The organism is Citrobacter sp. Awk 4 (assembly GCF_028069725.1).
Taxonomy (GTDB): domain Bacteria; phylum Pseudomonadota; class Gammaproteobacteria; order Enterobacterales; family Enterobacteriaceae; genus Citrobacter_D.
The window spans coordinates 57672-107323 of sequence record NZ_JANEWG010000012.1; the positions used below are offsets into that span (position 1 = coordinate 57672).

Consider the following 49652-nt stretch of genomic DNA (forward strand, 5'->3'; position numbering starts at 1 on the left):
TTCCCAGTCACGGCCCTGCTCCTGGTAATAATCTTCCAGCGCAGCAAAACTCAACACCAGCGGGCCGCTATCGCCAAACGGACGCAGACGCATGTCCACACGGTAAACAAAACCATCCTGCGTGGGTTGGTCCAGCACCTTGATGAGTCGTTGTCCCATCCGCGTGAAGAACTGCGCGTTATCCAGCTCACGTCGTCCACCTTGTGTGGAACCGTGCTCCGGCCAGGCAAAAATCAGGTCGATATCGGAGGAGAAATTCAGCTCGCCGCCACCCAGTTTCCCCATTCCTAAAATCAGCAGCGGCTGCGGGACGCCGCTCTGATTGCAGGGGGTTCCCCACTCACGGCAACAGGCAGCGTACAGCCAGTCCCGCGCAGCGATGATCAGCGTTTCAGCCAGGTGGCTTAACTGCTGCAAAATACTCTCTTCTTCCACAAGCCGCAGCGCCTGCGCCCAGGCAATACGCACCATAATGCGACGGCGAAACACCCGGAGCTCGCGCATCAGCGCCGCTTCGTCAGCGACCTGCGCCAGCGCCTCCTGCAACCAGGCCGCATAATGTTGCCACTCATCGGCCTGCGGCGACGCGCTTTCCAGCTCAGCAAGCCATTCGGGATGCGCAATAACGCTGTCCCGAACAAAATCGCTGAAGGTAAGTACTGACTTCGCCTGAACACCCGGCGTTGCCTCTAAGATTGCGGCTGGCAGGTGCTCAACAACGGTCTGCCAGTACTGCTGTAAGGGGGAAGAGAGCGGCTTCATAAAAGACGTATCCTTGCCAGATTATCGTTTTCCGCTGTGCAGCCAGAACGGTTCCTGAGAAATGGCTTCGTTGCGGAAATGTTCAATTTCAATGAATTGGCGGGTCACAATCGCATAGCGTAATCCCTGCCAGTTCGCCAGCCAGCTCTGCGCCGCATTGGCGTCGTAATAACCGGCCAGCAATAAGATGCTGTCAATGTTGCGGTTCAGGCGCGGAAGCTGATCGTTGTACTGATCGCCTAACGGCCGACCGAACACAGATTTCAGATCAGCGGCATGCCGTGAGAGGTGAGTATCCGCAAAGCGCTTAAATGAACCTGAAATTTTGTCCTGCGCTTTGGCATCCAGGAACGGCTGCCAGCCTTTGGTCACCAGCCATTCCGTCAACGCCAGTTTAGCCATCGCTGTTTGCGTACTGTAAACCGCCGTCACCGCTGAAACCGCAGAGGCGATCGTCGCTTCTGACTGGGTGAACAAATCACGTAAGTGAGCGCTTGCTTTACGCGGAACAATCCCGCCGAACAGCATGAGTGTGTGGCGAACCAGCCCCATCGCCGCCAGAACATCGGCTTTGGCCTTTTTCTCACCGCGAACCCACAACTCTTCATGGTATTGCCACTGTGACAGTGCTAACTCCAGCGCAGCCTCAAACCCCTGCTCAACGCTGGCTTTCGCTGGCACCTTCAAAATTCCTGTCGCGTTGATTTCTCGCGGCGGGTTTCCCTGCGCCAGGTGGTAACCACGGGCCGCTTTGCTCAGGCTGCCCTGGCGTAATCCGGATTGGGAAACCAGCTGATTTGCCAGTTTCAGCACGCTGCGCATATCGCCTTTGAGCAGCTCAAGTTCCAGTTCGCAGATAGGCTCAGCGAACTCTCCCGCCTTCACATCCCCCAGATCGAGCGCGATTTCAATCTGGCTGCCTTCAACCTCAACCACCCATTTTTCACGATAAAAATCAGTGCGGAACAGCGGTTGCACTTGTGAAGCGAGATCGGCCGGCATTTCGCCGTTTGGCCAGACTTCGGGAGGGAGTTTAGCGAGATCCAGCGTCGGTTCGGTCAGCGATACATTGTATTCCGGACGCTGGTGCAGCCCCCCTGTCACCCGGCCCGCGATTTTCATGGTCATTTCATAATGACCGTTCTCGCCCCGAATACGCAGCCCCATATCGTGACTGCGCAGCCAATTATCTGATGTTTCGTAGTAAATATTCAGCAATTGACTGGGGGCATGATGCACCCCGCCTAACGTGTGCAGATGGTCGCGCAGTGCGTCTACCGCTTCGCGGTTGACGATAAACTTTAATTCGATTTCCTGAGCCATGGTCTTGTACTTATGGGTTATGTCACATATGGGAAGAATGACGGCGAACTTAATGCGTTCTTGTTTGTCAGTACATAGTATTTTGCGCCAAATAGCCATACAACGAGCAATTTGACGGGCGTAAAAGTTTGAAACAGTGGCATAGATGACACAGAAGATTCCGATTGATGTCGAATACTTTGCGTAGAGACACTGATGCCACTACTATCGTTCCACTTTCTATGACAATAACGACAGCCTGATGCCAAAATTACGCCTGATTGGATTAACTTTACTTGCACTTAGCGCCACTGCCGTCTCCCATGCTGAAGAAAAGCGCTATGTTTCTGACGAATTGAGCACCTGGGTCCGCAGCGGTCCGGGGGACAACTACCGCCTCCTGGGTACGATAAACGCCGGCGAAGAAGTGACTCTCTTACAAACCGATGCCAATACTAATTACGCTCAGGTGAAAGACAGTACCGGTCGTACTGCCTGGATCCCGATGAAAGAGTTGAACAGCACCCCCAGCCTGCGTATTCGCGTACCGGATCTGGAAAACCAGGTCAAAACGCTGACCGATAAGCTCAACAATATTGATACGACCTGGAATCAGCGCACGTCCGACATGCAGCAAAAAGTGTCGCAGAGCGACAGCGTGATTAACGGGTTAAAAGAAGAGAACCAGAAGCTGAAAAACGAGCTGATTGTTGCGCAGAAGAAAGTCGATGCCGCCAGCGTGCAGCTTGATGACAAACAGCGCACCATTATCATGCAGTGGTTTATGTATGGTGGCGGCGTACTGGGGCTCGGTCTGCTGCTCGGTCTCGTCCTGCCGCACATGATCCCAAGTCGTAAACGCAAAGACCGCTGGATGAACTAAATCGCCTTCTCCACCACACTGACATATCATTGAGAGATGATGTTTTTCAGGAGAGGAAGTGGCGTGAAGATTTATCTGGTCGGTGGTGCTGTTCGGGACGCGTTGTTAGGGCTACCGGTTAAAGATAAAGATTGGGTGGTGGTTGGCGCCACGCCTCAGGAGATGCTTGACGCGGGCTACCAGCAGGTAGGCCGCGATTTTCCCGTCTTTCTTCACCCGCAAACACGTGAAGAATATGCGCTGGCGCGCACCGAGCGTAAATCGGGTTCGGGTTATACCGGTTTTACCTGTTATGCCGCCGCCGACGTGACGCTGGAAGACGATTTGCAGCGCCGCGACCTGACGATCAACGCCCTTGCGCGTGACGACGACGGCCAGATCATCGACCCGTATCACGGCCGTCGCGATCTGGACAACCGCTTGCTGCGCCATGTCTCTCCCGCTTTCAGCGAAGATCCGCTGCGCGTCCTGCGCGTGGCGCGTTTTGCTGCCCGCTATGCTCACCTCAGCTTCCGTATTGCTGATGAAACCATGACGCTGATGCGTGAGATGACGGCTGCCGGTGAGCTGGAACACCTCACGCCGGAAAGGGTGTGGAAAGAGACCGAAAATGCCCTGACCACCCGTAACCCGCAAGTCTTCTTCCAGGTTCTCCGTGACTGCGGCGCGTTGCGCGTACTGTTCCCCGAAATAGACGCTCTGTTTGGCGTCCCCGCCCCGGCAAAATGGCATCCGGAAATTGATACCGGGATCCACACGCTGATGACGCTGTCGATGGCCGCCATGCTCAGTCCGCAAGTCGATGTGCGCTTCGCCACGCTGTGTCACGATCTGGGGAAAGGGTTAACGCCAAAAGAGTTCTGGCCGCGTCATCATGGTCATGGTCCGGCGGGCGTTAAACTGGTGGAGCAGTTATGCCAGCGTTTACGCGTCCCCAATGACATTCGCGATTTAGCCAAACTGGTGGCGGAGTTCCACGATCTGATTCATACCTTCCCCATCTTGCAGCCAAAAACGATCGTTAAACTGTTCGATTCCATTGATGCCTGGCGAAAACCGCAACGGGTGGAACAAATCGCGCTGACCAGCGAAGCGGATGTTCGCGGGCGTACGGGCTTTGAAGCGTCGGACTATCCGCAAGGCCGCTGGTTACGAGAAGCCTGGCAGGTGGCACAGGCCGTACCGACCAAAGAGGTGGTTGAAGCAGGATTCAAAGGTCTGGCGATTCGAGAAGAGCTGACCCGACGCCGTATTGAAGCTGTGACGGACTGGAAAGCATTACGCTGCCCAAAGCCAGAATAATTGCCGGAATTGCCGGATAGTCGCGTAAACGCCTTATCCGGCAATCTGAAATCAGAAGAACACAACGTAAACAGCCGCTGCCACGATAAAACGGTAAATCGCAAACGGAATGAACGAGATGCGTTTGATCAGCTGCAGGAAGGTCTTGATCGCCACCAGCGCGACGACAAAAGCGGTAGCAAAGCCGACGGCAAACATCGGGATGTCGGCAAGCGTCAGGAACGACCAGCTTTTGTAGAGATCCAGCGCAGTGGCGCCCATCATCATCGGCACGGCCAGCAGGAAGGAGAATTCAGAGGCCGCATAACGGCTCACGCCCATCAGCATACCACCGGAAATCGTGGCACCCGAGCGGGAAAAGCCCGGCCACAGCGCCAGACACTGGAAACAGCCGATCATAAATGCCTGACGGTAGGTCATGTCGTCGAGACCCGGCGCGCGCGGCTCTTTCGGCTTCAGGCATTCCGCCGCAATCAGCAGCAAACCACCGACCACCAGCGCATACATCACGTTAACCGGGTTAAACAGCGATTTAATGGTGTCGTGGAATACCAGTCCCAGCACCACCGCAGGGATCATCCCCAACAGAATATGCCCCAGCGTCAGACGCCCTTTTCCAGTGCCTTCATGTGGTCGCTTGCCAAAGTGAATGCCGATCAGTCCGAATAAACGTCGCCAGAACATTACAACGACGGCCAGGATAGAACCCAGTTGGATCACCACTTCAAACGTCTTCGCGGTATCGCCTTCAAACCCCAACAAATGACCAACGATAATCATGTGCCCGGTACTGGAGACGGGCAAAAACTCCGTTAATCCTTCGACCACACCCAAAATTGCCGCTACCAGCAGCGAGTGCATATCGCTCATCAATAAACCCCTAAATGTAAAAAATTATGCAGCAAAAAATGGATCCTGCGTTCAGACCCATTTATAGCCAGTTGGTTTAAAAATTATAGAGTTAATTATTTTCTTTCAGATTATTGCCACGCTCAATGATTACGCCAACATTCGCCGCACGCGCCACAGCGCCGGGTTTACTGAGTTTGATACGCACCCACGGAGAATTAAACCGCGCCAGCAGCAGATCGGCAACCTCTTCCGCCACCCGTTCAACCAGCGCAAAACGACTGCCTTCCACGTGATTGACAACCGTTTCGGCAATGTCTGCATAGCTTAGACAATCCGCCACATCATCGCTTTTGGCTGATTTTCGGTTGTCCCACGCCATTTCGATATCGAACACCAGTTTCTGTTCAATGGTCTGTTCCCAGTCGTAAACACCGATAGTGGTGATGACCGAAAGTTGCTCTATAAATACAATATCCATCACGACCTGCTCGCTTTTTGGCTAACCCGGATACCACTTCCGGCGAATTATGCGTATTATCCACAGAAGTAACGTTTAACACGACATTTTCAAAACGGAACAGCTTATGAGTGCAATCGCGCCTGGAATGATCCTCTTCGCGTACCTCTGCGGCTCAATTTCCAGCGCCATTCTGGTCTGCCGCATCGCTGGACTGCCCGACCCGCGTGAGAGCGGTTCCGGTAATCCGGGCGCGACCAATGTGTTAAGAATCGGTGGCAAGGGAGCGGCCGTAGCGGTACTGGTTTTCGACGTCCTCAAGGGCATGTTACCCGTCTGGGGCGCATACGCGTTAGGCGTCAGCCCTCTCTGGTTGGGATTGATTGCGATCGCGGCCTGTCTGGGGCATATCTGGCCGGTCTTCTTTGGTTTTAAAGGTGGCAAAGGCGTTGCTACTGCATTTGGCGCGATAGCGCCGATTGGTTGGGACTTAACGGGTGTTATGGCGGGCACCTGGTTGCTGACCGTGCTGCTGAGTGGCTATTCGTCGCTCGGCGCTATTGTCAGCGCCCTGATCGCACCGTTTTATGTTTGGTGGTTTAAACCGCAGTTTACCCTTCCGGTCTCCTTGCTATCGTGCCTGATTTTGCTGCGCCACCATGACAACATCCAGCGGCTGTGGCGTCGTCAGGAAACGAAGATCTGGACCAAACTAAAGAAAAAGAGCGAAAAAGATCCCGAGTGATCCTATTCGCTGCTTATCGTCAGCGCAGGCTGGCAGCCTTCATTGGGCCTGCCTGGCCGCTGCCCCTCTTTTCCATAAGCTTCTCATATGACCGTTTTGCCGGAGCGCTGAGGCATACTTTTTGCCATGCACACACCCTCATGCTGATAAGGGAAACGCTCTGGACACGGTTGCGCAAGAGACTCTCACTCGGGGCTGGCAGGCCAAACTGGATCTGCGGTTTACCCGTGCCGCGCACAAGACGGTACTTTTTTCAGCCCGCCATGTGGGTCCGCTGACGGTACAGCGTCCGTTTTATCCAGAAGATGACGTCTGCCATCTTTATTTACTCCATCCCCCAGGTGGGATAGTCGGCGGTGACGAGTTACACATATCCGTCGCTCTCGAAACAAACTGCCATGTACTCATCACCATGCCTGGCGCGGGAAAGTTTTATCGCAGCTGCGGCCCCCAGGCTCAGTTGCGTCAGGATTTTACGCTGGCCCCCAACGCCACGCTGGAGTGGCTACCGCAGGATACGATCCTCTTCCCCGGCGCAAATGCCAGTATTCGTTCGGTATTTCATCTTACGTCAGAGAGCCGTCTGCTGGCCTGGGATCTACTTTGCCTCGGACGGCCTGTCCTGCAGGAGAGATTCAGCCACGGTGAACTGCATAACCGACTTGAAGTGTGGTGCGACGGCGTTCCGCTGCTGATTGAACGACTGCATCTGGCTCATGGCGAGCTGTCAGCCATCGCAAATCAACCGTGGTGCGGCACCCTGCTGTGCTACCCGGCAACGGAAGCCATGCTGGACGGCACGCGCGAACGACTGACGCCTCTCGGCGGTTATGCAGGAGCGACGCTGGTCGACTCACTGCTGACGGTCCGTTTTCTCTCCGATGACAACCTCGTCGCGCAGCGCGTGATGCGTGATATCTGGCACTTTCTGCGCCCACTGCTGACGGAAAAACCACCCCACCTACCCCGTATCTGGCAAACCTAAGAGACTCACTATGGAACTGACTCCCCGAGAAAAAGACAAGCTATTGCTCTTTACCGCTGCACTGGTGGCAGAGCGTCGCCTGGCCCGCGGGCTTCAACTGAATTACCCGGAATCTGTGGCATTGATTAGTGCATTCATTATGGAAGGCGCGCGTGACGGAAAAAGCGTGGCCGCACTGATGGATGAGGGTCGCCATGTCCTGACGCGCGAACAGGTGATGGAGGGCGTGCCGGAGATGATCCCGGATATTCAGGTTGAAGCCACCTTTCCGGACGGATCAAAGCTGGTCACCGTCCACAATCCGATCGTGTAAGGAGCAACGATGATTCCTGGCGAATACAAGATCTCCGCAGGGAAGATCGCGATCAACGAAGGACGGGAAACCTGCACAGTTGTGGTGGAGAATCATGGCGATCGCCCGATCCAGGTTGGATCGCACTACCACTTTTACGAAGTGAATCCGGCACTGCACTTTACCCGCGAGGCTGCGCGCGGTTTTCGTCTGAACATTCCTGCAGGCACCGCAGTGCGTTTTGAGCCGGGGCAAAAGCGGGAGGTCGAACTGGTGCGCGTAGCCGGCGCGCAACGCATTTTTGGCTTTCGCGGTGAGGTGATGGGGCCACTGGAGGCAGGCGATGAGTGAGATTGCCCGACAGGCATATGCCGATATGTTCGGCCCAACAACCGGCGATAAAGTGCGTCTGGCTGATACCGAATTGTGGATCGAAGTGGAAAACGATCTCACCACTTATGGTGAAGAAGTAAAGTTCGGCGGCGGCAAAGTGATCCGCGACGGTATGGGGCAAGGTCAGATGCGCGCCGACGCGTGTGTGGATCTGGTGATCACCAATGCGCTGATCGTCGATCACTGGGGGATCGTTAAAGCGGATATCGGTATTAAAGATGGTCGGATCTGCGCCATCGGCAAAGCCGGTAACCCGGATATTCAGTCCAATGTCACGATCCCTGTCGGCGTCGGAACTGAAGCGATCGCCGGTGAAGGCAAGATCGTCACTCCTGGCGGGGTGGATACGCACATTCACTGGATCTGCCCCCAGCAGGCGGAAGAGGCGCTGGTGTCTGGCGTGACGACGATGATCGGCGGAGGTACCGGCCCCGCCGCGGGCACCAATGCCACCACCTGTACGCCAGGACCGTGGTATATCGCCCGAATGCTACAGGCGGCAGATACACTACCGGTGAATATCGGTTTGCTTGGCAAAGGCAATGGATCTCATCCCGACACGCTTCGCGAGCAGATCACCGCTGGAGCTATCGGTCTAAAGATCCATGAAGACTGGGGCGCAACGCCCGCAGCTATCAACTGCGCACTGACCGTGGCTGAGGAGATGGACATTCAGGTGGCGCTGCACAGCGACACGCTGAACGAGTCCGGTTTTGTCGAAGATACGCTGGCAGCGATTGGCGATCGCACGATTCATACTTTTCACACTGAAGGCGCGGGCGGCGGTCATGCGCCAGATATCATCACCGCCTGCGCGCACGCCAATATCCTCCCCTCTTCCACCAATCCGACGTTACCGTATACCGTCAACACCATTGACGAGCATCTCGACATGCTGATGGTCTGCCACCATCTCGACCCGGATATCGCCGAAGATGTGGCGTTTGCTGAATCGCGCATTCGTCGGGAGACCATCGCCGCCGAAGATGTACTGCATGATATCGGCGCGTTTTCTCTGACCTCGTCCGATTCTCAGGCGATGGGGCGCGTTGGCGAAGTGATCCTGCGAACCTGGCAGGTGGCGCACCGAATGAAGGTACAACGCGGTCCTCTGGCTGAAGAGTCGGGAGACAACGATAACCTGCGCGTCAAACGTTATATCGCCAAGTACACCATTAACCCGGCGCTGACTCACGGCATTGCACATGAAGTGGGTTCTATCGAACCCGGCAAGCTGGCGGATCTGGTGCTCTGGTCTCCGGCCTTTTTCGGTGTAAAGCCCGCAACGATCGTGAAAGGCGGGATGATCGTCTGCGCGCCGATGGGCGACATCAACGCCTCGATTCCAACACCGCAGCCCGTGCATTACCGCACGATGTTCGGGGCGCTCGGCGCCGCACGTCATCACACTCGCCTGACGTTCCTTTCGCAGGCCGCCGCAGAAAATGGCGTGGCGCAACGGCTCAATTTACGCAGCGCAACTGCCGTAGTGACAGGCTGCCGGACGGTGAAAAAAGCCGACATGATCCACAACAGCCTGCAACCTAATATTACCGTTGATGCCCAGACCTACGAGGTCCGCATCGACGGTGAACTCATTACCAGCGAACCGGCGGACGTGCTGCCGATGGCGCAACGCTATTTTTTATTTTGAGGAGACGAGATGCTGTTTCTGACCCAACGTATTGAAACACCTGCTGCGGTGACTGCCACGCTAACACTACCCATTGATGTACGTGTGAAAAGCCGGGCGAAAGTACAGCTAAACGACGGGCGAGAAGCGGGATTATGCTTGCCGCGTGGCCTGCTACTGCGCGGCGGCGATCGCCTGAGTACCGATGACGGCTCCGAGGTCGTGGAGATCATCGCCGCTAACGAAGGCGTTTCGGTGGTGCGCTGTGCCGATCCGTTCCTGCTCGCCAAAGCCTGCTATCACCTCGGCAATCGCCATGTGCCGTTGCAGATCCTGCCGGACGAGTTGCGCTATCACCACGATCACGTACTGGACGATATGCTGCGCCAGTTCCACCTGGAGGTCACCTTCGCCCATCTACCGTTTGAACCCGAGGCAGGCGCGTATGCCAGCGAATCCCACGGCCATCACCCTGGTCATGCGCACTGATGCGTGAAACTCAACAGCTGCGCCTGATGCAGCTCGCCAGTAGCAGCTTACCAGTGGGATCGTTTACCTGGTCCCAGGGACTGGAGTGGGCAGTGGAAAGCGGCTGGGTAAAAAACGTGGACGAATTTGCCCGCTGGCAGACGCAGCAAATGGAGCGGAATTTTTTTACTGTCGATCTGCCGCTGTTCGCCCGGATATCCCGCGCCTGCGAACAGGACGATATCGTCGCCGCCCGCCGCTGGACGGCGTATCTGCTGGCCTGTAGGGAAACTCGCGAACTGCGTGCAGAAGAGCGCAACAGAGGCGCTGCGTTCACAAGGCTGGTGGTGGACTGGATTGCGGACTGCCCGTCGCCGTGGCGCGTACTCATGGCTGACAGCCAACTTTGCGGTATGGCCTGGCTTGGTGTGCAGTGGCGAATTCCGCTCCCGGACCTGGCGTTAAGCCTCGGATACAGCTGGATAGAGAGCGCCGTGATGGCCGGGGTTAAACTGGTGCCGTTTGGCCAACAGGCGGCGCAGCGTTTGATTCTTGCGCTTTGCGAACACTTCGCGCAGGGCATGATCCAGGCACTACAGTGCCCCGATGAAAATCTGGGTTCTGCAACGCCGCTGGCCGCCATCGCTTCTGCCCGTCACGAAACCCAATATTGCCGTTTATTTCGCTCCTGAGGAGAGACAATGACTGAATATAAACATCCCCTGCGCGTTGGCGTGGGCGGCCCGGTCGGTTCCGGTAAAACCGCCCTGCTGGAAGCGTTATGCAAAGCCATGCGCGAGACGTATCAGCTGGCCGTGGTGACCAACGACATTTACACCAAAGAAGATCAGCGCATCCTCACCGAAGCAGGCGCGCTGGCACCGGAGAGGATTGTCGGGGTTGAAACCGGCGGCTGTCCGCATACCGCTATCCGTGAAGACGCTTCGATGAATCTGGCGGCGGTAGAAGCGTTAAGCGAAAAATTCGGCAATCTGGATCTGATTTTTGTGGAGAGCGGCGGCGACAACCTGAGCGCCACCTTTAGCCCGGAATTAGCGGATCTGACGATCTATGTGATCGACGTCGCCGAAGGTGAAAAGATCCCGCGCAAAGGCGGACCGGGGATCACCAAATCCGATTTTCTGGTGATCAACAAAACCGATCTCGCCCCTTACGTAGGCGCTTCGCTGGAGGTGATGGAACGGGACACAATGCGTATGCGCGGCGAGCGCCCGTGGACGTTTACCAATTTAAAAACGGGCAACGGTCTGGCGACGATTATTGAATTCTTAGAAGAAAAAGGGATGCTGCGCGTGTAATTGCCCGGTGGTGGCGAGTTTTGTTTGCCGGACAAGGCGCTTACGCCGCCATCCGGCAAACACACATTACGCTGCAGGCAATTCTGCCAGAGGCCAGCGTGGACGCACGGTCACTCCGAGATCTGCCGTAGCTCCAGCTTTAAAACGCACCATCCCGGCATAGGCGATCATCGCGCCGTTATCCGTACAAAACTCCGGGCGCGCATAAAATACTTCGCCACGACGCTTTTGCATCATCTCGGCAAGCTTAGCGCGCAGCGTGCGGTTGGCGCTCACGCCGCCCGCCATCACCAGACGTTTGAAGCCGGTCTGATCCAGCGCGCGTTTGCACTTGATCATCAGCGTATCCACCACCGCGTCCTCAAACGCTCGGGCGATATCAGCACGGGTCTGATCGTCATCGCCATTACTGCGAATCGTGTTGGCCGCAAAGGTCTTCAGGCCGGAGAAGCTGAAGTCCAGCCCCGGGCGATCGGTCATCGGACGTGGGAAAACAAAACGCCCGGCAGTCCCCTGGGCTGCCATTTTCGACAACATCGGGCCGCCAGGATAATCGAGCCCCAGCAGTTTGGCTGTTTTATCAAAGGCTTCGCCCGCCGCATCATCAATGGACTCGCCCAGCAGTTCGTACTGACCGACCCCTGTCACGCTGATGAGCTGAGTGTGGCCGCCAGAAACCAGCAGCGCGACAAACGGAAATTCCGGCGGATTCTCTTCCAGCATCGGAGCCAGCAGATGACCTTCCATATGATGCACAGGGATAGCAGGAACATTCCACGCAAAGGCCAGTGAACGCCCAACGGTTGCGCCGACCAGCAGCGCGCCGACCAGACCCGGCCCCGCGGTATACGCCACCGCATCAATTTCTTTCGCCGTTAAACCCGCTTCTTTCAGCGCTGCCTGGATCAACGGTACGGTTTTGCGCACGTGATCGCGCGAGGCCAGTTCAGGCACCACGCCGCCGTAGTCAGCATGCAATTTCACCTGACTATACAATTGGTTGGCCAACAGACCCGTTTCATCGTCGTAAATGGCGATGCCGGTTTCATCGCAGGATGTCTCAATACCCAATACACGCATGACTTATTCTACCTCGCTCTATTACCGCGCAGTGTAGGACCAATGCGGGTTGATGTAAAACTTTGTTCGCCCCTGGAAGAAGCCTCGTGTATACTCCTCACCCTTATAAAAGTCCCTTTCAAAAAAGGCCGCGGTGCTTTACAAAGCAGCAGCAATTGCAGTAAAATTCCGCACCATTTTGAAATAAGCTGGCGTTGATGCCAGCGGCAAACCGAATTTATTAAAGGTGAGAGTTACATGCCGGTAATTAAAGTACGTGAAAACGAGCCGTTCGACGTAGCACTGCGTCGCTTCAAGCGTTCCTGCGAAAAAGCAGGTGTTCTGGCGGAAGTTCGTCGTCGTGAGTTCTATGAAAAACCGACTACCGAACGTAAGCGCGCTAAAGCTTCCGCTGTGAAACGTCACGCGAAGAAACTGGCTCGCGAAAACGCACGCCGTACTCGTCTGTACTAAGTCTTCTGAGGGTCGCGGCCCTCAATTCAGACCGAGTTGTAGTTGTAAGGCCGTGCTTCCGAAAGGAATGCGCGGCTTATTTTCGTTTATGAGTTTTAAAAAATAAACGGGGCCTATGGCTGGACGAATCCCACGCGTATTTATCAATGACCTGCTGGCGCGCACCGACATCGTCGATCTCATCGACGCACGGGTGAAGCTAAAAAAACAGGGCAAAAATTACCATGCGTGCTGTCCGTTCCATAACGAAAAAACCCCCTCTTTCACCGTAAACGGTGAAAAACAGTTTTATCACTGCTTTGGATGTGGCGCGCACGGTAACGCCGTCGATTTTCTCATGAACTACGACAAACTCGAGTTTGTGGAAACGGTCGAAGAGCTGGCTGCGATGCACAATCTTGAAGTGCCCTATGAAGCAGGCAACGGCCCCAGTCAGATAGAGCGCCATCAACGGCAAAGTCTTTATCAATTGATGGACGGTCTGAACACATTTTATCAACAGTCTTTGATGCAACCCGCCGCTACCCCCGCGCGCCAGTATCTGGAAAAGCGAGGATTAAGTCGCGACGTGATCGCCCGTTTTGCCATTGGTTTTGCGCCCCCCGGCTGGGACAACGTCCTGAAACGGTTTGGCGACAATGCTGATAATCGCAAATCGCTGGTTGATGCGGGTATGTTGGTTACCAACGATCAGGGACGCAGTTACGACCGCTTCCGCGAACGGGTGATGTTCCCCATCCGCGATAAGCGTGGACGGGTGATTGGTTTTGGTGGTCGTGTATTGGGCGATGCCCTGCCGAAATACCTGAACTCCCCGGAAACCGATATTTTTCATAAAGGCCGTCAGTTGTATGGCCTTTACGAAGCCCAGCAGGATAACGCTGACCCACAGCGCCTGTTAGTGGTGGAAGGCTATATGGATGTGGTAGCGCTGGCGCAATACGGCATTAATTACGCCGTGGCGTCTCTTGGGACATCGACCACTGCCGATCACATCCAGCTGTTATTCCGTGCGACGAACAACGTCATTTGCTGTTACGACGGTGACCGTGCCGGACGCGATGCCGCATGGCGAGCGCTGGAAACCGCGCTGCCTTATATGACGGATGGTCGCCAGTTACGCTTTATGTTCTTACCTGACGGTGAAGATCCTGACACGCTGGTGCGTAAAGAAGGTAAAGAAGCGTTTGAAGCCCGGATGGAGCAGGCATTACCGCTCTCCGCGTTTTTGTTTAACAGCCTGCTGCCGCAAGTGGACTTGAGTACCCCGGACGGACGTGCCCAGCTCAGTACGCTGGCGCTGCCGTTAATCACGCAGGTGCCGGGTGAAACGCTGCGTATTTATTTGCGACAGGAACTGGGCAACAAGCTCGGCATTCTGGATGACAGCCAGCTTGAACGATTAATGCCTAAATTGTCCGAAAGTGGTGCTTCCCGGCCAGCTCCGCAGCTAAAACGCACGACCATGCGTATACTGATAGGGTTACTGGTGCAAAATCCAGATTTAGCACCGTTGGTTCCACCGCTTGCTGGGCTGGATCCAAAAAAATTGCCAGGACTTGGCTTATTTGTAGAACTGGTCAACACTTGTCTGTCTCAGCCAGGTCTGACCACTGGGCAACTTTTAGAGCATTATCGCGGCACAAATGATGCGGCGACCCTTGAAAAATTGTCGATGTGGGACGATATAGCAGATAAGGATATCGCAGAAAAAACCTTCACCGACTCACTCAACCATATGTTTGATTCGATGCTTGAGCTGCGCCAGGAAGAGTTGATAGCTCGTGAGCGCACACACGGTTTAAGCAGCGAAGAACGCCGGGAACTCTGGACGCTAAACCAGGAACTGGCGAAGAAATAAGTGAAAGACAAAAGTATTTAACGGCTTAAGTGCCGAATATCGATCGGGAAGCCCCCGACAGCCGCACTGAGAGGCAGCGGCACAAATATAAGTACGCCCTCGTTTTGCCGTTGGCGGTTTAACCGCCCAACACCAATCAAACGAATTAAGTGTGGATACCGTCTTATGGAGCAAAACCCGCAGTCACAGCTGAAGCTTCTTGTCCAACGTGGTAAGGAGCAAGGCTATCTGACCTATGCCGAGGTCAATGACCATCTGCCGGAAGATATCGTCGATTCAGATCAAATCGAAGACATCATCCAAATGATCAATGACATGGGTATTCAGGTGATGGAAGAAGCACCGGATGCCGATGATCTGCTGCTTGCTGAAAACACCAACAGCACCGATGAAGACGCGGAAGAAGCTGCGGCTCAGGTTCTCTCCAGCGTGGAATCTGAAATCGGTCGTACAACTGACCCGGTACGCATGTATATGCGTGAAATGGGCACAGTTGAACTGTTAACCCGTGAAGGCGAAATTGACATCGCTAAACGCATCGAAGACGGGATTAACCAGGTTCAATGCTCCGTTGCCGAGTATCCGGAAGCCATTACCTATCTGCTTGAACAGTACGATCGCGTTGAAGCTGAAGAAGCGCGTCTGTCCGATCTGATCACCGGTTTTGTTGACCCGAACGCGGAAGAAGACCTGGCACCTACCGCCACTCACGTCGGTTCTGAACTCTCTCAGGAAGAGCTGGATGACGACGAAGATGAAGACGAAGAAGACGGCGACGACGATAGCAGCGACGACGACAACAGCATCGACCCTGAACTGGCACGCGAAAAATTCGCAGAATTGCGTACACAGTACGAAGTCACCCGCGACACCATCAAAGCGAAAGGCCGCAGCCATGCCGCTGCACAAGCTGAGATTCAGAAGCTTTCTGAAGTGTTCAAACAGTTCCGCCTGGTGCCAAAACAGTTCGACTACCTGGTAAACAGCATGCGCGTCATGATGGATCGCGTCCGTACCCAGGAACGTCTGATCATGAAGCTCTGCGTTGAGCAGTGCAAAATGCCGAAGAAAAATTTCATCACGCTGTTCACGGGTAACGAAACCAGCGAAACCTGGTTCAACGCCGCAATCGCGATGAACAAACCGTGGTCTGAAAAACTGCACGACGTGGCAGATGACGTTCACCGCGGTCTGCAAAAACTGCAGCAGATTGAAGAAGAAACTGGCCTGACTATCGAACAGGTAAAAGATATCAACCGTCGTATGTCCATCGGTGAAGCGAAAGCCCGCCGTGCGAAAAAAGAGATGGTTGAAGCGAACTTGCGTCTGGTTATCTCCATCGCCAAAAAATACACCAACCGTGGCCTGCAGTTCCTCGATCTGATTCAGGAAGGCAACATTGGTCTGATGAAAGCGGTAGATAAATTCGAATACCGTCGTGGTTATAAGTTCTCCACCTATGCAACCTGGTGGATCCGTCAGGCGATCACCCGCTCCATCGCGGATCAGGCGCGTACCATCCGTATCCCGGTACATATGATTGAGACCATCAACAAGCTCAACCGTATCTCCCGCCAGATGCTGCAAGAGATGGGGCGCGAACCGACGCCGGAAGAGCTGGCCGAGCGCATGCTGATGCCGGAAGACAAGATCCGTAAAGTGCTGAAGATCGCTAAAGAACCTATCTCCATGGAAACGCCGATCGGCGACGATGAAGATTCGCATCTGGGTGATTTCATCGAGGATACCACCCTCGAGCTGCCGCTGGACTCTGCCACCACCGAGAGCCTGCGTGCCGCAACGCACGACGTGCTGGCTGGCCTTACCGCGCGTGAAGCGAAAGTGCTGCGTATGCGTTTCGGTATCGACATGAACACCGACCACACGCTGGAAGAAGTGGGTAAACAATTCGACGTAACCCGCGAACGTATCCGTCAGATCGAAGCGAAGGCGCTGCGTAAACTGCGTCACCCGAGCCGTTCTGAAGTGCTGCGTAGCTTCCTCGACGATTAATCGTTTTTCATTGTTCTTAAGCCCTCCTCGTGAGGGCTTTTTTACAGGAGTAACCCCCATGCAACAAGGATGCTATTCACTCCCTGCACTGGTCCGCGCGCTCGATAACAATCAGCATGTTGAATACCTGTGGTTCTGGGGACATCAACCCTCCCCCAACGGCACGATTACCGCCTCTTGTTTCAGTCAGTGGTGGCAGAACTCGCCTTTCAGTCATAACGGTGTGGTATATGCCACGGCGGAGCACTGGATGATGGCCGGGAAAGCACGTCTGTTTGGCGATGAGGCCATGCTGACGAAGATCCTCGCAGCGCAAACGCCCGCAGAAGCCAAAAAGCTGGGCCGCAAAGTCGCAGGATTTGACGAACGCCGCTGGCAGGAGAGCTGTTTCGAGCTGGTGTGTGAGGGCAATTACCATAAGTTTAGCCAGCACCCGGCGCTCAAATCATTTCTCCTCAGCACCGCCCCTCGTGTTCTGGTAGAAGCCAGCCCGGTCGATAAAATCTGGGGAATTGGTCTGGCAAAAGATCATCCGGATGCTGCAACACCGTCGCGCTGGCAGGGTGACAATCTGTTGGGATTTGCCCTTATGGAAGTCAGGGATCGCCTGACAAAAGAGTCATAATTCAACTTACCCCCGGCTTGCGTCGGGGTTTTCACGTCATACTTAACGTCCGTGTCCCCTTAGCGCCTCATCCAGCTCCCGATAGGCTTCGACCAGCTTGTCCAGTGTGATCCGACTTAGCCCGCTGGTATTCGGTAACACCCATATCTGGGTCGCGCCAATACGCATCACCTGTTTGCCCCACTGTACGCCACGCTGACCAAATCCCTGTTCAAAAGCCTGCTTCCCAAGAATTGCCAGCGCTTGTGGCTGATAACGCTCGATCTTCTCAATCAGGTTGCGACCGCCGCTGTATAACTCTTCTCGCGAGACTTCATTCGCCTGTACCGTCGGTCTGTCGACCAGTTTGGTCACGCCGCAGCGAAAATCCAGCAGGTGTTGCGCCTCTTCCGGTTTTAGCTGACGATCGGTAAATCCGGCCTGATGAATCACCTTCCAGAAGCGGTTAGCAGGATGCGCAAACGGAAGCCCCGTCCCCGCCGAAGACAGTCCAGGGTTGATGCCGCAAAACACGACGCGAAGCCCCGACGCCAGTATGTCCTTAACCATAATACCTCCCCAAATAATGCAACAGAGGGGAAGTATAACGAATTGAAAATACGTTGTTTATAAAAACAGCATACGTACGGTTATGGCTGGATTGCAGCACAGAGTTACTTTATAATCCCTCGCCACGGCCCCTTAGCTCAGTGGTTAGAGCAGGCGACTCATAATCGCTTGGTCGCTGGTTCAAGTCCAGCAGGGGCCACCAAATTTTAGCTGTAAAATCATATAATTAAGCCACTCTAGCGAGTGGCTTTTTTGTTGTCTGGATATCCGTTGGCAGCAAAGTGGCAGCAGAATTTCAGCTACCATCAACAAAAAACCCGCCGAAGCGGGTTAATTTTTTAGAAATTCATGTGTCCCTGTCCACTATTTAATGGGTGTGGCGGAGCATGATCGACAAGTCCAGGGGTAACAATGTAGCGCACGACGGTTTCATGGGTAACAAAAGTGGTGCCACAATTAATATTTTGGCACTGGCAGTAGCGTTCTTTAGTGTTATCAGACACCCGAAAGCTACTACGAGTATGTGCAGCATGTCCGCATTTCGGACAATTCATCATATCCGTCTCTCCCCACCGATTCCTCGCAATCACATAATGATACACCACACATCCATTTTGTGAACAAAATCATTCCATTTCTAAATCATCAATTTTTACTTCAAGCTCCAGACTGGTAGTAAAACCATTATCCGGGCTGACCGTATGCGTTAACGTAGTAATGGTCCATTCGGCATCGTCGATAGGCTGTTTAAAGCCGCTTACCTTTACTGGCATTTCGGTGTAGAGATCTGCCCGCCCCTCTGCGAGCTGCAGGGAGAAAAACGCAACACCACGTTGCAGGCGCTCCCATTGCATTTTTGCCGCACGCTCAGCATTGCTGCGGTTTGCATAAGTACGATTAAGAACCAGCACGTTTTCATCCGTTCCCACCAGATAATCACCCTGTTTTGCTTCCGGCTCTTTGGGCGCGGTGGTTTTCTTCCGGCGGCGCCTAACCTTTGCAGTCTCTTTTTTCTTTGGCTCACGGGTATGGAGCCAGCTGGCAATTACCCCCGTATAGGCATCGCGATCAGCCAGAGTAAAACGATGACCGTCACCGGCCTGGCGGGTTATGGTGATAACCGGCAGCGGCTTACCGCTTGCCGTTCTGCCCTGCCCCTGGCGGATAAACAACAGATTGCCGTCCTTAACTGAGGCTATCGCCCCATACTGCCGCGCCAGCTTCATCAAAAAGCTGGCGTCGCTTTCATTAGTCTGGTCAAGATGATCGACAGGCTTGTCCAACAGGTCCTTTCCCAGCGCCATCTTTAATTTATGCCTGCCCGCGATTTCCTTCACAACTTCGCCCACCGTTGTCTGGTGCCAGGACTTTTCACGCCGCGTATTCAGGGTTTCACGGAAATCTGCACTACGCGCGCGGATTGTGAGACGGTCAGGCGCGCCGCTGTGCTCAATCTCATCGACAGTAAACGCCCCTTTCGGAAAAAGCGGCTGACCTTTCCACCCCAGCGCAAACTGAATAATGGCCCCCCGACGCGGCAGAACGATTAGCCCGTCCGAGTCGTCCAGTTCCAGATCAAGCTGGTCCGCTTCAAAGCCCCGGTTATCCGTCAGCGTCAGACTCATCAGGCGCGCATCCAGCACGGTAGTCACATCTTTACCTTCAATGATGATACTGAAACCGGGAGTTTTGCTGTTCAGGTTCAGGAGATCAGAGCTGAAATTCACTGCAGTAACCCTCCAACCGTATTTTTCATATTGCCTATCGCAGAGGTGGCAGATTCCTGCAAATTACTGAGCTGGTCGCTGAGGCTGCCGAACATATCAGACAGCGACTCATCCACCCGTTTCAGGCTCAGCGAAAATTCGATGCGCCGGGGCATACCGCTCTCAAAAAATTCTGTTTTTGTCTGGCTCAGACTCTCGATCACAAACATGCCGTAAATCGTCCCGCTCCCCTCAATCAGAGGCCAGGCTTTTCCCAGCTCCGCCATCTGCTCCAGCGCCAGCAAAGACAACCTGCCGCCGGTAATCTCCGGCAGCAGGACGCCGGACAGCGTAAGCGTATCGTTATCCGGTCCAAGAAACTGCGTTGACGGGCGCCGGTTAACCCGGCTGTTGGCTGCGTGCCGCCAGCTGCGCTGATACTGCAGCTCCTGATAGGGCACTGTTCGCAGCATGAATACGTACAACCCCAGCACCATCATCATTATTCGTAACCCCCTCGATCACTGAAATTACTGCGTGTTTTTGCCCTGGCCCTGCGCTCACGCTCATCAAGCTGCCGGGCCACCTCGCGGGCGATATCCTGCGCGCTTTGCCCTGGCTGCGCGACAATATGAATTGGCGCGCTTATCTCGTACTTAATTACCTGCGGCTGTCTCTCTTCCTTCGGCGACGGCGCCGGTTGCGTCCTGACAGGCACACTGTACGGATGAAGTGGTGCGGCTTCTGCCGGGGCAGCCGCCATGCCCATTACGCCAGCGACCACGGAAGCGAACACCTTCTGGCGCATAGCCATCGGGTCAACCCTGTTATCCGTGATTTCCGTAATGGCCGGTGCTGGCATGACGGCAGCAGCGATATCAGCCAGCTCCGCAGCACGATCCCGACCAGGAAGTTTTACCGGGGCGTTAACAATCTCAGGAGGCAGTATTAACCTGCTTTCAGGCCGTTGATCCGGGCTGGCTGTTACATCACGAACGGGGCTTACTGTTGCCGCCAGTTTCACCAGTTCAGTAGTGCGATTGATTACCGGAATATTTGCCGGACCGTTCACACTATCAGGCGGCAGAACTATCCCGCGTTCAGGACGTTGTTTAGCGCTGGCCGGTTCCGTCCGGGAAGGATTGAGCGTTGCCGCCACCCTCGCCAGATCAGCAGTCCGTTTCCTGCCGGTGACATTGGCGGGTCCGTTAACAATCTCTGGGCCATTCTCACCCACGATGCCGAACTGGCCGCGCGGAATGGTACCGCCACTGTCGTACATTCCAGCAAAACCCATCGTCGGGAATCCGCCAGGCGGCAGCACCACTTTACCGTCTCTGTTGACCGTAGCTGGCTGCTGCCGCGTGACCTGTTCAGGAAGCTTCGCTTTGGCCGCCTCCTTGCTGACAATGCCGAGTTTTTCAAGCAGCCAGGACACGCCCGATTTAAGCGAATCCAGCGGGTGCATGACCATGTTCAGCCCTGCCGCCAGCGCTTCGCCAAACTGCCGCCCCATCGACGCCGCGCTTTGCAGTTCTGCAGAGGTGGATTTAACCGGCGTCAGCAGATCAGTAAACCAGCCCCACAACGCCTGGACCTTGTCACCTATCCACTGGAAAACAGGCTGCAGTGGCTCAAACGCCGCACTGATAGGCGCAGCTGCAGCTTTGAATCCTTCAACCACTCCACCTAAAAATGCGCTTATCGGCTGCCAGTATTTCCAGACAACCAGCGCCACGCCAGCCAGCGCCGCCACGACCAGACCTATCGGACTAAGCAGGGCGCCCAGCAATCCAGAAATCCCGTACAGCGCAACGCGAAGGAGAGCCAGCGGGCCGGACGCCAGAAAACGAAGCACGCCACCGGCTGCGGATAATCCCCCGCGCAACGCGGCCAGCGGATTCATTACCATGCCGATAATGTTGCGAATACCAGACATTCCGCCGCGAAGGACAGCAAGCGGCGCACCGGCCAGCGCTTTCAGCGCATTGCCAGCCAGCCCGGCAGAACGGCGCAGGGAGTTAAGGGGAGACGTCAGCAATCCGGCGCTGCTGCCGGATGCCGCCAGGCCACGGCGCAACAGGGAAAGCGGCGCATTTGCCAGCCAGGACAGCGCACCGCCAGTGCGGGTCACTGCAGACATAACGGATGGGAGTGTTTTTACACCCAGCACGGACAGGCCTAAACGGATCACCGCCAGCGGCCCCAGCACGGCAGCCACGGCCACCGCCAGCGTGCCGAGTACAACGGTTATCGCAGCAGTGGCAGCCGCCACTTTCATCAGCGTGCCCGCCAGCTGCGGGTTAGCCTCAACCCATCGACGCAGTGCCCCGGTAACGCTTTTGACGTACCCCATGATATCCATCAGCGGCTGGCGCAGGGTTTCACCCAGGCTACTGAAAGCGTTCTGCGCGCCCGTTTTAACAAGCAACCACTGCGCGGAAAGTGAATCCTTATTGATATCGGATTCTTTCTGCATGGAGCCCTTAGCCTCAGTGCCTGAGGTAAGTTTCAGCTGTCGCTGCAGCTCCGGCAGGTTATTTGCCAGCTTCGCCGCATCGTCGCCAAACTCCTTGCCAAATATCATCGTCATGGCGGACAGGCGCTTGTCCTGCGGCAGTTTGTTAACCTTCTCCAGCACACGCTGAATGGTCCCCATTGCGTCCTTTGTCATCTGCTTTTCAATCTCTTCTGGATTGAGTTTCAGCAGATCCATACCTTCCATGAACCGCTTGCTCTGCATGGTTGCAATCGACAGTTCGCGCACCATCGCATTTGATGCGCTGGCGGCAATTTCAGGCGCGGCGCCCAGAGACAGGAAGGTGGAACCCAGCGCGGCCGCCTTGCGGAAATCAAGCCGGTCAGCCACGCCGCCCATGCGCTGCAGCACATTGATGATATCGCCGCCCTTAGACATGGCGTTATCGTCCAGGTAGTTCAGGGCATCGCCAAGCTGTTCAATATTGCGGGTCGGCACTTTATAGAGCTGCGCGATTTTCCCCAACCCCTCCGCCAGCTCATCAGCGGGCAGCTCGAATGCCGTTGCGGCCTTTGCTGCAGTGGATGCAAAGGCCAGCAGGTCACGCTTCTGGTCTTCGTAAGAATCGTTCTGGTTTGTCACGCCCATGCGGGCGCCACCTTCAACCAGCGCGGCATAGTCGATGGCGCCATTCTCCATCGGCAGCTGTTCACTGGCGGCCTTGATGGCATCCTGCATGTCATAAAACTGCTTTGTGCGGTTGCCGTTGTCGTCCCGCAGCCCGTTAACCTGCTTTGCCACGCCTTTCATCGCATCTTCCATGCTGGCATAGCTTTTAACGGCAGCCATCACCGGCGCACCCATCGCCAGCCCGGCGGCAGTCGTCGTTGCTCCGGCGCCCGCAATACGATCCCGCACCTCAAGGCGCCGCGAATACTGATCGCGGACGGCGTTCATACGGGCCTGCTGCTCGCCCAGGCGTTTAAGGGATTTCTGCTGTCGGTCCAGCGCCTGCCGGGTTTCGTCGGCATTCTGCCGCAGCTCCCGCTGCGCACTGCTCAGCTTTTTGGTGTCCAGCCCGGCCTCATTGAGCGCAAGACGCTGACGCTGCACCGACTGACGCAGGCCGTTGTATTTGCTCTGCAGCTCGTTAACGCGGTTTTTTGCCTGCTCCAGCAGACGCGCCTGCGCCGCCGTCGGCCGGTTAGTGGCCGAGAACTGCGTGGCAAGCTTCGCCGCTTCTTCGCGTGCGGCTTTAAGACTGTTGCCGGTGACGGCCAGCTGCGCGCTTGCCTTGCGGAAACCGTCAATACGGCCCGCCTGGGCGTCCAGTTCTTTTAATCTTGCGCGGCTTTGCTGAATGGCGGTAGCCAGCTCTTTAGAACTGGCCTGCGCTGATCGGAATGGGCGGGTGAGCTTGTCAACCGCATTTAGAATTACCTGCAAACGCAGGTTAGTGTCACTCATCGCTGGCCCCGCTTCTCTGAATCGCTTTATGCCGCCACTCCAGCACTTCGGTCAGCGGCATAACGTCAGTGACGGACGGCGGCCAGTGAAAAATGGTGGCGATATCAGCCACCAGGTCTTCTACCGTCAGGCTGTCGGCAAACCGGCAAGCACCGATTTCTTCAACAAAAAAGTGACCACCTCAACCGACAGCGCGGTGAGATCGGCGGGGTCCATTTCAGCCATTTCCTGAGCGGTCAGCGCGGGCGTGGAGATGCGGGGAATAATCGTCATCATCGCGCCGACGTCCATATCCATGATCGCCTGCAGACGGGTGCCACGCAGCGCGCCGGACTGCGGCTTGCGCAGCACAATTTCGGCAATTTCGGTTTTACCGCGTTTGATTGGGGTGTCCAGCTGTACGGTTTTTTCAGTCAGTTGTTCGCTCATTGTCATGTCCTGTTAATAAGGTACTGGCGCGGCTGCCCGCGCCTTTAAAGTAGATCAGAGGCCCAGGGCGTTGCGGTGTTCTTCCATCAGGTCCACGCCATCAACGATTTCAATCATGTTGATCACATCAACCTCATAGAGCACCTCGCCGTTAATGGTCAGCTTCGCGTAGCTGTTGGTGCTGCTGACTTTTGTGGTGTTGCTCTCCCCGGTTTTCCATTCGCCGGAATCGACTTCTTTATGTCGCCCGCGCACAACCAGCTCAACGGCCTGCACTTCGCCGGTATCGTCACGCTGAATGGAGCCGGTGAAACGCAGCTGGATACCGTCAACGGTGGCTTTACCCATCTGTTTGAATAACAGCAGTTCGGTGCCACCGATTGAAAATTCCGTGTCCAGCGCGCCATCATCCAGCCCCAGATCAACATCAGCCGAACCGGGCATACCGCCGCCGCGATACTTTTCAAACTTGCGGCCGAATTTAGGCAGGTTCAGGGACTCAACAATCCCCTGATAGTTATTCCCGTCGTTAAACAGGTTCAGGTGTTTTAACTTGCGTGGTAAAGCCATATTGTCCCCTTACGCGCTGACCTGGCTGGAGAAATCCAGCAGATACTGATCGGTGATGCGCTGGCGCAGCATCAGGTTTTCCAGAGGCGGTACCGGCGTATAGTCGTAATCGATAGTGAGCTTCCCGGCTTTCAGGGAATCTTTATCGTTTACGGACTCATCCAGCCAGCAGTCGGCGCCGATGATGTAGCCCTGCGTTTTCAGGTTACGCAGTTTGGCGCGAATACCTTCGATAATGTCGCGGGCCAGTGACGGGTTAAGCACGCCATCCACCGCCCACATATGCGCTTCGGCGATGGTGTCAGCCAGTACCTGCGCGGTGCGGGTGTAGTTTTCAAAGGCAAACAGTGGATCGTCACTGAGGCAACGGGAACCCCAGAAGCGGAAGCCGTCTTTGCGGATCAGCGTGGTGACATCGTTCTGGTTCAGCAGCCCCGCATCGGTTGCCGGGTCCTGCAAATCCCAGAACACATCAGCAGAAATGCCGGTGACGCCATTCACGCCCACGTTGGACAGGGATTTGTGCCAGCCGGTCTGTTCGTCAATTTTGGCACGCAGGCCAAGCGCACGGGCTGAGGCATAAGCCGTTGCGTCAGCATTCAGCACGGTGTCAAAACTGATGAAATCAGGCCAGATCAGCATTCCCTCGCGCTGGCTGAAATTAGCGCGGTAGGCAATGGCCTCCTCTACCGTTTTGCAGCCGTAGGCTGACAGATAGGCGAACCCGCGCAGACTCTGCGCCACGCTCAGCAGCTCAGTGGCAACCGCCTGCGTGTCATGCCCCGGCACGCCCAGAATGCGCGGCTTGACGCCCAGCTGCGACTGCGCCGAAAGTAGCGCTTTCATACCCGTTTTTTTACCGTCAGCAGTTACGCCGCCGATAATGTTGGAGGTGGTTTCCGCTTCGGTTTCGCCCTGTGCCACGCGCACAACGACGGTCACGGGTTTAGCCTGGTCTGCAATCGCATCCAGCGAACGGGCCAGCGTGCCGGACTCGCCCGCTTTACCGCTGGCAGTCAGCACATCGGTCAGCAGGACCGGCTTATTGAGGGGAAACATGGAAGCATCAGCATCATCGCCGGTGCAGACCATGCCCACGATGGCGGTGCTCACCGTGGTAATGGATCGGGTGCCCTCGTTGACTTCAACAACGCGCACCCCGTGGTGGTAATCCTGAGCCATAAGGCAGTCTCTCCGGTTTACAGGGGGTGTGCCTATGTTCTGGTTGATATGCGCGCGGCGCACGCGCCGGGCTATGTGTGGGGAATGACACAATGGAAGGGGTAAAAAAATCCCCGCAGGTGCGGGGACAGGATTAATCTTCGGGAGTGGCAGGCCAGATAATTTTCTGCGGTTCAGAAGTATCAACCGCCTCCAGAGCATCAAGATAATCCAGCCACAAATTGTACCGCTTTAAATCGTCTTCTTTGAGCCTCCCAATTGCCGCTTTTCCGGGCCATTGCCTTTCATTCATGTAGCTATTGGCCTCATTAATTCGTCTTTGCTTATCGAATTCAGCCGTCGCCAGTAACTCGTCGTAGGTTGGGGGCGGTGCATCAGCCCAGCAAGGCTGACTATTTTCGTCATGAGACAAAATCTTACCTTCCGGGAATTGCTGGTTAAATTCAGCGGCCTGAGAATCTGAAATATTAACAGCATCATCAGGCCATGTTCCCGCATCCACATAGTGCTGTTTCAATCCGACAGGGATAATCATGTTTTGCGATGGGCTGTAAATGTAATTGCTCATTAGTAACCTACTCCCCATACCGTCACCGTTGATTGTGATTTTGAATACGCTGACGCGGCCTTAAATTTAGAACGGTCCACAATTGCTGCACTCGAAAACGGTGTTCCAACAGTGGAATAAATCAGCGAATTATTTAGCGCCTGCATAATCGACATGCACTCCGTAGGAAACGGGATAGGCCAACTTGCATCCACAATAAGCAATGCCCCGTCAGCTGATTGCGGTACCGAAACGCTGCGCCACTGTAAAAACACAGTTCTTGAAACACCCCCCACCATTGCGGGAATCGCAATGTATCCGGCTGTACTGTTCAATGCTGTTACTGCGGGCATTTTTGCCCCATCACCCAAACCAAGATATGCGTTCAGCCCAGCAACATCCTTCCCACTGAGATTCGTCAGAGTGCCATCCAGTGGTTGTTTCCCCGCAAGTGCATTCGTCATGGTAGTGGCGAAGTTTGGATCGTTACCCAACGCTGCCGCCAGTTCATTCAGCGTATCCAGTGCTGCCGGGGACGATGCAACAAGCGCCGCAATAGCTGATTTCACAAATGCCGTGGTGGCAACCTGCGTATTGTTGACTGTCTGCGCAGCAGTGGGTGCCGTTGGTGTTCCGGTCAGAGCCGGGCTTGCCAGTGGAGCTTTCAGCGCCAGCGCGTTATTTAGCGCAGTGGCCACCGCCTGCACAAACGCTGTGCTGGCAATCTGCGTGGTATTGGTTCCGGCTGGCGCAGTGGGCACTTTTGGCGTGCCTGTCAGCGTCGGGCTTTCTTTCGGCGCGTATTGCGTGTGCGGATCAGCGGTGGCGATATGCTTTGCCATCAGGTCATCCACATATACCTTTAGCTCCAGCACCTTGTCATCCACATACTTGCGGGTTGCCAGCACCACTGACGGGTCAATTTTCAGGGTAATGTTATCGGTACTGCTGGTAATAAGCACCATTCGCACCGTCTGCGTGCGTCCGCTCCCCTCAGCCAGCTGCGGCTTGTAGCTCTCAGGGCAATTGCCCACGGCAATCAGTGCGCCGGTTTCATCAAAAAGACCGACCTCACGAATCCACCAACCGCCCTCAGTTTCGGGGATCACCTGCTCAGCAATAATCTGGCTGCTGTTCTGCGGATCGATATACAGCATATTCAATGCCGCACGGCGCTTTTCAGCAACCAGCGCTGTCTGCTGCGCGCTGGGCGTTGGCAACACTCCACCACCGTCGCCCACCGCCATCTGGGTAATTTTCAACGGCACACCGAGCGCGGCGGCGCTTGCCAGTTTCGCCGCGCCAATATCCGTCAGCAAGGTATAAAATTTTGCGCTCATGGATTCACTCTCATTGTGTCAATAACATGGACCGCCCCGCCCTCGTAAGCGGTGCCGCCGGAAATAATGGTTTCGTTGATATACGGGTAGATCGTGATTTCTTCGCCGCTGTAGGTAGCTGCCCCCACAAAATAGGGACCGCTGGTCTGCAGGTTGATGGACATGCCGATCAGATGGCGGCTGCAGGGTTTGGCGTCACCGATCAGGCGCTCCAGCTCCAGATAGGTTTCTTCCGTGATGCCCTGATCCTGCACACCAATGTCCAGGCGGAATGTTCCCGGCGTCTCGCCGGTCTGCCACCACTCAATGATGCGGATCAGAAAGCCAAACGGCTCCACCACGCGCCGCACGGCGCTGGTTGTTCCCTTATGCTGATGGATATAGAAAGCATCCTGCACCACCCGGCGCTTGACGCTCTCCGTCCAGCTTTCGTCCCAGCGGTCAACGGAAAAAGCCCACGCCAGATACGGCAGAAAGCTGACCGGACACGTTGCCGGGTTCCACAAATCGCGCAGCGGCACCTGCAGATCGGAAATACCCCTGCAGGTCTGCGCCAGTCGGCGCTCAAGCGGCGATGAACCAGGCGGCAGCAGGCTATTCATCCGTGCCCCCGTTGGTTACGCTCCATTCCGTACAGGATGCCGCCTGCGTCTTATCCAGCACCACATCATCCAGCGGGGAGGCCAGCTCCACACGCTGGACACCCTCAACGTGCAGCGCGGCATAAATGGCGCTGCGACGGATATCACGGCCCAGCCGCGTCTGGCTGGCGATGTACTTCTGCAGGCTGGCTTTTGCCGCCGCCATCACCGGCTCAGCTTCCGGCCCCGGATAAAGAAAGATCGTCGCATCCACGCTGTACGGGATTATTTCGGCGCTGCGCACCGTCAGGCGGTCTGCCACCGGACGCACGTTCTCACTGTTAAGCGCCTGCTCCACCACCGCCAGCAGATCAGCCTCTGCCGTACCGTCACCCTCACGGCTCAGTACGGTAAGCACCACCTCCGCCGGTGCCGGGCTGGTTGCGCTGGCATCCGCCACGCGCCCGTCCGCGCTTTTGGCGTGAAACTCATAGGCCGCCGTCGGTCCTGCAACGGACAATCCTTCAAACGCAGCCGGAACACGCAGGCGCAGTGCCTCATCGCTTTCCATTACTGCCGCGACCGGCGGCACCGCGTCGTTGTCGGCAGGCGTTACCGTCAGGCGTTTCACGTTGTAGTTGGCTGCCAGTTGATCGAGATCGCCGCCGATGGCATACGCCACCATGACTGCCTGCGCGGCCTCGTTAATACGCTGCCGCAAAAGGATTTCACGGTAGGTGCTTTCCTGCAGCAGCTTGGTGACGGGTTCAGATTCCAGCGCCAGCGTGCGCCGTACCGCGTCCTGCTCATCCGCCGGATAAAGGGCCACGAAAGCAGCCTTGCGCTCAGCCAGCAGCGTCTCAAAATCCGGCACGTCCACTATCTGCGGCGCGGGCAGCTGGGAAAGGTCAATCACTGCCATTGTCTGCTCCTGTTGATACGGAAAGGGAAACCGGCTCGCCGTTATTGCGCTGCCCGGTAAGCTCAACCACCATGGAGCCGTCAAAATTGCTGCTGATGGTGATGGAATCCAGCGTAAGCCGTGGCTCCCAGCGACTCAGGGCCACATAGACCGCAGACATGACCTGCAGGCGTAGCGCCGGGTTCTGTGGCTGGTCAATCAGGGCGGACAGCAGGGAACCATATTCCCGACGGGCAATCCGGCTGCCCTGTGGGGTCAGCAGAATATCCCGCACTGACTGGCGCAGATGGTCAGTATCAGTAATGGCCTTGCCGTTGCCCTGACTCATGCCGATATACAGCGTCATACCGGGCCTCCTGACGTATCGCCGCCGGACTTAACGCCGGTGTGACCGTGTTTATCCACCACGATCCCGTTGGAACTCATCGCGCCGCCGCCCTGGGTGACGCCGCCATTGATCACCACCTCGCTGTTAATGCGTGTGGTGTCTGCCTCCACCACAAACTCACTGGTTTTGAGGGTGATATTGTCTGCCGCCTCGATCACCATGGATTTGATGCCCCGGACATGCCACCGCCCGGTGGCGGGTTCATACTCAAACCAGCCTCCGTCCGGGTACTCCGTCACGCAACCGTCCACGGAGTCCGACGGCGGCGCAAACTGATTGGAATAGATGGCAGGCAACGCAAAAGCGGTTTCCAGATTGCCGCCCATACTCAGCACCACCACCTGCTCATCCGGCGACGGGCACCACCATGTACGGGCACCACCGGCACGCAGCGTCAGCCAGTTAATCCAGTTGGTTTCAAGCCCTCCCACTCTCACCCGGCACAGCCAGTTTTCCCGGTCCACTTCGGTCACGGTGCCGGTGCGGATCAGGTTGGTGATAAGGCGCATGATTTCGGTCAGTTGTGCATTCATAACGAAAGGTTGCCATCAGAGGGAAAATTGAGGCAGCGCGGGCGCTTGTGCCAGTGGTGGCACAAAGATCATCCCGCCAGCCAGCGCAGCAGAGTGTCACGGGTGATGGTTTCCACTTCATCATTCACGCCTAACAGGCGGCGCTCTGTGTAGCGGACCTCCGGGCCTTTTCGGCTGACGCGATCGCGCAGGCCATAATGGTGAACACGGGCAATGCGCTGTACCTTGCCATCAAACTGCACGCTGGCGGAGTCCGCACTGGCGGCGGTTTTCAGGTATTTTGTGGTGCGAAGCTTTGCAAACATCTGACGTTTGATGCGTCCCTTCTTGCTGCGGGCTGTCACCCGGCGCGGCTCATAACCACTGCCGTCAGGATTACGCTGCAACCTGATGTTCTGCTGCTGCGTCCGGCGCAGCTGTTGCGCCAGTTGCCGCATCATACGGCTGCGTGCAGCAGGCTCCAGATTTGCCAGCAGCGCCGTCAGCCAGTCATCCACCCTCTGCAGCTCATCCACGTTTCACCGTCCACATTTCCTCGGGTTCGTCCGGCTCCGGCACCGCTTCAACGCTCGACACGCTGCCGTCAGTGCTGACCAGCACACGCTCAGTCAGTTGCAGGTTCAGGCTGATATCGCACACATCGTTGCGCAGAATATCCACTTCAAAGGTGAACAGTTTTTCGCGCAGATCCGGGTTATTGATGGCGTCCGGCTGGCTGGTACTGAGCCACAGCAGGACTGGAGCCATCAGCAGATTCTGGTCGCCGCTGAAATCCTCGATCACCACGTTCAGGGTGTAGCGGTATTCCCATGACATGGAGCTGGCACCGGTTGCCACCAGTGAGCCGTTATCAACGAAAAGGTGCAGCTTGTCCGGGTTGTCCCGGACATAGGCAACCGCTTTATTCAGAGCGCTGCGTAAGGACTGCGGTTTGTTCACTGTCTCGCTCCTGACACGCAATAATCGTGTCCACTTTGTCAGCACAGACCGCCCAGGCGGCCTCGGTTTCATCCAGCACCGCATTCAGATCGCCGTTACTGCGCGGCGCTGACCTTTCCAGGCGGCACTGCGTCACTCTGGGACAGCCACTCACGGTAAGCTGCACCTCCGGCGAGGGCCGGACGCTCCCGCAGCCGGATAATGTCAGCAGGCAAAGGAGTATCAGCCCAGCGGCGCAAATCCTCATTTTCACGTTTCAGTTCCTCGATCCGGTGCTGGCGGCTGCGCAGCAGTGCGGTGGTCTGTTCCGCTGCTGCATAAAGCCGCATCTGCTCCCGGCTGTTGGTTTCGGTCAGAATGGACAGGCCGATTAGCTGGCTGTTTTTCTTCGTCAGCTCCTGCGTTTTGCTTTTCAGCGCCACGCCCTGCGCCTCGATGGTGTGGCTGGCATTGTTAAGCCGCCACGACTGCCAGCCCAGCGCCGCAAGCGCCAGCGCCAGCACTACCGCCAGCGCACGCATCAGGCCGCCATCGGCTCATGAAGCTGCACGCGGGCAATCTGATACAAAACCAGCGTCAGCAGGTAAAACACCAGGGTGATCACCCATCCCGAAAACGCCAGGCACAGAACAATAAGCAGCCTGATTATCCATGTACGCACGGGTTTTACAGGGTGCGCCCTGAATTTCAGCAATGCCGCCCTGACCTCATCGCGCGCCCTCTCTCCGGCGAACCACCCGACAGCGCACAGCGCAGCAAGCAGCCAGGCGAGGAAGCATGACACCCAGACAGACGCACCAACCAGAACCGGCGCACCGCTGCGCGGATACAGCAGGCTGATAACCAACAGCGCGGCCCATGCCAGCTGGAAAAAAACGCTCATGACTTTCTTTTTCATTCCGTTATGCTCCTTTTAAGCACCAGGCCATTTCCCGCGCGCGGCGGTTGTCCAGCCCCTGATTAAAAACACCTTTGACATATACCCAGCGCGGCAGCTGATGGCAGGCATCCGCCCAGCGCCGCTGGTTCAGCAACTTAACCAGCGTGGAGCTGCAGGCGTTGCCGGTGCCCACGTTGAAAGCAAACGACACCACCGCGTCATAGACCTTTTGCGGCATCGGCTGCACCACACATTTATCCAGCGCCCTCTCTACGCGCAGCACATTGGTGATAAGTCCCTGCGCCGCCTGCCGTTCCGTGATGGTTTTGCCCGGCACCACACCAGATGTATTGCCGATCCCGTCGGTCCATACGCCCGCGCTGCACTGATAAGGCTGCAGGCGGCATCCCTCGTAATCGGCAATCAGTTTCAGCCCCTCAACGGAGGTATGAAGCGACTGGAAACCGGGCAGCGTGGCGGCGATAGTCAGCACCGCCCCGACAAGGCAGCGCTTAACGATTGAAGGATTCATATTCCCCCCGCGAAATTTTGCCGCCACGTAACAATTTGAAAGACTGGTGTTTGTAGTACCAGTTGATAGCCAGCATCAGCACACCAATCAGTACGCCGCCAACCGTTGACGCATCCTTGAGCGACAGATCGCCCAGCCATGCCAGCAGCACGGCGATGCAGTAAGTGATAAAGGCGCTGATTCGTTCAAGCGTCATAATTCAGTCCCATAGCTGGACGGTCTGCGCCGTGGTTGACGCCGTAATGTCCGGCAGTTCCACCTGCAGCCCGTGCGGTAAAATTGGGCCGTACTCAGCCAGCCCCGGATTTGCCTGCAGAACCTGCTCAGTGACACCCTGCGTGCGCCCGTAATGACGCCAGCAAAGCGCGTCCACCGTGTCATACTGATGCGCACGCACTTTCATCAGATAAGCTCCACCGTACAGTGCGGTGCATCCTGCACCCGGCTGATGGCCCAGCGGGCATCACGCCACAGATCGCCGCTGGCCTCCGCCAGCTCCTCCCCTCGCTTCACGCCTGACGCCGTGGCGTCATAGTCCTGATAACGCTCATTGAGCACGGCGCGCGCCCAACAAAAAACGGCGTTGTGGTAGTGCTGGATACGCTCGCTTTTGCCGTCCAGCATTTCTGCGGGAACCTCAGCAAGTGTCCGCCAGCCCAGCATCTGCTGACGGTTGCGGAAGTCGTACAGCTCAGCGTTAACCTCAGAGATCGCCGTCAGCACGACCTGCTTTAAACGCGGCTGCGTCACCGTGCCATCAGTGCGCATCACACTGCGAAATTCCGACAGGTCCACATCAGGCCAGAACGGCGTATTTTTGATGACCTCCGCCTGTTCCGGTGCCTGTTCGGGCGCAACAAACTTCATGCGGCTTTCTCCTGAAATAGTGGGCGGTGGACGGGGTTTTGATGTGGCAGTGCCTTTCGCCACCCCGTGCCGCCCGTGCGCGGGGCACGTTCTTTAGCGGCTGTCATTGCGCAGTCTGCGCTCCAGCTGCTGCTTTTCTTTTTTAACGCCACAGCGGGGATCGAGCTGCAGCGCATGGGTAAGGTGATTCAGGGCAGATGCCGGGTTGCTTTCGCTCAGTACAGCGCCGATGGCTTTATGCAGACGTGCCCGCGACTGGTCCGGCATATCCAGATCGGCTGTCAGGTCCAGCGTCTGCAAAAGCAGATCGGCATCAAAACCGGCAGCGGCTAGCAGAGCGCTTTGCGCCGCGTCTGCCATTTCTTCTGCCAGCACGGTCTGCACGTTACGGTTGCCCAGCGGCATCACCCAGCCATGGCGCAGCGCATGACGCCCGATTTCCAGCGCACCGGCATAATCACCGGCGTCGATACGCCACAGCATCACGTACATCAGCACGTCATCCTGCTGCGCACCTCCGGCAGCCAGCACGCCCTCCGCCCAGGCGGAATATTTCGGCAGCAGCTCCACCTTGATTTCCGCCTTTTTCACCGTGGACTGGACACCCTTGAGGCGGCGGCGGTCTTCTGCCAGTTGCAGCAGCATCAGGTCATAGCCCGACGCATGGCGAACACTGCCGCCCTCACGGGCGGCCTGTTCGGCCTGAATGCGCAGGCGGTGCTGCCGTGCGGGACTCAGGCTCATGCGTTATTCCCCACCTTCCGGTGCGACAGGCGCGCTGAAATCACCGATTTCAATGTTTTCAACCAGCGCCGCGCAGCGGTAGTCCTCGACCACATACGCCTCGTTGACGGATTCAAAGTTTTCAATCCGGTCACGTTTCGGGTTGTCGATAACAGAACGGCGGCGGGTGTCTTCCTGCCAGTAGATGGACAGGTTATCCAGACGGGTGATCAGCAGGGCATTTGCCGGGAAATAAGGCGCGCGCACAGCCTGCAGGCCGCCCATACGTTTCTGGCTGATGATCAGATCGGCGGCAATTTTCTCGCTGTTGTCCTGCTCTTTGTTGACCAGCGGGAAATACTTGTCAGACAGCAGTTCACGTCCGCAGACGACAACCAGATCGTCATCATCCTGATAAACCGCGTCGATCAGCTCGTTGACGGCATCCATCACCACGGCGTCCAGGTTGGCATAGTCGCCGCCCTTGCCCACTTTGACCGCGCCTGCGGTCGTTGCACCGTCTTTTGTGGTGCTGCCCATGACGTGATCCGGCGCGTCTTCGCGGATTTTCTGCAGCCAGCCTTTATTGACGTCCTGCAGCAGCGGGTTTTCAGCACGGTTGGAGGTTTTGGCACGCTTCACGCCGTTAAAGCCGATCATGATGCGGTCCAGCGCCTGACGCTTGACGATGGCGTTGCGGATACGCACCTGGAAGTCCTGGAACTTCGCCCACAGGTCCAGTTTTGCGTAGGTCAGCACCGTGTCAAAGTTGGTCTGTTCGCATTTGTATTCCACGTCTTCCATCAGCGTCGGATCGGTAGGCTCGCGCTCTTTGGTGGTGGTATCGGTGGTCCCGGCAATGGTGCTGCCAACGCCCAGCCCCAGCAACTGCCCGGATTGCTCAGTGACCGGCGTGATGTTAATCAGCGTCAGGAAAGCGGCGGACTGCTGGATCTGGTCTTCCAGCGTCTGCTGCACGGACGGCTCCACGGTGAACTTGCTGGAGAGTTCTTCAATCTCCACACCGTTCAGGCGCGCCAGCTGCTGCAGGTAAGCGTTAAAGGCAAAGCGGGTTTTCTTTTTCATCGGGTTTTATGCTCCATCAGCAATTGGTCAGGGTGCCTGCCGGTGCGTCACCGCCCGGCGCGCGCTGGCGGTAGTCTTTACGGCTGTCTTCGCTGCTCAGCTTCTGCTCAAGCTCGGCAAAGGCGGCCTGCTGCTCCTGCAGGGAGGACTCCAGCTCAGAAAGGCGCTTGTCCTGTTCGGACAGGGATTTATCCGTGCGTTCGCTCAGGTTCTGCTGCTCGGTGGCGACCAGTTCCACAGCTTTATGCACGTCGGAGAAACGCGCCTCATCGGTCTGCTCTTTTTTGGTGAACAGCGCGGTGACGCGGGCAAAGAGAGACGGCTTTTCGTCCTGGGCTTCTTCCAGTTCGATCAGCGTTTCAACCGCTTCCGAAAACAGGTTTTCAGGGTTCTGCTTGCGGTTCGCCAGCGGGTTATGCGCGGCGCTGGCGCTGAATGCCAGCATTTCGGTGCCAAGGCTCGCCGGATCGTCCGTCGCACCCAGCCCCACAAGGTAGGCTTTGCCGGTGTCGGCAAACTTCGTGCTGACCTCCATGGAGGTGAAAAGCTTCTGGCCCTTTTTCACCAGTTCCACCAGGGCGTCCGTGGGTTCGATATCGGCATAAAGCGCCATCTTGCCCGCCAGCGGCCCGTCCTTGATTTCTTCTGCAACCAGCCCCGTCACCCTGCCGTAGCGGTTAAAAGTGCTGTCCGGCAGATAAGACTTGATGTGCTCAAGGTTAATCAGCGCGGTATAGACCGTCGGGTTGTAGCTGGCAGCCATCTGTACCAGCCATTCACGCTGGATTTCGCGCCCGTCAGTGGTGGCACCTTCCACCCCGATACGGAAACGCTTTGCTTTCACTGTCATGAGCCGTGCTCCGTTAGAAATAACTTACTGGAGCCTTATGTTTGCGGTGATGGGGGGAGTGAAACAACGCGCGGCACTTGTACGGTAAACCACACAAACCGCAGCCGGGGAAAGCCGCCTGTCAAGGCCGTATGTTTGTGCCATGAACACCACACTGACCCCCGCAGACCTCGATCCCCGTCGGCAGGCCATGCTGCTGTACTTTCAGGGATACCGCGTAGCCCGCATTGCTGAAATGCTGGGCGAGAAAGTTGCAACCGTTCACAGCTGGAAGAAGCGCGACAAATGGGGCGACTATGGGCCGCTGGATCAGATGCAGCTCACCACCGCCGCACGTTACTGCCAGCTCATCATGAAGGAGCAGAAGGAAGGGAAAGACTTCAAGGAAATTGACCTGCTGGCGCGCCAGTCAGAGCGCCACGCCCGGATCGGTAAATTTAACGATGGCGGGAACGAAGCTGACTTAAACCCGAACGTCGCCAACCGTAACAAAGGGCCACGCCGCCAGCCCGAAAAGAATGTTTTCACTGATGAACAGATCGAAAAACTGGAAGAAATTTTCCGCAACGGCATGTTTGAATATCAGCGCCACTGGTGGCAGGCAGGCGTAAAACACCGCATTCGCAACCTGCTTAAATCACGCCAGATCGGGGCAACATACTTTTTTGCCCGCGAAGCGCTGATTGACGCCATCACCACCGGGCGCAACCAGATTTTCCTCTCAGCCAGCAAGGCGCAGGCGCACGTCTTTAAGCAGTACATCATCGACTTTGCAAAAGAGGTGGATGTTGAGCTGAAAGGCGACCCGATGACCCTCAGCAACGGCGCGTGCCTGTACTTCCTCGGCACCAACGCCCGCACGGCGCAGAGCTACCACGGCAACCTGTACCTTGATGAATATTTCTGGATACCGAAATTCCAGGAGCTGCGCAAGGTTGCCTCCGGTATGGCCATTCACAAGAAATGGCGACAAACCTACTTCTCCACGCCGTCCAGCCTGACCCACAGCGCCTATCCATTCTGGTCCGGCGCGCTGTTCAACCGGGGCCGCGCCAAAGCAGACAAGGTGGACATTGACCTGACCCACAGCAATCTTGCGCGCGGCGTGCTCTGCCCGGACGGACAGTATCGCCAGATCGTCACCGTGGAGGATGCGGTGCACGGCGGCTGTAATCTGTTCGACCTCGACCAGCTGCGCATGGAGTACAGCCCGGACGAATACCAGAACCTGCTGATGTGCGAATTTATTGACGATCTGGCGTCAGTGTTCCCGCTCAGCGAGCTGCAGGCGTGCATGGTGGACAGTTGGGAAGTGTGGTCCGATTTTCAGGCGCTGGCGCTGCGCCCGTTTGGCTGGCGCGAAGTCTGGATCGGATACGACCCGGCGAAAGGCACGCAGAACGGTGACAGCGCCGGGTGCGTGGTGGTGGCACCGCCAGCCGTGCCGGGCGGCAAGTTCCGCATTCTTGAGCGGCACCAGTGGCGCGGGATGGATTTCCGCGCCCAGGCTGACGCCATTAAAAAACTGACGCAGCAGTACAACGTGACCTATATCGGCATCGACTCGACCGGCGTTGGTCACGGTGTCTACGAGAACGTGAAAGCGTTCTTTCCTGCCGTGCGGGAGTTTGTCTACAACCCCAACGTCAAAAACGCCCTGGTGCTCAAGGCATACGACATTATCAGCCACCGGCGTCTGGAGTTCGACGCCGGGCACACCGACATTGCGCAGTCCTTTATGGCTATCCGCCGGGCCACCACCGCCAGCGGCAACCGCCCTACCTACGAAGCCAGCCGCAGCGAAGAAGCCAGCCACGCCGATTTGGCCTGGGCAACGATGCACGCGCTGTTTAACGAACCACTGCAGGGCGAAGCCGCCAATACCAGCAACATTGTGGAGATTTTCTGATGCACTCAACCCCAACTAACCTCATGACCACCGCCAGCCTGCCTGTAGATCGCCCTTTCTTTGCTTACCAGCATGAATGGAACAGTGGCGCACGCAGCAGAAACCGCGTGCTTACAAAAATGCGTCAGGCTGGCGCGGATTTCTTTTTCGCCTACGAAGCCCTGAACGATGCACTGCATACCGGACGCAACCAGATTTTTCTGGGCTGCATCCCGGCATCAGCCCTGACTGTCAAAACATATATATCAGCTTTTTTAAGTGAGGCAGCAGCCTGGACGCATCTTGGGAAAATAAAATCAGGTAAAGCGCATCTGGAACTACCAAACGGTGCGGTCATTTATTTTATCGGGCCGAAAAGTCTCGCCGCTGCGCTCCACGGAAACGTCTACGTGTCAGAGTATGCATGGGCGGACTCCCCAAGAAATATGATTGCGCTCGCCAAAAGCCTGTCCATGCACGCGCGCTATCACGCTACCTACTACACCACCCCAAGCCCCAACCCGGAAGCATGGCAGGAATACAAGAAGCTAATTGCCCGCAACAGCACTACCTGCATGACCTTTACCGCTGATGACGCTGCAGCATCCGGGGCAACGCTCGCAACCGGAGCCGCGCTCTTTGATGATGAATGGCTGAATGACATGAAAAAAGAGTTATCAGCAGAGGACTGGAAAATGCTGTTTATGTGCGAATGGCCCCAGGCTGACAAGGAGCAGGCGGCATGAGCAAACGTAAAAACAAGAATAACCGCGCAGCGGTAGATCACAACGCTAAATCAGGCGGCGCTGCGGCGGAGGCGTTCAGCTTTGGCGACCCGGTGCCGGTGTTAGACCGACGCGAATTGCTGGACTACGTGGAATGCGTGCAGATGGACCGCTGGTATGAGCCGCCGGTGAGCTTTGACGGACTGGCGCGGACCTATCGCGCCGCCGTGCATCACAGTTCACCGATTGCCGTAAAGCGTGACATTCTCAGCAGTACCTACATCCCGCACCGCCTGCTCAGCCAGCAGGCTTTTGCCCGTTTCGTCCAGGATTATCTGGTGTTCGGTAACGCCTATCTGGAAAAGCGCACCAACCGGCTCGGCGGTGTTCTCTCACTGGAGCCAGCGCTGGCGAAGTACACACGCCGTGGCGTGGACCTCGACACCTACTGGTTTGTGCAGTATGGCCTGACCACACAGCCCTATGAATTTACGCAGGGCAACATCTTTCATCTGCTTGAGCCGGATATTAACCAGGAGATTTACGGGCTGCCCGGCTATCTTTCTGCCATTCCGTCAACCCTGCTCAACGAGTCCGCAACGCTGTTCCGCCGGAAGTATTACATCAACGGCAGCCACGCGGGTTTCATCATGTACATGACCGACGCAGCACAGAATCAGGAGGACGTGAACAATATCCGCCAGGCAATGAAAAGCGCCAAAGGGCCGGGCAACTTCCGCAACCTGTTTATGTATTCGCCCAACGGCAAAAAGGACGGCATCCAGATCATCCCGTTATCAGAGGTTGCGGCGAAAGATGAGTTTCTTAACATCAAGAACGTGAGCCGCGATGACATGATGGCAGCGCACCGCGTACCGCCGCAGATGATGGGCATTATTCCCAACAATACCGGCGGCTTTGGTGATGTGGAAAAGGCCAGCCGTGTCTTTGTCCGCAACGAGCTGATGCCGCTGCAGAAGCGACTGCAGGAGCTTAACGACTGGCTTGGCGAAGAAGTGATCCGCTTTGAGCCGTACACGCTGGGACTGACAGAAGACAAGCGTAACGACTGACCCACCGCACCACGACAACAAGACCGCCCCCACAGCGCCCCAGCAGCATTCTGCGGGGCGCTTCTTTTTTGCTGCTGCTCCCTCACCCTCACCAATTGAAGCCGCCAGCGTGCCGGAGATTGCGCCAGATTTTCACCATTTCACCCCGTTGCGCGCGCTCGTATCCCCGCCACGCCTGCCCGCTTTGTGTAGTGGTTTTCATGCACCTGCATGACATAAGCAAAAGCCCGCCATTCCTGGCGGGCCTCAGCAAAAACGATCCTCAAACGATCATGCGGATTCATGCAGCATAGTCATGCACTACCCTGCTCTGCATCGCCAGCAGTCCTTCTCCTGCGTGTTGATGGCTTTTTACCACCCAACTTGCGACAGTCTTTCCGGTCGCGCTCTTCGTCTTCTTTAAATTTGTTATACGTTTCAGTGTCAAAAAACGAGATGGTTTCAACTTCATCTTTAGGGATCAGCACACGGAAATCCTGGATATTCAGGCGCGACATCCCACCGATAACGCCGCTTTCAAGATAGTGCTGATGATAGTTCGTCGTGATGCTTATCGTGAGATCGTCTTTATCACGATAGCCACTTAACATAGGGAGTATTTCCAGGTGTTCCGACAGCCCATTCTCCAGCGCCGGACACGTCACCAGGCCAACATAGATTTTTCGCGATGAGAGTGTCGCGATGATCGGAAATTGTCGTGCTGATGCTTCCATCAGCAATGATTCAAAAGAGTTATTCCCCACAGCCTTAGCCAGCGCATCCCAGCGGCGATCACCGCTCTTTGTACGCAACTTATTACCCAGGCCAGAAATTGCAGAAAGCACAATTGAAATAACAACCCATGCAATCTGCTTGATTTCATTGATACGCTGGGCTTTGTCGGATGAAGTAGACAACATGCCGTTGAAGCTATCCGGCGTAAGATTAAGCTCATTGGATAGCCAGCGGAACCCGCCTGTAATATTCAGGACGAAGGTTAAAAAGCCACCGAGCAGAAAGAACACAATTCCCCAGGCGGCGACAAAAAAATAAGCGTCCCAGCCATTGGAACGCTTATATCTGTAACGTGTTGAAAGTGATAGGTTTACATATATAAAACCACTAACCAAAATCACTGCTAAAAGTAATGTTGCCATTATCGGGTTCTGTAATAATGTTTTGCTTTGACAGTGCTCGTTTTGATGCCTTCAAGCTTATCCATCTGATCTCTGATGGCTTTCATAGCTTCTTCGTTGGACAAATCTACGGACACAAAACCATCTTTACTCAGATTGAGCTTGTCCTGGTTCTCTTTCAGAACCCGTGCCAAACGTTCAACTGGATTACCCAGCCTCAATGCGGCGATACTTGACATAACCCCTCCTTCTTATATGGCGCGGAAGTGTACACTTCGTCACCAGCAACCACAACAGCAAATTCCTTATAACTAAGACAACCGTTTTAACTGTTGGTTGCGTTACTTAACTTAAGTTCATTGCCCCTAATCGCGCAAGATGTTTCTGCCTTAACCCGCTGCATTTAGCATATATAGTGCCTCTTATGAGAAGTAGGCACTAACCAAGACAATTTCTAACGCCTCGCGTGGCTCGTTGTTCAACCTTGCGGACGGTAAAAACCAGTTTTATCGTCCGCAACGTTCGCTAGTGTAACCAGCTGTCGTCCTCCCAGACCTGCTGCATTATTTCCATCACTCGCTTTTTGTCTTCATCCAGTTTTAACCCGCTCAGCTCAACGCCGTTGGCGCTGCCCTTACGAATACGAATTGCTGTTTTGGGATACAGAGGGCGCAAATTACGGTAAAGCTCGGATTCAAGGGCGTCCAGTGTAGCCTGGCTAATCTTCTGCTCTTTATCGATCATTATTTCAATGCGCATACAGATTCCCCTTAACTGGTTACGTCCATCGACCGACAGTATTCATGGCTGCGAATTTTCGCCATCAGCTCGTCGGTCAGTTCGGACACCCACTGGATAGCCAGCCGCTTTTCTTCGTCGCTGCACTCACTAGCCGCTACAAGCTTGATAAAAAAATCAATGCGCTGGAGCTTCAACGACTCCAAAAGATAATCCTGCATTTTCCCTCCTATCACTACCTCGGACACACAATAACTGTATATATATCCACTGTTTATATTTACAGTATAGCAGAGCTTTGCTTATGTAAACCGTTTTTTATCTGTCAATTAGATCGCTCTGATGCGGATCAATAAGAGCAAGAATTGTTAAAGCTCCGGTATCAGTACCACTGACGCCATTTGTCATCTTCCTGCAGGCGGTGGTTGCGGTAAAAAATACGCAGCCCGGCACCTGACGGAATACTGCCGCCGCGCAGAAGCAGGTCAATCTCTGACTCGCTACCATCGAACCCTCTGGAACTTAGCTCTGCCTTAAGTTGCAGGCGCTGCTTATCCGAAATAGTCTGTTTGTATGCTTTTTTCCGCTTCGGTTTCACCAGCCTTAACCTGGCTGTCAGCTCCCGCCGTTCCTTCTGGCCCATGTTGTGGAGATATTCCTGCAGCTCCTTCTCATCCATGGTTTTAATATCGGGTAAATCACCCCCTGATTTGTTCAGATTTTCAACAGGGGGACAGTTATTGCCACGAGTCCAAGGGGCGCAAGCGCCCTGGTCGGCTGCCGCCTCCTGAACGTCAACGGCCTTACGAACCTTTTTCCACTTCACCGCGTGCGTGCAAATCTTGCCCTCTGCAATCGGGGACCAGATGCCATAGATACGGATACCGTGATCGCCGTAGGAGCTCGGTTCGTCGTTAAGTTCATATGCCGTGCGGACAAGGTGATGTTTACGGGGAACCAGCACACCGCCCTGCTTCATGATGTAGGTGGCAAAGCAGCCCGCATCAGCCGCCGCCAGTACCGCATCCAGACGTGGATTATCCAGTACCGGCGCACCTGCTTTGCGTTCGCCCTGCACTCTCGCCGCCTGACCAGCCAGCAAGCGCAGCTCGCGGTATGCCTGACGCCCCGGAATACCAAAGAAACGAAATTGCTGGACACGGTGCAGTGACGCCCAGGCGCTGACATGCTCGGCGCTGTCACGCAGTGATCTGCCGGTTTCTTTGCTGATTTCTTTAGCCAGCCCGCGCCCGTCGATGTTTTTGCTGATGTATTTAGCGATATAGCTGGTCGGCGTGCCCTTGCGCGGGTTGATAAGCTCGGACTTGAAGCGCGGCCCTGTATTGGTGCCCAGCTCCTCGCGGTCTTCACGGATGGCAAACTTACGCAGCAGCGCGGTGATGGAACGGCGATCTTTTTTGCGCATGAAGCACAGCAGGTGCCAGTGCACGGTGCCGTCGTGGTGCGGCTCTGCCACCCGGACGCCATACCAGCGCAGCCCGGCCTTGTGCATTGCCTTGCGGAAAGCGGCGAACGTATCAACCAGATAGTCACTACTCTGCCGGACAGTGGCACTGGTCCACTTCGGATTAGGTCTGCCGTTGTTGAGGGTTGCGTGGAAGCGTGACGGGCAGGTGATGGTATAAAACACCGCGCAGTCTCCGCGCATTTCCGCGATCAGCTCCAGCCCCTTAACACAGGCCATCATTTCATTACGGCGGTGTGCCGGATTGCTGTTGCTGGCGTTCACCACGTCTTCCATGTCCAGCGTGTCGCCGTCTTCGTTAACCAGCTCATGTGAGCGGAAGAACTCCAGCGATTTGCGGCGCTGCTCGCGTTTGTGGATCACGGCTTCGTAGCTGACATACGGGGATGCTTTTTTGTTGACCAGGCAGACGGCGCGCAGTTGTTCCTCGCGCCACTCGCAGCGCATCTGCCACAATTTGCGATACCACCAGTCCGCGCACAGCATACGCGCCAGCGATGGTGGGATCAGTTCATAGGGCACCGGCTTGCGGCGGCGCTTTTTGCGGCGTAACTGCTCAAAGGCAGGCGGGATGACCTCAAGGCGCATCGCCTCTGCGGCAACCCTTTCCCATGCCTGGCGGATTTCTTCTGGTTTAACATCATCGCTGACAAACAGATCACCACAGGCCGCATCGAGACACATGCTCATATGTGCCGCAACCAGCGTGGAAAGACGCTTGACCTGATCCTGATTCATTTCAGGCAGTACCAGCAGCCCCTCCAGCCCGTCATGACTCGCCATGAACCGGAAAGAGGCAGACACCTGACTGTCACGCACGCGCTCCAGCCGCTCAAGACACGGCCTGATTGTTTCACGCAGGTAGCGGGAATAGGCTTTTGCTCTGCCCAGACTATGGAAATATTTAATCCGCTCCAGCAGAGGCTTGCTGATATGGGACGGCATGGCGTTAACGTCAGCCAGAATAACCAGATCGGGATTAAAACGCTGCTGCTCGCGCGCCATTTTGGCATGGCTAATCAGCCGGTCCTGCTCCATTTCACGCTGGACAGGATCACGGGATTCATTGAAGAAATAGCGTTCCCAGACCTCATCGCTCAGCGCCTCACGGCGCAGCTGCTCCTGCTCGTTATCCGCAGCGTAAAGAGCGATCAGGTTTGCGAGCGCAGACTCCGGCGCGACTTCCGCCGGGTCCAGATATGGGTTAACCGCTTTTTTGGGGTTATTCCATGAAAAGGCCACGGCGGCCTCATTCGAGCCGCCGGTGGTTGGTGCATTATGTAATGTGAATTTACTCACTGCCACGCCCGCACCTCAGTTTCCACCGAGATATCTGGACCGGACGCCAAATCGACATCAAACCAGCCTGCTGATTTTGTGGCGATGATTTCTGATGCAGATTTACCATCACCTGCAGCCACACCCATGCTGCGCTTTGCGGTGATACGGTGGCGGTTGAAATTACGATAAAGGGAGCGTGTCATGGATGTGTCGCTGTTGGACACGATAACCGGATGACCTTCTGATGACCGGCGTTCAAGAATAGACGCCAGATGATACTGGTCGTCCTCTGTAAAACCGGCAGTGTGATAACCGTTAAATGTGCCATCGTATGGCGGATCACAATAAACCACATCACCCGTCTGCAGCATCGCCAGTGTTTCGTCATAGCTGGCACAGATAAACGTTGCGTGTTGAGCCTTTTCTGCAAAAGTGCGTATTTCTTTTTCAGGGAAATACGGATTTTTATAGTTACCGTAAGGGACATTAAAATGACCGCTCAAGTTATAGCGGCACAGTCCACGATAACCATGACGATTGAGATAAAGGAAATATACTGCTTTCATGAAATCAGTAATTTCAGAGGAATGATTAAACTCATGTCTAATGTTGTAATAAGCAACTTCTCTATTCGCTATCGCAAAAATATTTTTTGCACGTGATATGAAAGCCTCACAATCGAGGGCAATTTTTTTATAGAGATTGATAAGATCGGGATTAATATCCGCGACAAGATAATGAGGATAGTCTGTCGCCATCATTACAGCGCATGAACCCGCGAAAGGTTCAACCAGTCGCGAGCCAGCAGGAAGGTGCTTAATCAGTTCCGGCATGATGGCGGTTTTATTTCCCGCCCATTTCAGGATAGTGCTCATACAGCACCCCCGTTGTAGTGTTTGCCTTTCAGCTCTGAAATTTCCTGACAAGTGACGCAGCACTGCACGCCCGGAATGGCGCGGCGGCGAGCTGGCGGGATCGGCGCATCGCAATCAATGCAGAGAACACGGGAAACGCCCGGTGCCTTATTGCGGGCGGTGTGGATGTGGCGCTGGCGTTCTTCTTCAACGCGCTGCTGTACGAGGTCCATTGAATCAGCCATCAGTGGATCTCCTGCGCTTCGTTCTGAATCTTCACAGCTTCCTGACGCAGCAGCTCAGCCGCTTCCGTGTGGTTAAGCTGACGTGACACGATACGGGCAGCTAAAGAATCCAGACGCGCAGCCATCACATCTGCGCGTCCCCGGCGTTCTTCTTTGCGTGCCTCAGTCAGCAGCAGGTTGAGTCCAGCATCATCTGGTCCTGTTTGAATGGTACGGGTTTCAATATTTCGCATAGTTGTTTCTCCTGAATTTGGGTAATAAGAAGCCCGGCGGGTTTACGCCATTAATTTCTGTTGTGGGTTAATTCGGCATGGTTAGCCGCTTTGGAAATAAGCTCACCACTGCACGAAAATGATTCATTGCTTTCACCAGTTCCCGCTTTTCGTCAGTAGTCAGATCACTAATATTGACGCCGTGACGTTCTGCCGGAATTTTTGCCATATAAAAAATGGCTGCCAGTGCCCGCTCATTCTGTTTATTATTTACGTCGCGTGGATCGCGCATATCTTTAATAAACCTTTCAAGCTCCGGCTCAATATTCAGACCAAACACTTTAGCCCTCAATTCCGCAATATGGTTCAGTCCGTCCAGGCGTTTACCGGGGCTTAATGGAACAGTCGCCGTAGCGCCTTCAATAGCCATGATTTCCCCTGTTTGGTTGTGGACAGGTCAGCCAGCAGTTCATCCTGAGAGCGGCACGGGTGCCAGCGTTTGCCATCCTTCCCCATGATCCAGCCATGACCGTAGTGCATTGCCGGGCTTTGTTTTATGAGAAGTGACGCGAAAGATGGTTCTTTAGTCAGCATAACCACCTCAGATCAGACCGAACGAAGCGCCGAGGCCCGTCACGGTATCCACCGCGCTTGCCATCGCCGGGTTAGCTTGCAAACGCGCCTGCATCGAAACGGCAGCCAGTGCCATCAGACGAGTAACAGAGTTTATGCTGCTGATAACATCGCGGCGGCCTGCAGTGGTTTTCACATCGCCCGATACGGCACCGGCAGCAACACGTCCGATTTCAGCAGTAGCGCTCATGACGTAATGCGGCAGCTTCTCTTTTGCCACTTCGTTCATCGGTACGCATGGCAGGCAGTGAATCTGAGCCAGAAAACCGTCAACCAGCGTGGAGTCCTCAGTAAGATCGGTAAGCATCCAGATTTCCGAAGGGGTGAGCTGATGCGGTTGCTCCGGGTTCAGTTTGTTACGCAGCGTCTGGACGTTCATTCCTGCACGTTCTGCCAGCTTCGCCATGTTGTGACGCAGCGCAAAAGCCCGGCAGGCTTCGTCAAAATGCGGATGTTTGGAAACACGATAATCAAACATGATGTAAATCCTTTTCTATCCCAAAATGGAACTATCAGGCTTGCATTGCGACTTCGCAGCCTTGGGCCGCTTCCATCGTTAACGCGAACATGTTGATTTCGATAAGGCTGTTAACTCCGGCTTTCTTCCTGATAGGCAGGCGGTTTTCCCGGATCATTTGACGGGCATAGCTTGGCTTATAGCCAGTACGGCGACAGAACTCATCCAGTGTGATGAATGGCTCAGATACCACAAGGTTGATGCTGGGGCGCATTGAAAAATTACTTTTCATGATGCACTATTCCTCAGTTTGTGTTTAAAAACTTCACTATTCGGATGTATTCGCACATATACCGAACACCACAAAACCGATAATAGGATCGCAATTGAGATATGTCAAACACAAAAGAAACCCCTGACGTGATTTCAAAGTTCAATTTTTCATCACAAAGTGGTGGGAGAGAGGCCATAACACGCATTCTGCAAGCTTATGGATTTAGCACAAGGCAAGCTCTATGTGATCATCTCGGCGTATCTCAAAGCACAATGGCTAACCGCTGGATGCGTGACACTTTCCCACATGACTGGCTTATAGCCTGCCATCTGGACACAGGTATACCCTTGCTTTGGCTAACTACTGGTAAGGGCACCCAGGAAGCTATGCCAAATGAAGATCATGGATTGACTTTGCAATTAAATGAAATCACAAATGGGGTTTTAAACACCGCAGCAACGATTCGTTATGATCTACGCCTAATTCCTCAAAACACCACAGATCCGTTTCTTGTCAAATTTGAATCGACGACTTATCTCGTCAGTGAATGTAAAGATGAAATCAATGACGGCACTTGGCTGATTGAGATAGATGGCTTTGCTAGCATCAGACAGGTTTACCGTCTGCCTGGCGGGCGAGTTCGTGTAGAAAATGGTCCTGCATCATTTGAGTGTGCGGCCTCTGATGTAAAAGTTTTAGGGAAAGTGGCAAGCAAAATAGATAACGTGGACTGATATTAAATATCGTAAGGAGAATAAATGAGAGTTTTAGTCACAGGCGTTTTAATTTTGTCATCATTTGCTGCAATAGCAGCACCTGAACAATTCAAAAACATTAATGACTTGATGGAAAACTATAATGATTATCCAACTTATACCGTAGACGGTAAGGATTTTCCATCTTTCAAAATTTTGTCTGAAAAGCCTTTACACATCCAAATCTCGCCGCGCACTTTATCAGGGAGTTCAACGAAAGATATTAAGTACGAATCAGACAAGGCAGCCATTTACGCAGCATATCGTACTTTGTACCAAACGCCTGCAGACAGAGTCAAAGTCACAGTATTACCGATTTCAATTACTCCCCAGCCTCGAAAGGTAGAGTATATGACGGAAGATAAATATGATTTTAGCATTACAAAAAAGCAGGCAATAAATTTACTCCGCAAACACGGCAATATATTGAATGAAGACCAGTTAATGTCCGCCAATGGTGAATGGAGCAAAGCGTTTGAAAAGTGCTGTTACCTTGAAGAAGGTAAGCCCGGTTTATCAATATTTGCTAAAGAGTTAATCACGCAAAGGTAAAAAACGTGGCTGTAACAAAACTCGCTAATGGTAAATGGCAGGCTCAGGTCTTCCCCAACGGTAGGGATGGGCGGCGCATCCGTCGCCAATTCGCCACTAAGGGGGAAGCCATGGCCTTTGAGCGCCACATTAAGGATCAAGCGCAGGACAAGCCCTGGCTGGGGGAAAAAGCAGATAAGCGGCGAGTTACTGACCTTGTTGAAACTTGGTTCAACGCTCATGGCGTTACACTCTCTGATGGCCTCAAGCGTAAGGGTGCAATGGAATTTGCCTGCTTTGCTATGGGAAACCCTCTCGCCACTGAATTTAACGCCAAACTTTTTGCAACCTACCGTGAACAACGTTTAAGCGGGAAAATTACACGTTCCGATCGAGTAAAAGCAGTGACGCCCCGTACCGTCAATCTTGAGCTGGCGTACTTCCGCGCCATGTTCAACGAACTGAAAAGACTTGATGACTGGAGTGCGCCCAATCCGCTCGAAAACGTCCGGGAATTTAAAATTGATGAGGCAGAGCTGGCCTGGCTAACAGTCGAAGAAGTCAAGCAACTGCTGGCAGAGTGTGAGAAAAGTAAAGCAGTTGATTTAGTAACCATCGTCAAAATATGCCTTGCAACCGGCGCACGATGGGGCGAGGCGGAGTCACTTACAGGCAAGCAAATCAGCCCCGGCAAAATCACCTATATCAAAACCAAGGGCAAGAAAAACCGCGCCGTTCCAATAAGTGATGAGCTTTACGAAATACTTCCAAAAGTAAGAACTTCCAAACCAGTCTTTACGGGGTGCTATTCTGCGTTTCGTGGGGCGATTAAGCGAGCGGGGATTGAACTACCTGACGGGCAGCTGTCACACGTTCTACGGCACACATTTGCAAGCCACTTTATGATGCGCGGGGGCAACATTCTTGTACTGCAGCGTATCCTTGGACACACTGATATTAAGGTGACGATGCGCTATGCTCATTTCGCCCCAGACCATCTAACAGAAGCTGTGGAGTTAAACCCCTTAAATCTTATTTGATGGCAGCAAAATGGCAGCAAACCTATTCACTATGCTTTCATATTCCACACTATTCGACGGCGCAAGGTGTTGAAATTAAAGTAACTTATTGTTTTATAAGGTTTAAGTTTGGGACTCATAATCGCTTGGTCGCTGGTTCAAGTCCAGCAGGGGCCACCATATAAAACAATGACTTAGACAGGAAACTGGCTAAGTCCTTTTTGTTTTGTTTCAATCCGGGTGGCGTAACTCAACTGCAGGTACTGTAGCCAGGGAGATTTAGCATGGGCTTTAAAAAATATAATTTAGTACTTTAGTTGCAATATATTGAAAAATAAATAAATTTACTGATTTATTTACCCAGTTGATTG

At 54.9% G+C, this 49652-nt stretch carries 64 protein-coding genes and 2 tRNA genes (1 of these 66 only partly in view); 22 read left to right on the plus strand and 44 right to left on the minus strand.

The features are described from left to right. Positions 1-762, minus strand: the beginning of a protein-coding gene (glnE, locus tag NNO04_RS07190) for a bifunctional [glutamate--ammonia ligase]-adenylyl-L-tyrosine phosphorylase/[glutamate--ammonia-ligase] adenylyltransferase (RefSeq protein ID WP_271444094.1). It extends 2079 nt beyond the left edge of the window; the window shows 762 of its 2841 coding nt (coding positions 1-762); it begins with the start codon at positions 760-762; its stop codon lies off the left edge, out of view. 21 nt (positions 763-783) lie between these two features. After that, positions 784-2085, minus strand: coding sequence for a CYTH domain-containing protein (locus tag NNO04_RS07195; protein ID WP_271444095.1), 1302 nt, complete (start codon positions 2083-2085; stop codon positions 784-786). 241 nt (positions 2086-2326) lie between these two features. Between NNO04_RS07195 and NNO04_RS07200 the strand changes: the two genes are divergently transcribed. Next, positions 2327-2947 (plus strand): TIGR04211 family SH3 domain-containing protein, encoded by a 621-nt coding sequence (locus tag NNO04_RS07200; protein ID WP_271444096.1) that lies wholly within the window; start codon positions 2327-2329, stop codon positions 2945-2947. Positions 2948-3010: 63 nt separating this feature from the next. After that, positions 3011-4249 (plus strand): multifunctional CCA addition/repair protein, encoded by a 1239-nt coding sequence (locus NNO04_RS07205; RefSeq protein ID WP_271444097.1) that lies wholly within the window; start codon positions 3011-3013, stop codon positions 4247-4249. A gap of 51 nt (positions 4250-4300) precedes the next feature. Here NNO04_RS07205 and bacA read toward each other — a convergent pair whose 3' ends face one another. Beyond that, a complete protein-coding gene (bacA, locus tag NNO04_RS07210) occupies positions 4301-5119 on the minus strand; it encodes an undecaprenyl-diphosphate phosphatase (RefSeq protein ID WP_271444098.1) in 819 nt (272 codons plus the stop codon). Positions 5120-5210: 91 nt separating this feature from the next. Further along, entirely contained in the window at positions 5211-5579 is a 369-nt protein-coding gene (gene folB, locus NNO04_RS07215; RefSeq protein ID WP_271444099.1) for a bifunctional dihydroneopterin aldolase/7,8-dihydroneopterin epimerase, read from the minus strand. A 106-nt stretch (positions 5580-5685) separates the two neighbouring features. Here folB and plsY point away from each other — a divergent pair, with 106 nt between their 5' ends. The 8 genes from plsY to ureG all read left to right on the plus strand — a co-directional run bounded on the left by plsY (position 5686) and on the right by ureG (position 11393). Further along, entirely contained in the window at positions 5686-6303 is a 618-nt protein-coding gene (gene plsY / locus NNO04_RS07220) for a glycerol-3-phosphate 1-O-acyltransferase PlsY (protein WP_162379465.1), read from the plus strand. A 160-nt stretch (positions 6304-6463) separates the two neighbouring features. Next, positions 6464-7288 (plus strand): urease accessory protein UreD, encoded by an 825-nt coding sequence (locus NNO04_RS07225; protein ID WP_271444127.1) that lies wholly within the window; start codon positions 6464-6466, stop codon positions 7286-7288. 10 nt (positions 7289-7298) lie between these two features. Beyond that, a complete protein-coding gene (locus NNO04_RS07230) occupies positions 7299-7601 on the plus strand; it encodes an urease subunit gamma (protein WP_271444100.1) in 303 nt (100 codons plus the stop codon). Positions 7602-7610: 9 nt separating this feature from the next. Further along, positions 7611-7931, plus strand: coding sequence for an urease subunit beta (locus NNO04_RS07235; protein WP_271444101.1), 321 nt, complete (start codon positions 7611-7613; stop codon positions 7929-7931). After that, on the plus strand, positions 7924-9627 hold the full coding sequence (gene ureC, locus NNO04_RS07240) for an urease subunit alpha (RefSeq protein ID WP_271444102.1): 1704 nt from the start codon (positions 7924-7926) through the stop codon (positions 9625-9627). Before NNO04_RS07235 ends, ureC begins: the two co-directional genes overlap by 8 nt. Positions 9628-9636: 9 nt before the next feature. Continuing rightward, complete coding sequence (gene ureE, locus NNO04_RS07245; RefSeq protein WP_271444103.1) at positions 9637-10095, plus strand: urease accessory protein UreE; 459 nt, start codon at positions 9637-9639, stop codon at positions 10093-10095. Then, positions 10095-10766: an urease accessory protein UreF gene (locus NNO04_RS07250; RefSeq protein WP_271444104.1), complete on the plus strand. Its 672-nt coding sequence runs from the start codon at positions 10095-10097 to the stop codon at positions 10764-10766. The genes ureE and NNO04_RS07250 overlap by 1 nt, the downstream gene beginning before the upstream one ends. 9 nt (positions 10767-10775) lie before the next feature. Beyond that, complete coding sequence (gene ureG / locus NNO04_RS07255) at positions 10776-11393, plus strand: urease accessory protein UreG (RefSeq protein ID WP_271444105.1); 618 nt, start codon at positions 10776-10778, stop codon at positions 11391-11393. A 66-nt stretch (positions 11394-11459) separates the two neighbouring features. Here ureG and tsaD read toward each other — a convergent pair whose 3' ends face one another. Beyond that, a complete protein-coding gene (tsaD, locus tag NNO04_RS07260; protein WP_271444106.1) occupies positions 11460-12473 on the minus strand; it encodes a tRNA (adenosine(37)-N6)-threonylcarbamoyltransferase complex transferase subunit TsaD in 1014 nt (337 codons plus the stop codon). A 237-nt stretch (positions 12474-12710) separates the two neighbouring features. On the opposite strand from tsaD, the gene rpsU reads away from it, so the two are divergent. From rpsU to NNO04_RS07280, 4 genes are all read left to right on the plus strand, one after another. Beyond that, positions 12711-12926 (plus strand): 30S ribosomal protein S21, encoded by a 216-nt coding sequence (gene rpsU / locus NNO04_RS07265; protein ID WP_001144069.1) that lies wholly within the window; start codon positions 12711-12713, stop codon positions 12924-12926. Positions 12927-13041: 115 nt separating this feature from the next. After that, on the plus strand, positions 13042-14787 hold the full coding sequence (gene dnaG / locus NNO04_RS07270) for a DNA primase (RefSeq protein WP_271444107.1): 1746 nt from the start codon (positions 13042-13044) through the stop codon (positions 14785-14787). A 165-nt stretch (positions 14788-14952) separates the two neighbouring features. Continuing rightward, positions 14953-16800 (plus strand): RNA polymerase sigma factor RpoD, encoded by a 1848-nt coding sequence (gene rpoD, locus NNO04_RS07275; protein WP_271444108.1) that lies wholly within the window; start codon positions 14953-14955, stop codon positions 16798-16800. 58 nt (positions 16801-16858) lie between these two features. Then, positions 16859-17425 carry an NADAR family protein gene (locus tag NNO04_RS07280; RefSeq protein ID WP_271444109.1) on the plus strand — a complete coding sequence of 189 codons (567 nt, stop codon included), beginning with the start codon at positions 16859-16861 and terminating at the stop codon, positions 17423-17425. Positions 17426-17467: 42 nt separating this feature from the next. Here NNO04_RS07280 and mug read toward each other — a convergent pair whose 3' ends face one another. After that, on the minus strand, positions 17468-17974 hold the full coding sequence (gene mug / locus NNO04_RS07285; protein WP_271444110.1) for a G/U mismatch-specific DNA glycosylase: 507 nt from the start codon (positions 17972-17974) through the stop codon (positions 17468-17470). Between the two features lie 126 nt (positions 17975-18100). Between mug and NNO04_RS07290 the strand changes: the two genes are divergently transcribed. Further along, positions 18101-18176, plus strand: a tRNA-Ile gene (locus tag NNO04_RS07290). A gap of 136 nt (positions 18177-18312) precedes the next feature. Here NNO04_RS07290 and NNO04_RS07295 read toward each other — a convergent pair. The 26 genes from NNO04_RS07295 to NNO04_RS07420 form a co-directional block, all read right to left on the minus strand. Continuing rightward, positions 18313-18531: a DNA-binding transcriptional regulator gene (locus NNO04_RS07295; RefSeq protein ID WP_024146528.1), complete on the minus strand. Its 219-nt coding sequence runs from the start codon at positions 18529-18531 to the stop codon at positions 18313-18315. Between the two features lie 69 nt (positions 18532-18600). After that, positions 18601-19701, minus strand: coding sequence for a phage late control D family protein (locus NNO04_RS07300; protein WP_271444111.1), 1101 nt, complete (start codon positions 19699-19701; stop codon positions 18601-18603). Beyond that, the gene (locus NNO04_RS07305; protein ID WP_014884887.1) at positions 19698-20183 is read right to left on the minus strand and encodes a phage tail protein; all 486 of its coding nucleotides are present in this window, start codon (positions 20181-20183) and stop codon (positions 19698-19700) included. Before NNO04_RS07305 ends, NNO04_RS07300 begins: the two co-directional genes overlap by 4 nt. Continuing rightward, complete coding sequence (locus NNO04_RS07310) at positions 20183-23626, minus strand: phage tail tape measure protein (protein ID WP_271444112.1); 3444 nt, start codon at positions 23624-23626, stop codon at positions 20183-20185. The genes NNO04_RS07305 and NNO04_RS07310 overlap by 1 nt, the downstream gene beginning before the upstream one ends. Continuing rightward, positions 23619-23738: a GpE family phage tail protein gene (locus tag NNO04_RS07315; protein ID WP_007848878.1), complete on the minus strand. Its 120-nt coding sequence runs from the start codon at positions 23736-23738 to the stop codon at positions 23619-23621. The genes NNO04_RS07310 and NNO04_RS07315 overlap by 8 nt, the downstream gene beginning before the upstream one ends. A gap of 14 nt (positions 23739-23752) precedes the next feature. Next, positions 23753-24055, minus strand: a complete 303-nt coding sequence (locus NNO04_RS07320; protein ID WP_007848877.1) for a phage tail assembly protein — start codon at positions 24053-24055, stop codon at positions 23753-23755. A 54-nt stretch (positions 24056-24109) separates the two neighbouring features. Continuing rightward, the gene (locus tag NNO04_RS07325; RefSeq protein ID WP_129256467.1) at positions 24110-24625 is read right to left on the minus strand and encodes a phage major tail tube protein; all 516 of its coding nucleotides are present in this window, start codon (positions 24623-24625) and stop codon (positions 24110-24112) included. Between the two features lie 9 nt (positions 24626-24634). Further along, complete coding sequence (locus NNO04_RS07330; protein ID WP_013098782.1) at positions 24635-25807, minus strand: phage tail sheath protein; 1173 nt, start codon at positions 25805-25807, stop codon at positions 24635-24637. A 133-nt stretch (positions 25808-25940) separates the two neighbouring features. After that, positions 25941-26375, minus strand: a complete 435-nt coding sequence (locus NNO04_RS07335) for a tail fiber assembly protein (RefSeq protein WP_271444113.1) — start codon at positions 26373-26375, stop codon at positions 25941-25943. Beyond that, positions 26375-27694 carry a phage tail protein gene (locus NNO04_RS07340; protein WP_271444114.1) on the minus strand — a complete coding sequence of 440 codons (1320 nt, stop codon included), beginning with the start codon at positions 27692-27694 and terminating at the stop codon, positions 26375-26377. Before NNO04_RS07340 ends, NNO04_RS07335 begins: the two co-directional genes overlap by 1 nt. Beyond that, entirely contained in the window at positions 27691-28296 is a 606-nt protein-coding gene (locus tag NNO04_RS07345) for a phage tail protein I (RefSeq protein ID WP_271444115.1), read from the minus strand. The genes NNO04_RS07340 and NNO04_RS07345 overlap by 4 nt, the downstream gene beginning before the upstream one ends. Beyond that, the gene (locus tag NNO04_RS07350) at positions 28289-29197 is read right to left on the minus strand and encodes a baseplate assembly protein (RefSeq protein WP_271444116.1); all 909 of its coding nucleotides are present in this window, start codon (positions 29195-29197) and stop codon (positions 28289-28291) included. The genes NNO04_RS07345 and NNO04_RS07350 overlap by 8 nt, the downstream gene beginning before the upstream one ends. Beyond that, positions 29184-29543, minus strand: coding sequence for a GPW/gp25 family protein (locus NNO04_RS07355; protein WP_013098787.1), 360 nt, complete (start codon positions 29541-29543; stop codon positions 29184-29186). The genes NNO04_RS07350 and NNO04_RS07355 overlap by 14 nt, the downstream gene beginning before the upstream one ends. After that, positions 29540-30118, minus strand: a complete 579-nt coding sequence (locus tag NNO04_RS07360; protein ID WP_271444117.1) for a phage baseplate assembly protein V — start codon at positions 30116-30118, stop codon at positions 29540-29542. The genes NNO04_RS07355 and NNO04_RS07360 overlap by 4 nt, the downstream gene beginning before the upstream one ends. 68 nt (positions 30119-30186) lie before the next feature. Next, positions 30187-30633, minus strand: coding sequence for a phage virion morphogenesis protein (locus tag NNO04_RS07365; protein ID WP_271444118.1), 447 nt, complete (start codon positions 30631-30633; stop codon positions 30187-30189). Next, complete coding sequence (locus NNO04_RS07370) at positions 30626-31057, minus strand: phage tail protein (protein ID WP_058111945.1); 432 nt, start codon at positions 31055-31057, stop codon at positions 30626-30628. The genes NNO04_RS07365 and NNO04_RS07370 overlap by 8 nt, the downstream gene beginning before the upstream one ends. Then, positions 31020-31268, minus strand: coding sequence for an Rz1-like lysis system protein LysC (lysC, locus tag NNO04_RS07375; RefSeq protein ID WP_230065598.1), 249 nt, complete (start codon positions 31266-31268; stop codon positions 31020-31022). Before lysC ends, NNO04_RS07370 begins: the two co-directional genes overlap by 38 nt. Then, positions 31153-31581, minus strand: a complete 429-nt coding sequence (gene lysB, locus NNO04_RS07380; RefSeq protein ID WP_271444128.1) for an Rz-like lysis system protein LysB — start codon at positions 31579-31581, stop codon at positions 31153-31155. Before lysB ends, lysC begins: the two co-directional genes overlap by 116 nt. Then, positions 31578-31955 (minus strand): DNZ54_00345 family protein, encoded by a 378-nt coding sequence (locus NNO04_RS07385; RefSeq protein WP_271444119.1) that lies wholly within the window; start codon positions 31953-31955, stop codon positions 31578-31580. The genes lysB and NNO04_RS07385 overlap by 4 nt, the downstream gene beginning before the upstream one ends. Before the next feature lie 4 nt (positions 31956-31959). Next, a complete protein-coding gene (locus tag NNO04_RS07390) occupies positions 31960-32469 on the minus strand; it encodes a lysozyme (protein WP_060629136.1) in 510 nt (169 codons plus the stop codon). After that, positions 32450-32665, minus strand: a complete 216-nt coding sequence (locus NNO04_RS07395) for an HP1 family phage holin (RefSeq protein ID WP_000171565.1) — start codon at positions 32663-32665, stop codon at positions 32450-32452. The genes NNO04_RS07390 and NNO04_RS07395 overlap by 20 nt, the downstream gene beginning before the upstream one ends. Before the next feature lie 3 nt (positions 32666-32668). Continuing rightward, positions 32669-32872, minus strand: a complete 204-nt coding sequence (locus NNO04_RS07400) for a tail protein X (RefSeq protein WP_029740067.1) — start codon at positions 32870-32872, stop codon at positions 32669-32671. Continuing rightward, positions 32872-33336, minus strand: a complete 465-nt coding sequence (locus tag NNO04_RS07405; protein WP_025711939.1) for a head completion/stabilization protein — start codon at positions 33334-33336, stop codon at positions 32872-32874. Before NNO04_RS07405 ends, NNO04_RS07400 begins: the two co-directional genes overlap by 1 nt. 93 nt (positions 33337-33429) lie before the next feature. Continuing rightward, positions 33430-34080 (minus strand): phage terminase small subunit, encoded by a 651-nt coding sequence (gene gpM, locus NNO04_RS07410; RefSeq protein WP_045895157.1) that lies wholly within the window; start codon positions 34078-34080, stop codon positions 33430-33432. A 3-nt stretch (positions 34081-34083) separates the two neighbouring features. Continuing rightward, positions 34084-35145, minus strand: a complete 1062-nt coding sequence (locus NNO04_RS07415; protein WP_196365259.1) for a phage major capsid protein, P2 family — start codon at positions 35143-35145, stop codon at positions 34084-34086. A 16-nt stretch (positions 35146-35161) separates the two neighbouring features. Then, on the minus strand, positions 35162-35995 hold the full coding sequence (locus NNO04_RS07420; protein ID WP_052939296.1) for a GPO family capsid scaffolding protein: 834 nt from the start codon (positions 35993-35995) through the stop codon (positions 35162-35164). 142 nt (positions 35996-36137) lie between these two features. On the opposite strand from NNO04_RS07420, the gene NNO04_RS07425 reads away from it, so the two are divergent. The 3 genes from NNO04_RS07425 to NNO04_RS07435 are packed head-to-tail and all read left to right on the plus strand — an operon-like array spanning position 36138 to position 39681. Beyond that, complete coding sequence (locus NNO04_RS07425; RefSeq protein WP_271444120.1) at positions 36138-37904, plus strand: terminase ATPase subunit family protein; 1767 nt, start codon at positions 36138-36140, stop codon at positions 37902-37904. A gap of 23 nt (positions 37905-37927) precedes the next feature. Next, entirely contained in the window at positions 37928-38629 is a 702-nt protein-coding gene (locus tag NNO04_RS07430) for a terminase large subunit domain-containing protein (RefSeq protein WP_271444121.1), read from the plus strand. Continuing rightward, positions 38626-39681 (plus strand): phage portal protein, encoded by a 1056-nt coding sequence (locus NNO04_RS07435; protein ID WP_023226466.1) that lies wholly within the window; start codon positions 38626-38628, stop codon positions 39679-39681. The genes NNO04_RS07430 and NNO04_RS07435 overlap by 4 nt, the downstream gene beginning before the upstream one ends. Before the next feature lie 293 nt (positions 39682-39974). On the opposite strand, the gene NNO04_RS07440 is transcribed toward NNO04_RS07435, so the two are convergent. The 12 genes from NNO04_RS07440 to NNO04_RS07495 all read right to left on the minus strand — a co-directional run bounded on the left by NNO04_RS07440 (position 39975) and on the right by NNO04_RS07495 (position 46994). Then, on the minus strand, positions 39975-40817 hold the full coding sequence (locus tag NNO04_RS07440) for a hypothetical protein (RefSeq protein ID WP_271444122.1): 843 nt from the start codon (positions 40815-40817) through the stop codon (positions 39975-39977). After that, positions 40817-41035 carry a hypothetical protein gene (locus NNO04_RS07445; RefSeq protein WP_032706396.1) on the minus strand — a complete coding sequence of 73 codons (219 nt, stop codon included), beginning with the start codon at positions 41033-41035 and terminating at the stop codon, positions 40817-40819. Before NNO04_RS07445 ends, NNO04_RS07440 begins: the two co-directional genes overlap by 1 nt. 286 nt (positions 41036-41321) lie before the next feature. Next, positions 41322-41555 (minus strand): DinI family protein, encoded by a 234-nt coding sequence (locus NNO04_RS07450; RefSeq protein ID WP_001217561.1) that lies wholly within the window; start codon positions 41553-41555, stop codon positions 41322-41324. Positions 41556-41566: 11 nt separating this feature from the next. Further along, positions 41567-41755, minus strand: coding sequence for a hypothetical protein (locus tag NNO04_RS07455; RefSeq protein WP_001154443.1), 189 nt, complete (start codon positions 41753-41755; stop codon positions 41567-41569). A gap of 161 nt (positions 41756-41916) precedes the next feature. After that, positions 41917-44325: a replication endonuclease gene (locus tag NNO04_RS07460; protein ID WP_271444123.1), complete on the minus strand. Its 2409-nt coding sequence runs from the start codon at positions 44323-44325 to the stop codon at positions 41917-41919. After that, positions 44316-45176, minus strand: coding sequence for a DNA adenine methylase (locus NNO04_RS07465; RefSeq protein ID WP_271444124.1), 861 nt, complete (start codon positions 45174-45176; stop codon positions 44316-44318). The genes NNO04_RS07460 and NNO04_RS07465 overlap by 10 nt, the downstream gene beginning before the upstream one ends. Then, the gene (locus tag NNO04_RS07470; RefSeq protein ID WP_063132334.1) at positions 45173-45400 is read right to left on the minus strand and encodes a TraR/DksA family transcriptional regulator; all 228 of its coding nucleotides are present in this window, start codon (positions 45398-45400) and stop codon (positions 45173-45175) included. Before NNO04_RS07470 ends, NNO04_RS07465 begins: the two co-directional genes overlap by 4 nt. Beyond that, positions 45400-45633, minus strand: a complete 234-nt coding sequence (locus NNO04_RS07475; RefSeq protein ID WP_023223460.1) for a DUF2732 family protein — start codon at positions 45631-45633, stop codon at positions 45400-45402. Before NNO04_RS07475 ends, NNO04_RS07470 begins: the two co-directional genes overlap by 1 nt. Positions 45634-45700: 67 nt before the next feature. Further along, entirely contained in the window at positions 45701-46042 is a 342-nt protein-coding gene (locus tag NNO04_RS07480) for a DUF5347 domain-containing protein (RefSeq protein WP_013098807.1), read from the minus strand. Next, positions 46006-46206 carry a phage filamentation protein Fil family protein gene (locus tag NNO04_RS07485; protein ID WP_015386352.1) on the minus strand — a complete coding sequence of 67 codons (201 nt, stop codon included), beginning with the start codon at positions 46204-46206 and terminating at the stop codon, positions 46006-46008. Before NNO04_RS07485 ends, NNO04_RS07480 begins: the two co-directional genes overlap by 37 nt. Before the next feature lie 7 nt (positions 46207-46213). Beyond that, a complete protein-coding gene (locus tag NNO04_RS07490) occupies positions 46214-46723 on the minus strand; it encodes a phage regulatory CII family protein (RefSeq protein ID WP_023206291.1) in 510 nt (169 codons plus the stop codon). A 34-nt stretch (positions 46724-46757) separates the two neighbouring features. Beyond that, the gene (locus NNO04_RS07495; RefSeq protein ID WP_015386350.1) at positions 46758-46994 is read right to left on the minus strand and encodes a hypothetical protein; all 237 of its coding nucleotides are present in this window, start codon (positions 46992-46994) and stop codon (positions 46758-46760) included. Between the two features lie 101 nt (positions 46995-47095). Between NNO04_RS07495 and NNO04_RS07500 the strand changes: the two genes are divergently transcribed. The 4 genes from NNO04_RS07500 (at position 47096) to NNO04_RS07515 (ending at position 49461) form a co-directional block, all read left to right on the plus strand. Then, positions 47096-47710, plus strand: a complete 615-nt coding sequence (locus NNO04_RS07500) for a phage repressor protein CI (protein WP_271444125.1) — start codon at positions 47096-47098, stop codon at positions 47708-47710. Between the two features lie 24 nt (positions 47711-47734). Beyond that, the gene (locus NNO04_RS07505) at positions 47735-48283 is read left to right on the plus strand and encodes a hypothetical protein (protein ID WP_023223462.1); all 549 of its coding nucleotides are present in this window, start codon (positions 47735-47737) and stop codon (positions 48281-48283) included. A gap of 5 nt (positions 48284-48288) precedes the next feature. Then, positions 48289-49302, plus strand: coding sequence for a phage integrase (locus NNO04_RS07510; protein ID WP_023223463.1), 1014 nt, complete (start codon positions 48289-48291; stop codon positions 49300-49302). Positions 49303-49384: 82 nt separating this feature from the next. After that, positions 49385-49461, plus strand: a tRNA-Ile gene (locus tag NNO04_RS07515). The last annotated feature ends 191 nt before the right edge of the window (positions 49462-49652 follow it).

Excerpts from the sequence above, each read along its gene's own strand:
- NNO04_RS07495 (WP_015386350.1), bottom strand. The coding sequence starts at position 46,994 with ATGAAAAGTAATTTTTCAATGCGCCCCAGCATCAACCTTGTGGTATCT.
- NNO04_RS07310 (WP_271444112.1), bottom strand. The coding sequence starts at position 23,626 with ATGAGTGACACTAACCTGCGTTTGCAGGTAATTCTAAATGCGGTTGAC.
- NNO04_RS07480 (WP_013098807.1), bottom strand. The coding sequence starts at position 46,042 with ATGGCTATTGAAGGCGCTACGGCGACTGTTCCATTAAGCCCCGGTAAA.
- NNO04_RS07305 (WP_014884887.1), bottom strand. The coding sequence starts at position 20,183 with ATGATGATGGTGCTGGGGTTGTACGTATTCATGCTGCGAACAGTGCCC.
- NNO04_RS07475 (WP_023223460.1), bottom strand. The coding sequence starts at position 45,633 with ATGCGAAATATTGAAACCCGTACCATTCAAACAGGACCAGATGATGCT.
- rpsU (WP_001144069.1), top strand. The coding sequence starts at position 12,711 with ATGCCGGTAATTAAAGTACGTGAAAACGAGCCGTTCGACGTAGCACTG.
- NNO04_RS07295 (WP_024146528.1), bottom strand. The coding sequence starts at position 18,531 with ATGATGAATTGTCCGAAATGCGGACATGCTGCACATACTCGTAGTAGC.
- NNO04_RS07470 (WP_063132334.1), bottom strand. The coding sequence starts at position 45,400 with ATGGCTGATTCAATGGACCTCGTACAGCAGCGCGTTGAAGAAGAACGC.
- mug (WP_271444110.1), bottom strand. The coding sequence starts at position 17,974 with ATGGTTAAGGACATACTGGCGTCGGGGCTTCGCGTCGTGTTTTGCGGC.
- NNO04_RS07355 (WP_013098787.1), bottom strand. The coding sequence starts at position 29,543 with ATGACGCTGTATATCGGCATGAGTCAGGGCAACGGCAAGGCCATTACT.
- NNO04_RS07350 (WP_271444116.1), bottom strand. The coding sequence starts at position 29,197 with ATGGCAGTGATTGACCTTTCCCAGCTGCCCGCGCCGCAGATAGTGGAC.
- NNO04_RS07230 (WP_271444100.1), top strand. The coding sequence starts at position 7,299 with ATGGAACTGACTCCCCGAGAAAAAGACAAGCTATTGCTCTTTACCGCT.
- NNO04_RS07450 (WP_001217561.1), bottom strand. The coding sequence starts at position 41,555 with ATGCGCATTGAAATAATGATCGATAAAGAGCAGAAGATTAGCCAGGCT.
- NNO04_RS07500 (WP_271444125.1), top strand. The coding sequence starts at position 47,096 with ATGTCAAACACAAAAGAAACCCCTGACGTGATTTCAAAGTTCAATTTT.
- NNO04_RS07435 (WP_023226466.1), top strand. The coding sequence starts at position 38,626 with ATGAGCAAACGTAAAAACAAGAATAACCGCGCAGCGGTAGATCACAAC.
- NNO04_RS07395 (WP_000171565.1), bottom strand. The coding sequence starts at position 32,665 with ATGACGCTTGAACGAATCAGCGCCTTTATCACTTACTGCATCGCCGTG.
- dnaG (WP_271444107.1), top strand. The coding sequence starts at position 13,042 with ATGGCTGGACGAATCCCACGCGTATTTATCAATGACCTGCTGGCGCGC.
- gpM (WP_045895157.1), bottom strand. The coding sequence starts at position 34,080 with ATGAGCCTGAGTCCCGCACGGCAGCACCGCCTGCGCATTCAGGCCGAA.
- NNO04_RS07440 (WP_271444122.1), bottom strand. The coding sequence starts at position 40,817 with ATGGCAACATTACTTTTAGCAGTGATTTTGGTTAGTGGTTTTATATAT.
- NNO04_RS07405 (WP_025711939.1), bottom strand. The coding sequence starts at position 33,336 with ATGAAGTTTGTTGCGCCCGAACAGGCACCGGAACAGGCGGAGGTCATC.
- NNO04_RS07385 (WP_271444119.1), bottom strand. The coding sequence starts at position 31,955 with ATGAAAAAGAAAGTCATGAGCGTTTTTTTCCAGCTGGCATGGGCCGCG.
- NNO04_RS07250 (WP_271444104.1), top strand. The coding sequence starts at position 10,095 with ATGCGTGAAACTCAACAGCTGCGCCTGATGCAGCTCGCCAGTAGCAGC.
- ureE (WP_271444103.1), top strand. The coding sequence starts at position 9,637 with ATGCTGTTTCTGACCCAACGTATTGAAACACCTGCTGCGGTGACTGCC.
- NNO04_RS07505 (WP_023223462.1), top strand. The coding sequence starts at position 47,735 with ATGAGAGTTTTAGTCACAGGCGTTTTAATTTTGTCATCATTTGCTGCA.
- NNO04_RS07320 (WP_007848877.1), bottom strand. The coding sequence starts at position 24,055 with ATGAGCGAACAACTGACTGAAAAAACCGTACAGCTGGACACCCCAATC.
- NNO04_RS07420 (WP_052939296.1), bottom strand. The coding sequence starts at position 35,995 with ATGACAGTGAAAGCAAAGCGTTTCCGTATCGGGGTGGAAGGTGCCACC.
- NNO04_RS07415 (WP_196365259.1), bottom strand. The coding sequence starts at position 35,145 with ATGAAAAAGAAAACCCGCTTTGCCTTTAACGCTTACCTGCAGCAGCTG.
- plsY (WP_162379465.1), top strand. The coding sequence starts at position 5,686 with ATGAGTGCAATCGCGCCTGGAATGATCCTCTTCGCGTACCTCTGCGGC.
- ureC (WP_271444102.1), top strand. The coding sequence starts at position 7,924 with ATGAGTGAGATTGCCCGACAGGCATATGCCGATATGTTCGGCCCAACA.
- bacA (WP_271444098.1), bottom strand. The coding sequence starts at position 5,119 with ATGAGCGATATGCACTCGCTGCTGGTAGCGGCAATTTTGGGTGTGGTC.
- NNO04_RS07390 (WP_060629136.1), bottom strand. The coding sequence starts at position 32,469 with ATGAATCCTTCAATCGTTAAGCGCTGCCTTGTCGGGGCGGTGCTGACT.
- rpoD (WP_271444108.1), top strand. The coding sequence starts at position 14,953 with ATGGAGCAAAACCCGCAGTCACAGCTGAAGCTTCTTGTCCAACGTGGT.
- NNO04_RS07430 (WP_271444121.1), top strand. The coding sequence starts at position 37,928 with ATGACCACCGCCAGCCTGCCTGTAGATCGCCCTTTCTTTGCTTACCAG.
- NNO04_RS07325 (WP_129256467.1), bottom strand. The coding sequence starts at position 24,625 with ATGGCTTTACCACGCAAGTTAAAACACCTGAACCTGTTTAACGACGGG.
- NNO04_RS07280 (WP_271444109.1), top strand. The coding sequence starts at position 16,859 with ATGCAACAAGGATGCTATTCACTCCCTGCACTGGTCCGCGCGCTCGAT.
- NNO04_RS07445 (WP_032706396.1), bottom strand. The coding sequence starts at position 41,035 with ATGTCAAGTATCGCCGCATTGAGGCTGGGTAATCCAGTTGAACGTTTG.
- NNO04_RS07235 (WP_271444101.1), top strand. The coding sequence starts at position 7,611 with ATGATTCCTGGCGAATACAAGATCTCCGCAGGGAAGATCGCGATCAAC.
- NNO04_RS07330 (WP_013098782.1), bottom strand. The coding sequence starts at position 25,807 with ATGGCTCAGGATTACCACCACGGGGTGCGCGTTGTTGAAGTCAACGAG.
- NNO04_RS07400 (WP_029740067.1), bottom strand. The coding sequence starts at position 32,872 with ATGAAAGTGCGTGCGCATCAGTATGACACGGTGGACGCGCTTTGCTGG.
- NNO04_RS07340 (WP_271444114.1), bottom strand. The coding sequence starts at position 27,694 with ATGAGCGCAAAATTTTATACCTTGCTGACGGATATTGGCGCGGCGAAA.
- NNO04_RS07485 (WP_015386352.1), bottom strand. The coding sequence starts at position 46,206 with ATGCTGACTAAAGAACCATCTTTCGCGTCACTTCTCATAAAACAAAGC.
- NNO04_RS07490 (WP_023206291.1), bottom strand. The coding sequence starts at position 46,723 with ATGTTTGATTATCGTGTTTCCAAACATCCGCATTTTGACGAAGCCTGC.
- NNO04_RS07345 (WP_271444115.1), bottom strand. The coding sequence starts at position 28,296 with ATGAATAGCCTGCTGCCGCCTGGTTCATCGCCGCTTGAGCGCCGACTG.
- folB (WP_271444099.1), bottom strand. The coding sequence starts at position 5,579 with ATGGATATTGTATTTATAGAGCAACTTTCGGTCATCACCACTATCGGT.
- NNO04_RS07335 (WP_271444113.1), bottom strand. The coding sequence starts at position 26,375 with ATGAGCAATTACATTTACAGCCCATCGCAAAACATGATTATCCCTGTC.
- NNO04_RS07455 (WP_001154443.1), bottom strand. The coding sequence starts at position 41,755 with ATGCAGGATTATCTTTTGGAGTCGTTGAAGCTCCAGCGCATTGATTTT.
- NNO04_RS07195 (WP_271444095.1), bottom strand. The coding sequence starts at position 2,085 with ATGGCTCAGGAAATCGAATTAAAGTTTATCGTCAACCGCGAAGCGGTA.
- tsaD (WP_271444106.1), bottom strand. The coding sequence starts at position 12,473 with ATGCGTGTATTGGGTATTGAGACATCCTGCGATGAAACCGGCATCGCC.
- NNO04_RS07465 (WP_271444124.1), bottom strand. The coding sequence starts at position 45,176 with ATGAGCACTATCCTGAAATGGGCGGGAAATAAAACCGCCATCATGCCG.
- ureG (WP_271444105.1), top strand. The coding sequence starts at position 10,776 with ATGACTGAATATAAACATCCCCTGCGCGTTGGCGTGGGCGGCCCGGTC.
- NNO04_RS07200 (WP_271444096.1), top strand. The coding sequence starts at position 2,327 with ATGCCAAAATTACGCCTGATTGGATTAACTTTACTTGCACTTAGCGCC.
- NNO04_RS07425 (WP_271444120.1), top strand. The coding sequence starts at position 36,138 with ATGAACACCACACTGACCCCCGCAGACCTCGATCCCCGTCGGCAGGCC.
- NNO04_RS07360 (WP_271444117.1), bottom strand. The coding sequence starts at position 30,118 with ATGAATGCACAACTGACCGAAATCATGCGCCTTATCACCAACCTGATC.